This window comes from Pantoea sp. SO10 (genome assembly GCF_005281435.1).
Lineage (GTDB): Bacteria > Pseudomonadota > Gammaproteobacteria > Enterobacterales > Enterobacteriaceae > Pantoea > Pantoea leporis.
The window spans coordinates 1,551,968-1,608,594 of sequence record NZ_CP040095.1 but is presented as its reverse complement, the minus strand read 5'-3'; the positions used below and the strand labels follow the sequence as shown (position 1 = coordinate 1,608,594).

The 56,627-nt window shown below is 56.2% G+C and carries 58 protein-coding genes and 3 tRNA genes (2 of these 61 running past the window's edge); 20 read left to right on the top strand and 41 right to left on the bottom strand.

All coding sequences use genetic code 11. From position 1 onward, the window contains the following. The 3 genes from FCN45_RS07435 to FCN45_RS07425 form a co-directional block, all read left to right on the top strand. On the top strand, positions 1–884 hold the 3' portion of the coding sequence (locus tag FCN45_RS07435) for a Kdo(2)-lipid IV(A) acyltransferase (RefSeq protein ID WP_101760866.1). Its footprint begins 40 nt before the window's first position; the window shows 884 of its 924 coding nt (coding positions 41–924); its start codon lies off the left edge, out of view; it ends in the stop codon at positions 882–884. A 558-nt stretch (positions 885–1,442) separates the two neighbouring features. Then, entirely contained in the window at positions 1,443–1,709 is a 267-nt protein-coding gene (locus FCN45_RS23875; protein WP_008103132.1) for a hypothetical protein, read from the top strand. A 119-nt stretch (positions 1,710–1,828) separates the two neighbouring features. Next, entirely contained in the window at positions 1,829–2,224 is a 396-nt protein-coding gene (locus FCN45_RS07425) for a MysB family protein (RefSeq protein ID WP_101760867.1), read from the top strand. A 6-nt stretch (positions 2,225–2,230) separates the two neighbouring features. Here FCN45_RS07425 and FCN45_RS07420 read toward each other — a convergent pair whose 3' ends face one another. From FCN45_RS07420 to FCN45_RS07410, 3 genes are all read right to left on the bottom strand, one after another. Further along, a complete protein-coding gene (locus FCN45_RS07420; protein WP_110865906.1) occupies positions 2,231–2,470 on the bottom strand; it encodes a YceK/YidQ family lipoprotein in 240 nt (79 codons plus the stop codon). Positions 2,471–2,605: 135 nt separating this feature from the next. Then, complete coding sequence (gene mdoH / locus FCN45_RS07415; RefSeq protein ID WP_101760869.1) at positions 2,606–5,155, bottom strand: glucans biosynthesis glucosyltransferase MdoH; 2,550 nt, start codon at positions 5,153–5,155, stop codon at positions 2,606–2,608. Then, positions 5,148–6,683, bottom strand: a complete 1,536-nt coding sequence (locus FCN45_RS07410; protein ID WP_206098190.1) for a glucan biosynthesis protein G — start codon at positions 6,681–6,683, stop codon at positions 5,148–5,150. The genes mdoH and FCN45_RS07410 overlap by 8 nt, the downstream gene beginning before the upstream one ends. A gap of 278 nt (positions 6,684–6,961) precedes the next feature. Here FCN45_RS07410 and mdoC point away from each other — a divergent pair, with 278 nt between their 5' ends. Then, a complete protein-coding gene (gene mdoC, locus FCN45_RS07405; RefSeq protein ID WP_101760871.1) occupies positions 6,962–8,086 on the top strand; it encodes a glucans biosynthesis protein MdoC in 1,125 nt (374 codons plus the stop codon). A gap of 30 nt (positions 8,087–8,116) precedes the next feature. On the opposite strand, the gene FCN45_RS07400 is transcribed toward mdoC, so the two are convergent. After that, complete coding sequence (locus FCN45_RS07400) at positions 8,117–9,580, bottom strand: phosphatidylserine/phosphatidylglycerophosphate/cardiolipin synthase family protein (RefSeq protein WP_137385545.1); 1,464 nt, start codon at positions 9,578–9,580, stop codon at positions 8,117–8,119. A gap of 160 nt (positions 9,581–9,740) precedes the next feature. On the opposite strand from FCN45_RS07400, the gene FCN45_RS07395 reads away from it, so the two are divergent. Beyond that, complete coding sequence (locus FCN45_RS07395) at positions 9,741–10,889, top strand: beta-glucosidase (RefSeq protein WP_101760873.1); 1,149 nt, start codon at positions 9,741–9,743, stop codon at positions 10,887–10,889. Here FCN45_RS07395 and FCN45_RS23605 read toward each other — a convergent pair. The 23 genes from FCN45_RS23605 to FCN45_RS07280 all read right to left on the bottom strand — a co-directional run bounded on the left by FCN45_RS23605 (position 10,886) and on the right by FCN45_RS07280 (position 32,910). Further along, a complete protein-coding gene (locus FCN45_RS23605) occupies positions 10,886–11,059 on the bottom strand; it encodes a hypothetical protein (protein WP_167391168.1) in 174 nt (57 codons plus the stop codon). The genes FCN45_RS07395 and FCN45_RS23605 overlap by 4 nt on opposite strands. 314 nt (positions 11,060–11,373) lie before the next feature. Next, positions 11,374–13,575 carry a TonB-dependent siderophore receptor gene (locus FCN45_RS07390; RefSeq protein ID WP_137385544.1) on the bottom strand — a complete coding sequence of 734 codons (2,202 nt, stop codon included), beginning with the start codon at positions 13,573–13,575 and terminating at the stop codon, positions 11,374–11,376. Between the two features lie 548 nt (positions 13,576–14,123). After that, complete coding sequence (locus tag FCN45_RS07380; protein ID WP_210080538.1) at positions 14,124–15,359, bottom strand: beta-ketoacyl-ACP synthase; 1,236 nt, start codon at positions 15,357–15,359, stop codon at positions 14,124–14,126. After that, positions 15,356–16,087 (bottom strand): 3-ketoacyl-ACP reductase FabG2, encoded by a 732-nt coding sequence (locus tag FCN45_RS07375; protein ID WP_101760875.1) that lies wholly within the window; start codon positions 16,085–16,087, stop codon positions 15,356–15,358. Before FCN45_RS07375 ends, FCN45_RS07380 begins: the two co-directional genes overlap by 4 nt. After that, the gene (locus tag FCN45_RS07370; RefSeq protein ID WP_101760876.1) at positions 16,084–16,557 is read right to left on the bottom strand and encodes a 3-hydroxy-fatty acyl-ACP dehydratase; all 474 of its coding nucleotides are present in this window, start codon (positions 16,555–16,557) and stop codon (positions 16,084–16,086) included. The genes FCN45_RS07375 and FCN45_RS07370 overlap by 4 nt, the downstream gene beginning before the upstream one ends. Continuing rightward, positions 16,550–17,713 (bottom strand): beta-ketoacyl-[acyl-carrier-protein] synthase family protein, encoded by a 1,164-nt coding sequence (locus FCN45_RS07365; protein WP_137385543.1) that lies wholly within the window; start codon positions 17,711–17,713, stop codon positions 16,550–16,552. The genes FCN45_RS07370 and FCN45_RS07365 overlap by 8 nt, the downstream gene beginning before the upstream one ends. Beyond that, positions 17,710–18,282 carry a DUF3261 domain-containing protein gene (locus FCN45_RS07360; RefSeq protein ID WP_101760878.1) on the bottom strand — a complete coding sequence of 191 codons (573 nt, stop codon included), beginning with the start codon at positions 18,280–18,282 and terminating at the stop codon, positions 17,710–17,712. The genes FCN45_RS07365 and FCN45_RS07360 overlap by 4 nt, the downstream gene beginning before the upstream one ends. Further along, a complete protein-coding gene (locus FCN45_RS07355; protein ID WP_137385542.1) occupies positions 18,279–20,600 on the bottom strand; it encodes an MMPL family transporter in 2,322 nt (773 codons plus the stop codon). The genes FCN45_RS07360 and FCN45_RS07355 overlap by 4 nt, the downstream gene beginning before the upstream one ends. Further along, entirely contained in the window at positions 20,566–21,174 is a 609-nt protein-coding gene (locus FCN45_RS07350) for an outer membrane lipoprotein carrier protein LolA (RefSeq protein ID WP_370445552.1), read from the bottom strand. Before FCN45_RS07350 ends, FCN45_RS07355 begins: the two co-directional genes overlap by 35 nt. Continuing rightward, the gene (locus tag FCN45_RS07345; protein ID WP_101760881.1) at positions 21,174–21,590 is read right to left on the bottom strand and encodes a thioesterase family protein; all 417 of its coding nucleotides are present in this window, start codon (positions 21,588–21,590) and stop codon (positions 21,174–21,176) included. The genes FCN45_RS07350 and FCN45_RS07345 overlap by 1 nt, the downstream gene beginning before the upstream one ends. After that, entirely contained in the window at positions 21,583–23,220 is a 1,638-nt protein-coding gene (locus FCN45_RS07340) for a glycosyltransferase (RefSeq protein ID WP_371419602.1), read from the bottom strand. Before FCN45_RS07340 ends, FCN45_RS07345 begins: the two co-directional genes overlap by 8 nt. Before the next feature lie 50 nt (positions 23,221–23,270). Continuing rightward, complete coding sequence (locus FCN45_RS07335) at positions 23,271–23,618, bottom strand: beta-hydroxyacyl-ACP dehydratase (protein WP_137385540.1); 348 nt, start codon at positions 23,616–23,618, stop codon at positions 23,271–23,273. After that, positions 23,605–24,933, bottom strand: a complete 1,329-nt coding sequence (locus FCN45_RS07330; protein ID WP_137385539.1) for an AMP-binding protein — start codon at positions 24,931–24,933, stop codon at positions 23,605–23,607. Before FCN45_RS07330 ends, FCN45_RS07335 begins: the two co-directional genes overlap by 14 nt. Continuing rightward, positions 24,930–25,484, bottom strand: a complete 555-nt coding sequence (locus FCN45_RS07325) for a hypothetical protein (RefSeq protein ID WP_110865893.1) — start codon at positions 25,482–25,484, stop codon at positions 24,930–24,932. The genes FCN45_RS07330 and FCN45_RS07325 overlap by 4 nt, the downstream gene beginning before the upstream one ends. Positions 25,485–25,488: 4 nt before the next feature. After that, positions 25,489–25,743: an acyl carrier protein gene (locus FCN45_RS07320; RefSeq protein ID WP_101760886.1), complete on the bottom strand. Its 255-nt coding sequence runs from the start codon at positions 25,741–25,743 to the stop codon at positions 25,489–25,491. Between the two features lie 11 nt (positions 25,744–25,754). Continuing rightward, positions 25,755–26,012 (bottom strand): phosphopantetheine-binding protein, encoded by a 258-nt coding sequence (locus tag FCN45_RS07315; RefSeq protein WP_007887282.1) that lies wholly within the window; start codon positions 26,010–26,012, stop codon positions 25,755–25,757. Positions 26,013–26,015: 3 nt separating this feature from the next. After that, positions 26,016–26,813 (bottom strand): 1-acyl-sn-glycerol-3-phosphate acyltransferase, encoded by a 798-nt coding sequence (locus FCN45_RS07310; protein WP_110865892.1) that lies wholly within the window; start codon positions 26,811–26,813, stop codon positions 26,016–26,018. After that, positions 26,803–27,540 carry a beta-ketoacyl synthase chain length factor gene (locus FCN45_RS07305; protein ID WP_137385538.1) on the bottom strand — a complete coding sequence of 246 codons (738 nt, stop codon included), beginning with the start codon at positions 27,538–27,540 and terminating at the stop codon, positions 26,803–26,805. Before FCN45_RS07305 ends, FCN45_RS07310 begins: the two co-directional genes overlap by 11 nt. Before the next feature lie 189 nt (positions 27,541–27,729). After that, on the bottom strand, positions 27,730–28,119 hold the full coding sequence (locus FCN45_RS07300; protein ID WP_167391170.1) for a hypothetical protein: 390 nt from the start codon (positions 28,117–28,119) through the stop codon (positions 27,730–27,732). Between the two features lie 234 nt (positions 28,120–28,353). Beyond that, positions 28,354–29,724 (bottom strand): efflux transporter outer membrane subunit, encoded by a 1,371-nt coding sequence (locus FCN45_RS07295; RefSeq protein ID WP_137385537.1) that lies wholly within the window; start codon positions 29,722–29,724, stop codon positions 28,354–28,356. After that, positions 29,721–30,812, bottom strand: a complete 1,092-nt coding sequence (locus tag FCN45_RS07290) for an HlyD family secretion protein (protein WP_137385536.1) — start codon at positions 30,810–30,812, stop codon at positions 29,721–29,723. The genes FCN45_RS07295 and FCN45_RS07290 overlap by 4 nt, the downstream gene beginning before the upstream one ends. Then, the gene (locus FCN45_RS07285) at positions 30,809–32,476 is read right to left on the bottom strand and encodes an MFS transporter (RefSeq protein ID WP_101760892.1); all 1,668 of its coding nucleotides are present in this window, start codon (positions 32,474–32,476) and stop codon (positions 30,809–30,811) included. Before FCN45_RS07285 ends, FCN45_RS07290 begins: the two co-directional genes overlap by 4 nt. Positions 32,477–32,478: 2 nt before the next feature. Then, a complete protein-coding gene (locus FCN45_RS07280; RefSeq protein ID WP_101760893.1) occupies positions 32,479–32,910 on the bottom strand; it encodes a MarR family winged helix-turn-helix transcriptional regulator in 432 nt (143 codons plus the stop codon). Between the two features lie 484 nt (positions 32,911–33,394). Here FCN45_RS07280 and FCN45_RS07275 point away from each other — a divergent pair, with 484 nt between their 5' ends. The 3 genes from FCN45_RS07275 to FCN45_RS23600 all read left to right on the top strand — a co-directional run bounded on the left by FCN45_RS07275 (position 33,395) and on the right by FCN45_RS23600 (position 35,640). Continuing rightward, a complete protein-coding gene (locus tag FCN45_RS07275; protein ID WP_008102310.1) occupies positions 33,395–33,652 on the top strand; it encodes a biofilm/acid-resistance regulator YmgB/AriR in 258 nt (85 codons plus the stop codon). Between the two features lie 152 nt (positions 33,653–33,804). Further along, positions 33,805–35,304, top strand: coding sequence for a SulP family inorganic anion transporter (locus tag FCN45_RS07270; protein WP_137385535.1), 1,500 nt, complete (start codon positions 33,805–33,807; stop codon positions 35,302–35,304). A gap of 165 nt (positions 35,305–35,469) precedes the next feature. Next, the gene (locus FCN45_RS23600; RefSeq protein ID WP_167391169.1) at positions 35,470–35,640 is read left to right on the top strand and encodes a hypothetical protein; all 171 of its coding nucleotides are present in this window, start codon (positions 35,470–35,472) and stop codon (positions 35,638–35,640) included. A gap of 128 nt (positions 35,641–35,768) precedes the next feature. On the opposite strand, the gene FCN45_RS07265 is transcribed toward FCN45_RS23600, so the two are convergent. From FCN45_RS07265 to uvrY, 6 genes are all read right to left on the bottom strand, one after another. Continuing rightward, positions 35,769–35,854 (bottom strand) — tRNA-Leu (locus FCN45_RS07265). Between the two features lie 11 nt (positions 35,855–35,865). Next, positions 35,866–35,939 (bottom strand) — tRNA-Cys (locus FCN45_RS07260). A gap of 42 nt (positions 35,940–35,981) precedes the next feature. After that, a tRNA-Gly gene (locus FCN45_RS07255) sits at positions 35,982–36,057 on the bottom strand. 279 nt (positions 36,058–36,336) lie between these two features. Continuing rightward, on the bottom strand, positions 36,337–36,885 hold the full coding sequence (gene pgsA / locus FCN45_RS07250; protein WP_008102316.1) for a CDP-diacylglycerol--glycerol-3-phosphate 3-phosphatidyltransferase: 549 nt from the start codon (positions 36,883–36,885) through the stop codon (positions 36,337–36,339). Between the two features lie 68 nt (positions 36,886–36,953). Continuing rightward, positions 36,954–38,786 (bottom strand): excinuclease ABC subunit UvrC, encoded by a 1,833-nt coding sequence (gene uvrC / locus FCN45_RS07245; RefSeq protein ID WP_137385534.1) that lies wholly within the window; start codon positions 38,784–38,786, stop codon positions 36,954–36,956. After that, entirely contained in the window at positions 38,779–39,438 is a 660-nt protein-coding gene (gene uvrY, locus FCN45_RS07240; protein WP_008102320.1) for a UvrY/SirA/GacA family response regulator transcription factor, read from the bottom strand. The genes uvrC and uvrY overlap by 8 nt, the downstream gene beginning before the upstream one ends. 430 nt (positions 39,439–39,868) lie before the next feature. Here uvrY and FCN45_RS07235 point away from each other — a divergent pair, with 430 nt between their 5' ends. Then, positions 39,869–40,096 carry a DUF2594 family protein gene (locus FCN45_RS07235; RefSeq protein WP_007887303.1) on the top strand — a complete coding sequence of 76 codons (228 nt, stop codon included), beginning with the start codon at positions 39,869–39,871 and terminating at the stop codon, positions 40,094–40,096. 32 nt (positions 40,097–40,128) lie between these two features. Here FCN45_RS07235 and FCN45_RS07230 read toward each other — a convergent pair whose 3' ends face one another. Both FCN45_RS07230 and sdiA read right to left on the bottom strand, forming a co-directional pair. Beyond that, positions 40,129–40,740: an acyl-homoserine-lactone synthase gene (locus FCN45_RS07230; RefSeq protein WP_101760897.1), complete on the bottom strand. Its 612-nt coding sequence runs from the start codon at positions 40,738–40,740 to the stop codon at positions 40,129–40,131. Positions 40,741–40,861: 121 nt separating this feature from the next. After that, positions 40,862–41,584: a transcriptional regulator SdiA gene (sdiA, locus tag FCN45_RS07225; RefSeq protein WP_101760898.1), complete on the bottom strand. Its 723-nt coding sequence runs from the start codon at positions 41,582–41,584 to the stop codon at positions 40,862–40,864. Between the two features lie 553 nt (positions 41,585–42,137). Here sdiA and FCN45_RS07220 point away from each other — a divergent pair. Continuing rightward, on the top strand, positions 42,138–42,812 hold the full coding sequence (locus tag FCN45_RS07220; protein ID WP_137385533.1) for a DUF4396 domain-containing protein: 675 nt from the start codon (positions 42,138–42,140) through the stop codon (positions 42,810–42,812). Here FCN45_RS07220 and FCN45_RS07215 read toward each other — a convergent pair whose 3' ends face one another. Next, positions 42,813–43,511 carry an extensin family protein gene (locus tag FCN45_RS07215; RefSeq protein WP_137385532.1) on the bottom strand — a complete coding sequence of 233 codons (699 nt, stop codon included), beginning with the start codon at positions 43,509–43,511 and terminating at the stop codon, positions 42,813–42,815. Positions 43,512–43,919: 408 nt separating this feature from the next. Here FCN45_RS07215 and cycA point away from each other — a divergent pair, with 408 nt between their 5' ends. Next, positions 43,920–45,311, top strand: coding sequence for a D-serine/D-alanine/glycine transporter (cycA, locus tag FCN45_RS07210; protein ID WP_101760901.1), 1,392 nt, complete (start codon positions 43,920–43,922; stop codon positions 45,309–45,311). Positions 45,312–45,412: 101 nt separating this feature from the next. Here cycA and FCN45_RS07205 read toward each other — a convergent pair whose 3' ends face one another. Next, positions 45,413–46,387, bottom strand: coding sequence for a metal-dependent hydrolase (locus FCN45_RS07205; protein ID WP_137385531.1), 975 nt, complete (start codon positions 46,385–46,387; stop codon positions 45,413–45,415). A 23-nt stretch (positions 46,388–46,410) separates the two neighbouring features. Continuing rightward, entirely contained in the window at positions 46,411–47,046 is a 636-nt protein-coding gene (rutR, locus tag FCN45_RS07200; RefSeq protein WP_137385530.1) for an HTH-type transcriptional regulator RutR, read from the bottom strand. Positions 47,047–47,353: 307 nt separating this feature from the next. On the opposite strand from rutR, the gene rutA reads away from it, so the two are divergent. The 6 genes from rutA to rutG are packed head-to-tail and all read left to right on the top strand — an operon-like array spanning position 47,354 to position 52,304. Continuing rightward, positions 47,354–48,445 (top strand): pyrimidine utilization protein A, encoded by a 1,092-nt coding sequence (gene rutA, locus FCN45_RS07195; protein ID WP_049851054.1) that lies wholly within the window; start codon positions 47,354–47,356, stop codon positions 48,443–48,445. After that, complete coding sequence (gene rutB / locus FCN45_RS07190; protein WP_110865881.1) at positions 48,445–49,155, top strand: pyrimidine utilization protein B; 711 nt, start codon at positions 48,445–48,447, stop codon at positions 49,153–49,155. The genes rutA and rutB overlap by 1 nt, the downstream gene beginning before the upstream one ends. A gap of 42 nt (positions 49,156–49,197) precedes the next feature. Then, positions 49,198–49,593, top strand: a complete 396-nt coding sequence (rutC, locus tag FCN45_RS07185) for a pyrimidine utilization protein C (protein WP_137385529.1) — start codon at positions 49,198–49,200, stop codon at positions 49,591–49,593. Then, entirely contained in the window at positions 49,593–50,396 is an 804-nt protein-coding gene (gene rutD / locus FCN45_RS07180; RefSeq protein ID WP_137385528.1) for a pyrimidine utilization protein D, read from the top strand. The genes rutC and rutD overlap by 1 nt, the downstream gene beginning before the upstream one ends. A 15-nt stretch (positions 50,397–50,411) precedes the next feature. Then, positions 50,412–50,933: an NADH-dependent FMN reductase RutF gene (rutF, locus tag FCN45_RS07175; RefSeq protein WP_137385527.1), complete on the top strand. Its 522-nt coding sequence runs from the start codon at positions 50,412–50,414 to the stop codon at positions 50,931–50,933. A 45-nt stretch (positions 50,934–50,978) separates the two neighbouring features. Beyond that, complete coding sequence (gene rutG, locus FCN45_RS07170; protein ID WP_137385526.1) at positions 50,979–52,304, top strand: pyrimidine utilization transport protein G; 1,326 nt, start codon at positions 50,979–50,981, stop codon at positions 52,302–52,304. Here rutG and FCN45_RS07165 read toward each other — a convergent pair. Both FCN45_RS07165 and FCN45_RS07160 read right to left on the bottom strand, forming a co-directional pair. Further along, positions 52,301–53,215: a DMT family transporter gene (locus FCN45_RS07165; RefSeq protein WP_137385525.1), complete on the bottom strand. Its 915-nt coding sequence runs from the start codon at positions 53,213–53,215 to the stop codon at positions 52,301–52,303. The genes rutG and FCN45_RS07165 overlap by 4 nt on opposite strands. A 109-nt stretch (positions 53,216–53,324) precedes the next feature. Next, entirely contained in the window at positions 53,325–53,489 is a 165-nt protein-coding gene (locus FCN45_RS07160) for a general stress protein (protein WP_061717065.1), read from the bottom strand. Between the two features lie 296 nt (positions 53,490–53,785). Between FCN45_RS07160 and wrbA the strand changes: the two genes are divergently transcribed. The 3 genes from wrbA to FCN45_RS07145 are packed head-to-tail and all read left to right on the top strand — an operon-like array spanning position 53,786 to position 56,067. Beyond that, positions 53,786–54,385 carry an NAD(P)H:quinone oxidoreductase gene (wrbA, locus tag FCN45_RS07155; protein ID WP_137385524.1) on the top strand — a complete coding sequence of 200 codons (600 nt, stop codon included), beginning with the start codon at positions 53,786–53,788 and terminating at the stop codon, positions 54,383–54,385. A gap of 21 nt (positions 54,386–54,406) precedes the next feature. Further along, positions 54,407–54,637 (top strand): YccJ family protein, encoded by a 231-nt coding sequence (locus FCN45_RS07150; RefSeq protein ID WP_007887329.1) that lies wholly within the window; start codon positions 54,407–54,409, stop codon positions 54,635–54,637. A gap of 56 nt (positions 54,638–54,693) precedes the next feature. Continuing rightward, positions 54,694–56,067, top strand: coding sequence for an NAD-dependent succinate-semialdehyde dehydrogenase (locus FCN45_RS07145; RefSeq protein ID WP_101760910.1), 1,374 nt, complete (start codon positions 54,694–54,696; stop codon positions 56,065–56,067). A gap of 48 nt (positions 56,068–56,115) precedes the next feature. On the opposite strand, the gene agp is transcribed toward FCN45_RS07145, so the two are convergent. Further along, positions 56,116–56,627: the end of a bifunctional glucose-1-phosphatase/inositol phosphatase gene (gene agp, locus FCN45_RS07140; protein WP_210421274.1), read on the bottom strand. 1,105 nt of this gene lie beyond the right edge of the window; only the last 512 of its 1,617 coding nucleotides appear in the window; its start codon lies beyond the right edge, outside the window; the stop codon is at positions 56,116–56,118.

Here is a 56,627-nt window from a genome sequence, read left to right as displayed (position 1 = left end):
CACGCTATTGGCTGACCTGGCTCGGCATTGGCTTTCTTTATCTGCTGGTGCTGTTGCCCTATCCGGTACTGCATGCAATTGGCTGCGGATTGGGTCGCGTTGCCATGCGCTTTATGAAGCGGCGCGTTGAAGTGGCGCAGCGTAATCTTGAAGTGTGCTTCCCCACTATGCCGACCAATGAACGTGACGCGATGGTAAAGCACAACTTCGAATCGGTTGGCATGGGGCTGATTGAAACCGGGATGGCGTGGTTCTGGCCGGACTGGCGTATTCGTAAATGGGTCACCACCAGCGGGCTGGAGCACGTGACTAACGCGCTGGCAGAGAAGCGCGGCATATTATTAATTGGTATGCACTTTCTGACTCTGGAGTTGGGAGCGCGGGTATTTGGTATGCACAACCCAGGCATTGGCGTGTATCGTCCCAACGACAACAAGTTGATCGACTGGCTGCAAACCTGGGGCCGGATGCGCTCTAATAAAAGCATGCTGGACCGCAAAGATCTGAAAGGCATGATTCGCGCCATGAAGAACAACGACATTATCTGGTATGCACCGGATCATGATTATGGCCCGCGCAGCAGCGTGTTTGCGCCATTCTTCGCGGTTCAGGATGCGGCGACCACCACCGGCACCCATATGCTGATTCGTCTGGCAAACCCAAGCGTGGTGCCGTTCCTGGCGCGACGTCTGCCGAACGCGCGCGGCTATGAGCTGAAAATGATGCCAGATATCCGCGACAAATTTACGCTGGAATCTGAACTTGATACCGCTGTGGTGATGAATAAAGTGGTGGAAGAGACGGTGCTGCTGGCTCCAGAGCAATACATGTGGCTGCATCGCCGCTTTAAAACGCGTCCGCAAGGCGAACCATCGGTTTATTAATATTGGTCGGGGCACCCTGTGTGCTCCGCTGTTTATATGCACTAATTTGCCTTTTGGTGCGATCACATGCGGTAATTTATTAGTGAGCCGTGCCAGCCTGAACTTAGGCTGATAGTTGGCTTAGCGCCGCATTTAATCAGACATCACTTTTCATCAGCACGCAATGTTGACGTAAAATTAACCTTTCCTTGCGCCATAGCAGCCAAATTCTGCGTTGATGCAGGATTACCGGAATTGTCAGTCATTAATATTTATTCACCAAAGTTTAGCGTTTCGGACCTGATTTCTACGACTTCCAGGGCTATTCCTATTTAATATTGCTAAATCCTTCGGCATCACTTATCAATGAAGAAAAATTAACTTACTAAACAAGGTATTGTCTGATTAAAAAACCCCATATTCCTTTTCGTTAAAATAATCGCTTCGCTTATAACTTTATGGAATTGGTTCGTAAAATCGAATCCAGTTAATTTCGATTACAGCACTTAGCTTCACCCGTTCACTTTTAAAAAATATAAAAAGATTACACACAGCAAATATATCTCAGGACAATATAATATGAATAAAGGTATCTACTACTACGTGACGATCAGTACCGATCAGGAAGGTTATCATCTTCTGCATCGGAAAGAGTGCAAACGCTTACCCGTAAAGGAGGACATGGTATTTATTGGCACTCTATATAATTTAAATCAGGCATTATCAACCGCGCGTATTAATTTTAAAAAGGTTAAGCCCTGTATTAAATGTTGTATTCGTTACTCTGCTCCAATTATTCACGAATCAGTACGCCCGGTATTGCATTTCCCGCAGAAAATAGCCTGACCGGTTGGGCGGTTGAATTTCACGCAACCGCCCAACTGATATTTCCTCTCTGCCCTGCACTTCACGATTTTTCGTCTATCCTTCTGTGAAATACCTTTTTTACAGACATGGAGTTGATGATGAGCCTGTTTACCACCCTTGAAGAAGCCATTGAAGCCGCTCGTGAAGAGTTTCTCGCCAGCCAACCAGAGATCGCTGAAGAAGATGCCAGCGTGAGTCAGTTCGCCCTGCAGAAGTACGTGATGCAGGATGGCGACATTATGTGGCAGGCCGAATTTTTCGCGGAAGAGGACGGTCAGGGTGAATGCCTGCCGATCTCCAGCGGAGACGCCGCACAAGCCATCTTTGATGGCGATTTTGATGAAGTCGAACTGCGTCAGGAGTGGCAGGCGGAAAATACGCTGCACGAATGGGATGACGGCGAGTTCCAGCTGGAACCACCGCGTGACCTTGAAGAGGGCGAAGCGGCGGCACAAGAGTGGGAAGACGACAACAGCCCTTCTGACAATCTGTAATAACGTTTATTCGTACGGACCGTGACTGGCATCCACGGGCAGTAACAGCGTGTCCATCACCAGCGACAGCGGCAAATCGATAATGGTTAGCACACGCCACGGTCCGTCACGAACGTCCCACTGCACGCCGGGATAATATTGGTTGCCGTGACCTTGTCCAGGAAAGGTGCGGCTGATGATACTGCCACAACCGGTGAGCAGAAGAATGGCGGCGCTAAGCGCGGTTATTTTCAGGAAATAATTCACAACATTTACTCACAATGAACTGGCGTTAGTTTAACCATCTCGCAGGGACGATGACCACTCCTTAATACGTAAAGATTGCGACATATTTCTGGCGAAAAAAAAGCGGCATCTCTGCCGCTTTTTACTTTCTCATCCTCAGCGCTGTGGCAGCGCCTCTGGATTGAGCTTCAGCTTCTGATAGCTTTCCACCCACTGATGATATTTGTCCGCGCTTTCCCACAGGCGTGAGTGCACACGAGCCAGCACCACCGGATCGCTAATCAGCTGCAAACGCTGCTCGCGATTCAGTTTCTCTGGCGCATCGCTCAGTGCCTGATCGACACGACGGTCACGCGCATGATCCAGTAAATCGCTCTGCTTATGACGCGATGTTGCCATCGCCGTCGCCAGCGCGTTAAACGCCGGGTTAAACAGTGCATGCATAAAGCCATTTTTCAGCGCGCGTTGACGATTGATCTGCAGATAGTGATCGGTATCAACCAGCTCTTTAGGTGGCTCATACTCTTCCGGAATCAGGAACAGTTTGGCGTTCTTACTCTTCTGCCCTACCGTTGCACGGCTCGACATCACCGACACAAACGGCGACAGGATCAGCGAGACGACGATCGGCGACAGCCACCACAGGAAGTTCAGATCGAGGAAGCCCATACCGCCCGCCCACACCAGACCCAACAGCATCTGTGAACCATGACGACGGAAAGCTTCGCTCCACGGCGTCGCATCATCATCACGCTGCGGCGAGTTCCACACCACTTCCCAGCCAAGGAACGCGCTGACCACAAACACGGTGTGGAACAGCATGCGCACCGGCGCGAGCAGCACTGAGAACAGCATCTCCAGAATCAGCGAGAAGAACAAGCGGATGGCGCCACCATAAGGTTTCGCTCCCTTGAACCAAATCAGCACCACGCTCAACAGTTTCGGCAGGAACAGCAGCACCAGCGTAGTTGAGAACAAGGCTATCGCCAAGTCGGGACGCCACTGCGGCCACACCGGGAACAGCTGGCGTGGTTGCAGGAAGTAGGTCGGTTCCATCAGCGTGTGAACCACCTGCAAGGCAGTAGAAAGCGCGAGGAACATGAACCACAACGGCGCAGAGAGATAGGACATTACGCCCGTCAGGAACACCGCACGGTGAACCGGATGCATCCCTTTTACCAGGAACAGACGGAAGTTCATCAGGTTACCGTGGCACCAGCGACGGTCACGCTTCAGCTCATCCAACAGGTTCGGCGGCAGTTCTTCATAGGAGCCTGGCAAATCGTAGGCGATCCACACACCCCAACCGGCACGACGCATCAGCGCGGCTTCAACGAAGTCATGCGACAGGATCGAACCCGCGAAGGAACCTTCACCCGGCAGCGGTGCCAGCGCACAGTGCTCGATAAACGGTTGCACACGAATGATGGCGTTATGGCCCCAATAGTGTGATTCACCCAACTGCCAGAAGTGCAAACCAGCGGTGAACAGCGGACCGTACACACGGGTAGCAAACTGCTGGCAACGCGCATACAGCGTATCCATGCCTGACGCTTTCGGCGAAGACTGGATAATACCGGCGTTCGGGTTAGCATCCATCATGCGCACTAAACCGGTAAGACACTCACCGCTCATTACGCTGTCGGCGTCCAGCACCACCATGTAGCTGTAGTTGCTGCCCCAGCGACGGCAGAAGTCATCGATGTTGCCGCTTTTACGCTTCACACGACGACGACGACGACGATAGAAGATCTTGCCGGCGCCACCGACATCACGCACCAGCTCCATCCAGGCTTTTTGCTCGGCGATGGCAATATCGGCATCGTAGCTGTCGCTCAGAATGTAGACGTCGAAGTGTTCGGCATTGCCAGTTCGTTTGACCGATTCCCAGGTCGCACGCAGGCCAGCAAACACGCGTTCTACATCTTCATTACAGATCGGCATGATCAGCGCAGTACGGTGTTCTGGATTCAGTGGCTCATCGCCGGTTGTCGAATACGAAATACTGTATTTATCGCGACCGATCAGCAGCTGCAGGAAGCCCATCAGCGCAGTCCAGAAACCGGCAGAAACCCAGCAGAACAGGATGGCGAACAGGAACAGAATCCCAGTCTGCAGGATGTACGGCAGGATCAGCTCAACCGACTGCAGCCAGTTCTGGTTGAACATCTCGATAGGATCGATCAGCGTCCAGCCCTGATACGGCAGAATGGTTTTCATGTACCAGGTTGCCACCACGGTCTGCAGAATCGTCAGAATCAGCAGTACGTAACGACGCATGGAGCCAACGTGGCGCCACTTGTCCTCGTTTTTCTGCTCTTCAACGGTGGCATAGCGTGGAGTGGATTTCTGGCCGCGCAGGGAATCCCAGGCGCGCGCAATCGGGTTGGTGCGCCAAATCTCCGGGAACATCAGCGAACGCTTCACTTTCGGCATCGCCTTCAGTGTGGTGCGATCAAGATAATCCTTGCTGAGCTGCTGACCATCCGCCAGTGAGTCCGGCCAGGCCATTTGCACACGGGATGACACCGATTTCAGCGGTGCATCATCCGGGCGCTCGCTGGCGGCGTTATCTTGCCCCAGCGACGTATGAATAGCGTGGAACGCCTGCGCATTTTGCAGCGAATCGCTGAGACGGGCGCGCCCTGCCGCATCAAGCGGCAGAGCCTCCACGTAAGATTGAGGTAGAAATATCGATTTATTCATTGGCAGGTAGCTGATAGCTCCAGGTTTCCGTCAATGTCTTGTCGCCGCTCACCAGCGCCGCACGCATCTCAGTCGGCTGCTTGTTATCTTTCACTCGCAGACGCAACACCAGACGCCAGCCTTTGGTCACCGGGTTGTAGCGCACACTCTGCTCAACCACGTCAGCGTTGTTACCCACGCTCACCTGCGGCGCCACTTGCGTATCTTCCGGCAGCTTGCTCATCGCTTTGCCAACGAAATCAATGGTGAAGGCGATAGAACCATCCGGCTGACGCACCAGATTCGACTGCTTCACATCACCGGCAGAGCGCAGCGTGTCTTTTACCCAGGCGATATCGTCTGTGTGCAGCTGATTCTCGTCACGGGTGAAGTGCAGACGATACTGGAAGTTCATCTCTTTGCCCGGCTCTGGCAGTTTTTCCGGCGTCCAGAACGCAACGATGTTGTCGTTGGTTTCATCGGCAGTTGGAATCTCTACCAATTCAACGCGGCCTTTACCCCAATCACCCTGCGGCTCAACCCAGCCACTAGGGCGCAGGTCGTAGCGATCGTCGAGATCCTGGAAACGGCTGAAATCACGCGTGCGCTGCAGCAGACCAAAACCTTTCGGGTTCTCAACGGTAAAAGTGCTAACCGCCAGATGTTTCGGGTTATTCAGCGGACGCCAAATCCACTCACCGTTACCGGCATGAATCGAAAGACCATTTGAATCGTGCAGCTCAGAACGGAAGTTGGTCACTGGCGAAGGCTGGTTTGCACCAAACAGGAACATGCTGGTCAGTGGCGCCACGCCCAGTTTGCCGACGTTATCACGCAGATAAACTTTGGATTGCACATCAACCGTCGATTCTTTGCCCGGTTTGATGATGAAACGATAGGCACCGGACGCGCGTGGGGAATCCAGCAGCGCATAGATCACCAGCTGTTTGTCCTGCGGTTTTGGACGCTCAATCCAGAACTCTTTAAAGCGCGGGAACTCTTCGCCCGACGGCAAGGCGGTATCAATCGCCAGTCCACGTGCCGAAAGACCGTACACCTGGCCCTCGCCAATCACACGGAAATAGCTGGCGCCGAGGAAGCTGGTGATCTCGTCGTCTTTGCCCTTTTTATTCAGAGGATACAACACCTTAAACCCAGCAAAGCCGAGGTTTTTGACTGCATCAGCATCGTGTTTTACGTTGCCGAAATTGAAGTAGTCAGGGTTATATTTAATTTCACGTACTGAAGACGCCGTCACTTCATTGATTTTCACCGGCGTATCGAAATACATGCCCTGATGATAGAACTCAAGCTTAAACGGCGTGCGCAGTTTGCCCCAATAAGCTTTGTCGTGGTTAAACTGGATCTGCTGATAGTCAGCAAACTTCATTTCACGAAACTGAGAGGGTAAATTGCTTTTTGGCGCTTCGAAACTTTTCCCTGCCAACGCCTTGGCTTGTTTTGCAACATCATCAATGTTAAACGCCCAACTATTGTTGGCATACATAGCCAGCAGAACTGCCGCGCCTACCCAGCGCATCTTTACCAGTCCCACTTTATTATTCACATTATTCAGCACATCCCCCCCTTTCGTGTGCTTAGATCAAACCCGATTATCTTAAAGGATTATTCGGTTTTCCGACAGCGTATGTAATAGATTGTTCCGCTGATTTGTAAGCTGAAAATGTGCTTTTAGGATAATTAAACCCCGCAAAATCACATACAGATTCACCTGATAGTATACCCTGTTTACAGCCGGTAGAATTTTCCTTCGGCATAATCCGGTTTCAGGGCGAAACCGGCAAGTAAACTGACTATTGGAAGATTATGAGTTCAGCTAAACCCGAACGTGAATATTTCCTCGATTCGATTCGCGCGTATTTAATGTTATTGGGCGTGCCTTTTCACGTCTCCCTGATTTACTCCACGCAGAAATGGGCCGTGAACAGCCATGACGCCTCAATGTGGTTGACGGTGCTGAACGACTTTATTCACGCCTTCCGCATGCAGGTGTTCTTTGTTATTTCAGGCTATTTTTCCTACATGCTCTACTTACGCTACCAGCCGCAGCGCTGGTTGAAAGTGCGTCTGGAGCGTGTCGGCATCCCGATGTTGACTGCCGTGCCGCTGATTACCTTGCCGCAGTTTTTCATCACCAAAAATCTCACCGATAAAATCGGCGACTGGAACAGTTTCTCGCTGTACGACAAGTACAACACGCTGGCGTGGGAGCTGATATCTCATCTGTGGTTTTTATTGGTACTGGTGATTCTGACCACGTTCGGTATGGTGGCTTTTCGCTGGCTGAATAAGCAGCAGCGCAGCATCGATTATCAGCAAATTGGCTGGGGTAAATTGACGCTTGCACTACTGACTTATGCCTTAATTTGGTGTGCGTTCCGCCGCGTGCTGTTTTATTTCGTTCCGGCCGTGTTTGCCGATGGCCTGTTCAGCATTGCCGTGATGCAAACGCTGATGTTCCTGCCGTTCTTTATGCTGGGTGCGTTGAGCTGGAAGCATCAGGCGCTGAAAGCGTTGTTTGTGCGCTTTAATCCGGTGATGTGCTTTGGCGCTATCGCAGTATTCATCGCCTATAGCCTGAATCAGCGTTACAGCAGCGGTGAAGGTTGGCTGTATGAAATCGATATGATCATTTCGACGCTGATGGGGTTGTGCATGCTAAACGTCTGTTTTAGCTTCGGCCATAAGCTGCTGAACAGCCATTCGCCGCGCATCATGTATCTGGTGAATGCCTCGCTGTTTATCTATCTGGTACACCATCCGCTGACCATTTTGTACGGCATCTACATCACCCCGCACATCGGCAACAACACGCTCGGCTTCTTCGTCGGCTTACTGATGGTATTTGGCGTGGCGTTTACACTGTATGAAATCCATCTGCGCATTCCGCTGCTGCGCTTCCTGTTCTCCGGTAAGCCGCAACGCAAATGAAAAAAGGCCCACTTAGCGGGCCCTTTTTATCTAAAGCAACCACTCAACCGGCAAGCGCCACACCAGTCGCACCAGCAAGCGCTGCAGCAGCGTGCATTGCGGTTCATGTTTGTGCACCACTTCGCCCTGCTCGTTAGCAAACTCGACCCAATTGACGCGTCCCCACTTATCCAGACGTAGCGACCAGGCGCGATCGCGCATCCCGGCAATAAAGCGCTGATGCGTTTGCCGCGCCAGGGTTTCACTCTCAATTACCAAACCCATTTCGGTGTTCAGCATGGCGGAACGCGGATCGAAATTGAACGAGCCGATAAATACTTTGCGATTGTCCACGGTGAAGGTTTTGGCATGCAAACTGGAACCTGAATTACCGGTGATACCACGATCGTGTGGCGCGGTTTGCGGATTGTCCTGCGGCTTCAGTTCATACAGCGCGATGCCGTGGCGCAGCAGTTTTTTGCGCCAGCGCGCATAACCGGCGTGCACCACCGTGACGTCATTGGCCGCCAGCGAATTGGTAAGGATGGCAATCTTCACCCCGCGACGCTTCAATGCCAGCAGCTGCGCCACGCCAGATCGCGTCGGGACAAAATAGGCCGAGATAATATCGAACTGCTGCTGCGGCGTGCCGATGACCTCTAGCATGCGCTGCGGCAGTAGACTGCGGCGTTTTGCTTTGCCGAGCCCTTTACGCGGATCATCACTCAGCAGGCGCGATTCCGCCCACGTCATCTCCAGCTCGCCCTGCTCCATCTGGCTAATAAACGACGAGTGCTCCAACCGTGCCAGATAGCGCTCTACCGCTTCACTCTGCTGCCACTCTTGTGGCAAGCGCACCGCCTGATGCGCATCGCCGCTCACATCAACCACCTTGCGCAGCGGCGATACCGCTTTACTGCGCCAGTAGCGTTCGAAATCCTGCGTCACTTCGTCGACCACCGGACCAATCGCCAGGACATCGAGATCGGTAAACAGCGGTTCATCGCCGGTGCCAAAATATTCGTCGCCGATATTGCGCCCGCCCACCAGCGTCGCCGCGCCATCCACTGTCAGGCTCTTATTGTGCATACGTCGATTGAGGCGGGAAAAATCGGTGAGATAACCGAGCGCGCGCAGCGTGCGGAACGAGAACGGATTAAACAGGCGCACCGCGATATTGGCGTGGCGATCGAGTTCCGCCAGCGTCTCATCCAAACCCGGCGTGTTGTTGTCATCCAGCAGCAATCGCACTTTCACCCCGCGCTCGGCGGCGTCCAGCAGCGCGCTGAACAGCAAGCGGCCGGACATGTCGTTGTGCCAAATGTAGTACTGCACATCAATGGTGTGCTGCGCCATGCTCATCAACTGATAGCGCGCAGCAAAAGCGTCCAATCCATCGTTAAGCGGATGGATGCCGCTCATGCCCGGATGTCGTGCGCAACGCGCCTCAACACTCGGTTTCAGCCGGTTGCCCGAATGTTCTTCAGGCGGCAAAGAGGTTGCTGCTTCACTCATAGTGAATCCCTGAAAGCTGTGGACCTGTTATTGTTGGTATCAATGCGCTAAGAAGCAATCGGAGGCTTCCTTTTCTGCCCAATGGCGCACCGTCAATTTAGTCTAGACTTAGCCAGGCGTTCTGCATTCTGCATCCGGCGCTCAATGTGAGGAGAGGATTATGACTCAGCAATCCCTGCGCCATCACCCTCAGCTGTTCCGCAGTTTCTTTCAGGGCAGTTTTCCCTGTTCAACCGCCCGGCGCGCAGGCGGGCGTCGGCTCGATATGGTGATCAGCAGCGGCCACGACATGCTGCTGGAGAAAGATTATGCCGCACTGGCGCAGGAAGGTTTGCACACCGCGCGCGATGGCGCTCGCTGGCATCTGATTGAAGCCGTGCCCAATGAATATGACTGGCGCACCTTTCTGCCGATGGTGCACGCCGCGGCGCGTCACGATATGCAGATTATCTGGGAGCTGGCGCATTTTGGCTATCCCGATCACCTGGATATCTGGAAAGCCAGCTTTATCGATCACTTTGAACGCTTCGCCCGCGCCATGGCGCAACTGATGCGCGATGAAGGCATCGAAAAGCCCTTTTTTACGCCGATCAATCAGATCTCATTCTGGTCGTGGGCCGGCGCGGATGTTTCCTGGCTCGATCCCTACGCCAGCGATCGCGGTCGTGAGCTGAAGCGCCAATTAGTGCGCGCCTCGCTGGCGGCGATGCACGCCATTCGCGAGGTTTATCCCGATGCCCGCTTTGTGCTGACCGACCCGCTAGTGCAGGTGGCGACCGATCCCGATAATCCTGACAGCAAACCTTACGCTGACGCGCAGCATCAGGCGCAGTTTGAAGCCTGGGATTGGATTGGCGGACGCGATGCGCCGGAACTGGGTGGCCGCGCGGATTTCCTCGATATTCTGGGTCTTAATTACTATCCCGACAATCACTGGTTTTTCTCAGGCGAAACCATGCCAATCGACCATCCGACGCGCCAACCGCTGCACCGTTTGTTAATGCAGTGCTGGCAACGTTATCAGCGCCCGATGATTCTGGCCGAAACCGGAGCCGAAGGTGATGCGCGCGCACCCTGGCTGCGGCAGATCAGTGAAGAAGCGCGTCTGGCGCTGGATCACGGCGTGGCGCTGGAAGGGATTTCGCTCTATCCGGTGGTGGAGTATCCGGCGTGGGCCGACGATCGGCGTTCACCGGGCGCGCTGTTTGGCCTCGGCGATCCCAATGGCAATCGTACCCTGCATGAGGCGCTGGCGCTGGAGTTGCGCAGTCAACAGATTAAGTGGCAGAACTGGCAGACAAAAAGCTAAGACTGTTGCGTAGTGGCGGGTTTTTGCGGGCAGGTTTGCACATCGAGTGAAGGATCCGCGGGGTGACGCACGTCGGTGAGCCAGGTCATGGTGAAGAGAAACACCACGCCAATTAAACAGGCGGAGAGCAGGCCAATTATGGCGATCAGTTTGTCATCGCTGGATTCCATCGACATCTCCTTGCAGGCTTCCTTTTCCCGGTGCTGACCTTAACTCATCCACAGCGTAATCATCAGGACGAAGATTATAAGCGTAACCGAAGTGACTGCAAGCACCACAATGGCGAAGAGCGCGTCGTCGAGCGGCTGCCGATAAGGTTCGTCGTGGTCGTCTGGTGGTGCAGGTGAACTCATGATGACTCAAAAATAAAGGCGAGTTTTCGCGCAGGATTGCCGCACAGAGTGTAATGCAATGCGCCCTAAGTTACAGGAAAATTTCTGGCGGAGAAATAATGGGGCGCAGGCGCGCCCCATTGGAGAGCAGATTAGAAATCGTAGCTGAGTGAAACCTTCACCGTGCGCGGTTCACCCTGCGACAAATAGGTGCCGCTGTCATCAACATTGGCCCAATATTTCTCATTGGTGACGTTATCCACGCCCACGCGCCACACCATATCGTTCTGGTTAACCTTCATGCGGTAACGCAGACCCAAATCCAGCGTGGTGTAATCATCCAGCTTCATGTTGTTTGCCAGGTCGGCATATTGCGAACCGGTGTAGTTCAGCAATGCCGTGGCGGTCAAACCGTCCACCGGCTTGATGTCATACTCCGCCCCCAGCGCCGCAGTGAAGCGCGGTACGCCGATGGCGTTTTTGCCATCCTGATCGCTGTCACCGGTTTTGGTCATATCCGGATCGATCCAGGTGGCGCTGCTGTTAAGACGCAGGCCCAGCACCGGCTCACCGAATACGTTCAACTCCACGCCACGGTTGCGCTGCTCGCCATTCAGCTGGTAGACCGAATTGTTCAGCACGCCAACCGGCTGTTTGATTTCAAACAGCGCCAGCGATCCGCCGACGCGACCAAAGTCCGCTTTGACACCCACTTCGTTCTGCTTTGCATGTACGATGCCGGTCACGCTACCGTAGTTGGTGGCGGTAAACGGCGCGGCGGTGCCTGGCGTCAGCGATTCGGTATGGTTGGCATACAGCGAGATATTTTGTGTGGCTTTATACAGCAAACCGTACGCCGGCAACCAACGGCTGCTGTCGAAACGTGTCGCGGTATCTTCAACGCCGTCATAACCGTAGTTACGCACCACCACTTTTTGATGACGCGCGCCGACGGTTGCCAGCAAGGTGTCATCAAAGAAGCCCAGCGTATCGCTCAGCAGGTAGCCTTGCGAACGTGAACGGTAAGTGGTCAGCGGATCGCTGAATTTAGCGCCACCGGCGAACACGCTATCCGGTTCAGCCACATCCTGCGGGTGATAAATATTTACGTTGGCATCGTTGCCCGACGACATGCGATAGCTGTTTTTCGCATTCGTGGTCATCGCCGAATAACCGAAATTCACTTTATGCGTCACCGGACCGGTGGTGAAATCACCACGCAGGCCAACCATGCCGCTCATGTTGTCCTGCACGCGATTGGTGCGGAAGCGACCAATGGTGGCGTTGCCGGCGCTGTCGAGGATCTTCGGAATGCCGTAGTTGCCCACTTCATGTGTGTGCTGCGCGCCGAGGCCCGCATAGGCGGTCCACTGATCGGTCAGATCGTATTCGGCTTTCGCCAGACCAAACTCCGACTCGATATCGCTGAACACCCACTTCTGGCTGTAGTTTTTCGCGTTGGACGGCACATCGGGAATGAAATCGATGCCGCTGATGTTGACGCCGTTACGCGCATCGTGGAAGGTCTTTTTCTGGTAGCCAACGTCGAGCGACGTACGCAGACGATCGCCACGATAATCCAGGCCGAGTGACGCAGCGGTGGTGCGTTTTTTCTCGCCATCTACCTCGGTGCCGCCTTCGCGGTTAACCGCATTCAGACGCACGCCAAACTGATTATCGTCGCCAAAACGACGACCAATATCGGCGGTGCCGCCCACCTGGGAACCGGACGTGTAATCCACCCCGATGCGCGTCAGCGGCGTATCATCAGCGTGCTTCGGCTCGAGGTTAATCATGCCGCCGACGCCGCTCTCCGCCGAACCGTTCAGCAAGGCGTTAGCCCCTTTGAAGATCTCCACGCGATCAATCAGCAAGGCATCCATCACCTGACGCGGCACGATACCCGCCAGGCCGCCGTAGGTCATGGCATCGCCGTCCAGCTTGAAGCCACGAATGCGATAGCTCTCGGCAAAGTTGCCGTAGCCTTTCAGATTCTGCACGCCAGCATCGTTGCGCACCACGTCACCGATTGTTTGCGCCTGCTGATCCTGAATCATTTTCGAGGTAAAACCAATGACGTTAAACGGCACGTCCATGGCGTTTTGCTCACCCAGCATGCCAAGGCGGCCGCCGTGTGCAACCTGGCCATCGAGGAAAGCCGGTACCAGATCGTTGCCGCCTGGTTTGAAATCGGTTTGCGGTGTCGCGGTCACGGTCAGCGTCTGCTGCTCGTTTTTCGCGTCAGTGGAGGTTGTGGTGTTGGTGGTAGCAGCCATCACTGGCAAACAACCGGCGCTGACCATTACGGCCAACAGCGTCGGTTTCAGTCCGGGATTGAAAGGCATAGCGCGCATGGGATCCCCTAATGCAAACGAAGTGATAATCATTATTATTGCGGTTTGCGATTATGCGCAGTCGTAGTGCGAAAGCAAGAAAAATCCCACTTTTTGCGTTCATATCATGGAGGAGTGGTGCAATGGGTACCCTGCCCGGTCTTGTAAGGTCGCCATTCATTCATGGCGACCAATGCTTATCACTGAAGAAAGGGTTTTGCTTTGACTAGGTAGCGGGCTCTGACTCATCTGCTGCGTCACGGGCCGTCCTCGCGCCTCTGGCAACTGTGCCCTTTTCAACAACATGTACCGAAGCTTACGAGCAGGCCGTGTGCGCTTTTGGTCAGGCAATCCGCAGCGCTGAACGAAGCGAGGATGCCAGGAGAGCCCGCAGGACGCGGGCGAAAGGCGGAGCCGGGACAAGGAAGTCCCGTCTCCGCCGGTCCGTCAGGCAAACGAGCGAAGTGAAGGTACCGCGTAAGCGGCGCGAGGACCGCCGGACCAAGAGCGCATCCGGCATGCGTTCGTCGCGGACTTAACTAACAAGCGCCATTCATGGCGACCTGCTATCAGCCTTCGCGCCAGCGTTTAAACACCAGCGAAGTGTTAATCCCGCCAAAGGCAAAGTTATTGGATTGGATGTAATCTGTCTCAATCTGGCGCGCTTCACCGATGATGTAATCAAGTTCACCGCATTCAGCGGCCGGTTGCGACAAATTCAACGTCGGCGCAAACCAGCCTTCACGCATCATCTCAATGCTCATCCAGGCTTCCAGCGCCCCGCACGCGCCCAGCGTATGGCCAAAGTAGCTTTTTAGCGAAGAGATTGGCGTGCTGTTGCCATAAATCGCTGCGGTGGCCTGACTCTCGGCGATATCGCCGCGATCGGTGGCGGTGCCGTGGGCATTGATATAGCCAATCTGCTCCGCCGTGACACCGGCGGTTTTCAGCGCGCGCTCGATACAAATCTGCATGGTTTCACGCTGCGGCTGGGTGATATGCGCGGCATCGCAGTTGGTGTGGAAACCCACCAGCTCGGCATAAATGGTGGCTCCGCGCGCCTGCGCATGTTCCAGCGATTCGAGGATCAAGGTGCCTGCACCTTCGCCAATCACTAATCCGTCGCGCTGCTGGTCGAACGGCGCGGGCGACGTGTGCGGCGCGTCGTTACGCTGGCTGGTGGCGAACAGCGTGTCAAACACCGCCGCTTCGGATGGACACAGCTCTTCCGCCCCACCCGCCACCATCACGGTTTGATAACCGTGACGAATCGCTTCCCACGCATAGCCGATCGCCTGGCTGCCCGACGTACAGGCGCTGGACGTCGGGATTACCCGGCCGCGCAGGCCAAAGAACAGGCCCGCGTTAACGGCGGTGGTGTGCGGCATCATCTGCACGTAAGTGGTGCCGGTAATGTTGTTGGTGTGCTTTTCCGTGAGCATAGTGGCGAATTCACTCACCGGTCCGGTGCTGCCGGTGGAGGAGCCATAAGCAATGCCGGTTTCACCGCTGGTCAGCACCGGATGATCGATCAAACCGGCCTGCTCCAGCGCGAGTTCGGTGGCGCGCGTCGCCATCAGTGAGACGCGCCCCATCGAACGAATGCGTTTGCGCGTGTAATGTGCTGGCGGCGTAAAATTATCCACCGGCGCGCCGAGCAGCGTGTGCAAGCCGTCGTACACTTGCCATTCCGGCATATGGCGCACCGCATTTTTGCCCTGTTTGATCCGCTCAGCCACCGCGCTCCAACGCTCACCAAAAGCGGTCACGCCGCCCATGCCGGTTACCACTACGCGCTGAATCACAGCATACCTCCATTGATTGAAATCACCTGACGCGTGACGTAGCCCGCGATGTCCGACATTAAGTAGCTGGCCAGTCCGGCGACTTCATCCGCCGCGCCCATGCGCTTCATTGGGATCAGCTTCATCGCCTCGTCAATCACCAGCGGCTCAAGATCGGTCATACCGGTATCAATCAAGCCGGGTGCGATGCAGTTAACGGTAATTTTGCGTTTCGCCAGCTCAATCGCCAGCGCTTTGGTGGCACCGATAATGCCGGCTTTGGCCGCACTGTAGTTGACCTGGCCGCGATTGCCCATGATCCCCGATACCGAGGAGAGCGTAATAATACGTCCGCCCTTGCGCAGGCCAATCATCGGCATCACGCACGGATGAATCACGTTGTAGAAGCTGTCGAGATTGGTGTGGATCACGCTGTCCCACTCGTCATCGGTCAGGGCCGGGAACGCCGCATCGCGCGTGATGCCCGCATTGCTCACCACGCCGTAGTAGGCGCCGTGTGCGGCGATATCCTGTTCCAGTGCGCTGCGTGTGACATCGCGCTGCGCCACGTCAAACTGCAAGGTGCGCCCACATCCGCCTGCCGCCTCAATCTCAGCCAGCGTCTGCGCGGCACCGGCGCTGTCGCGGTGATAATGCACCACTATCTCAAAGCCATCCTGCGCCAGACGCAGTGCGATGGCGCGGCCAATACCTTTACTTGCGCCGGTCACTAAAACGCTGCGTGTCATGGCTGAACTCCTTGTTGCAATTGAATTAACTCGTGTTCATTGGGCTGATAGGTATTCAGCCGCCCGCTGGCAATGATCGCCTCGCCGCAGCGGATCTCCCCTTCAAAGCTGCCCAATCGGTCGTCACGCATCAGCAGGCGCATCTCAACGCGCAGCGTGCTGTTGGCGGCGAAAGCGGCGCTACTGGCACGATAACCGCGTCCGCCAAGCAGCATGCCGGGACGAATCTCATCGCCGCCGCGCTGACGCGCATGAAAGCCCGACCAGACGCCAACGGTCTGCGCCATGATTTCCACGCCGTACCACGCCGGTAAATCGCCCTGTGCGGTGAGAAAAGGGGCCAGCACGCCCGTCGCGTTGATACTGACTTCGCAGATCACGCTGTCGTCGCTAACCTGGATGACGCGATCCAGCAGCAGCATCGGTGCACGATGCGGCAGATAGGCATCGACCGGCAGAAAATCACTCATGAGGCTTTCCTACAATCAGGCAGGTATTGTTCCCGCCAAAAGCAAACGAATTTGAGGCAATCACCGGGCGCGCCAAAAGCTGCGGCGTGGTGATCAAACCGCACGCCGGCAGCGAGGTATCGCGTGCCGCCAACGAGAAATCCTGCGGCGGCAGCGGCAGCTGCTGCTGCTGCTGCAGAATCAGTGCGGCTAAAGCCGCTTCGGTCGCGCCCGCCGCGCCCAGCGTGTGGCCGGTCAGGTGTTTGGTTGAACTGCACGGCACGCGTTCACCAAACAGGCGATGAATCACCGCAGATTCCACCTGATCGTTCAGCGGCGTGGCGGTACCGTGCAGGTTGATGTAACCAACATCCTGCGGCTGTAAACCCGCCTGTTGCAGCGCCATCAGCATAGCGCGCTCAGCGCCGACGCCTTCAGGATGCGGTGCCGACATGTGCCACGCGTCCGACGATTCACCGCAGCCGAGCAGCGCCAGCGGATGCTTTTCGCGCGTCAGCAGCAGCAGCGCGGCAGCTTCACCAATCGAAATGCCGTCGCGATCGGCGCTAAACGGCGCGCAGTGACGTTCAGAAAGCGAATCCAGGCTGGCGAAGCCGTTAATCGGCATGCGACTCAGCGAATCCGCGCCGCCCACCAGCGCCACGTCCGCTAAACCAGCATCAATCAAACGTTGGCCGCTGATTATGGCGCGCGCACTGGATGAGCAGGCAGTCGAAATGGTGTAAGCCGGACCGTCCAGCGCTAAAAAATGCGCCAGGAAGCGTGATGGATCGCCAAGCTCCTGCATGCGGTAATCGTAGCCCGACAAGGCGTCATCCACCTGACGATCGCCTTCATCCACGCCGGAGGTGCTGGTGCCAAGCACAATCGCCACGCGATCGCGCCCATATTGCGCGATGGCCGCATCCACTACCGGGCGTATCTGCGCCAGCGCGGCCAGCAGCAGCTGATTGTTGCGGGTGTTATGCGCCGCCAGCGCAACAGGAATCAGCGGCAATGCGCCCTGCACTTCACCCAGCCAGCAGCGTTTGCCGTCTTGCAGCCAGCCGTCGCGCGGTTGCATGCCGGGCGCGTGGCCCGCTTGCAACTGCGCGGCGATGTGCACCAGGTTATTGCCCAGCGCATTCACCATGCCAAAGGCGGAGATGTAAATCATGATGAGGCATCCAGATGTTGGATTTGAATCTGATAACCAAACGCACGTTGATCGATGCTGATCGGCTCACGCAACTCGCCGCGCTGCAGATAGCGAATCAGCGTCACCACCTTGCCAGCGGGATCGCGCAGCTCGCGGCGATCGTCGATGTCGGTCAGCGTCCAGCCGCGCGGCAACTGCGGCTGCCACGCGCTGATCGGCCAGTGGCTCAGCATCACATCCGCCAACACCTGACTGGCGGGCGGCATTTCCGGCAGCGCCATCATCTGCTGCGTGTGAATGCCGTTTTTATCATAGGTGACGCGGAACAGGCGAATGCCAAGCGATGACAAACCGGCGAGGCTCAGCTGCTGTGAATCCGCGCTCAGCAGCACCAGCAGCGACTGGGTTTTGCCTTTGGCGTGGCCGGTCAGCAACTGCTGCTGCTGAAACGCGGGCGAGATGCCCGGCGCCGGCAGCGTGACGCGCACGCCCGGTTTCAGCCACGCGGTTGGCCGGTTGAGGTCGCTCTGATGCTGCGCGCAGCCGCTTACCAGCAGGCTTAACAGCAGCAAAATGCCCATTTTCATCGTTGCTTCCTTTTCCCCGGAGCCAGCGCCAGCGGCGCCAGCAAGAATGCACAAAAAATCCCGCTGCACAGCACGGTACCAAAACCACTGATGGCGGCGGTGCTGCTGAATACCAGCATACCGAGCGTTAACAGTGTGGTCATCATCGCCAGCGTCACCGCCAGCATGGAGGTTAACGGCGTGCCGCGCGGATTGCTGAAGAACAGCGTGTAGTTGATGCCGATGCCCAGCACCAGAATCAGCGCCAGCAAGGCAAACAGATTGAGGCTCGCGCCGATCCAGCCCAGCGTCGCCAGCGCCGCCGCCAGCGACAGCCACGACGGCAGCGCGCTGCGCATCCCGGCTTTCACGCCCAGTCGTAGCATATAGCTGCCGGTAATCAGCAATAATGCCAACGCCAGCAATCCGCTCAGCAGCGTGCGCCAGAAGCGGAACAGTTCATCATAGCTGGCCTTGCGATCAACCCAACTGACACCCGCCTGCTGGGATGCCAGCTGCTGCAACGCGGCGCTGTTTTTAACGCCGCCGATCGGCACCAGCACGCTGCTGCGTCCGTCCGGCAGCGACAGCCACAGCAGCCGCCAGCCTTCACTCAGCGGGCTCGCCAGCCAGTCGGCGGCGGTCACCGGCATGGCGCTGAGATTAGCATTCGCTACAGTAATGCCCGCCTGCTTCAATCGATCCAGAATGGTTGGTGCAGCCTGCTGTAGCAGCGCTACATCCTGCTGCTGCTGCGCCAGCGAACTGAGCGGCAGCACGCGATAACTTTTGAACCAGCCTTGCTGCTGCGCCTGTTGCAGCTTGGGTGCCAGCGCGCTCAGCCGTTGCAGTGCTTGCTGTTCATCATCGCCCCACACCACAAACCAGGTTTGATCGGCCTGCTGACCGGTGAGTTGCGCCAGCTGACGATCCTGCGCTAACAGCTGCGCCGGGGCGCTTTGCAGATGGGCAATATCATCATCGACCTTGAGTTGTAGCATGCCGCTCAGCGCATAGATCGCCACCAGCGCCGGTAAGCCGCGCTTCAGCCCGTTATTGCGCCGCCACGCGGCCAGCCAGCGCGCCAGCCATACCATCGCCGGAATCGGCCGCACCGGTAAACCGCGTACCAGCCACGGATAAAAACAGATCACCGTCAGGCAGGAAGCACTTAATCCGCTGGCGGCAAATACCGCCAGCTGGCGCAAGCCGGGGAACGGTGCCAGCAGCATCAACAGCCAGGCAATCGCCGTGGTGCCGAGCGCCAGCAACAGCGTGCCGCGCACCTTATGCAAACTTTGCCACGGCGTGGCTTGCTCGCCGTGCACCATGCGTTCCGTCAGATAGTAGAGCGTATAATCGGCCGAAATACCGACAATGCTGAGGCTCATCACTAAGGTGGTGAGATGCAGCTCACCAAAACAGAGCAACGTCAGCACCGTGCCCGCCATCGCGCCCATCGCCACCGACAATGCGCACAGCGCCAGCGGCCGCAACGAACGGAAAACTAGCCACACCAGCAGCAACAATCCCGCTAACGTTGCGCTGCCGAGGGTTTCGACATCCTGCTGCGCGCGCTGGCTGGCATCGTCGCTAAACAGCACCGTGCCACGCGTCAGCAGTTGCGCATCCGGCCAGCGGGTTTTCAGCTGTTGCTCCAGCTGATTGAGCGCGGTCACCAGCTGATGACTCTCTTTGATACTGAAAGCATTGCTCGCCAGCTCGCCGTGCAGGAAATACCAGCGGCGCTGCTGCGCATCCTTGACCGTCAGCCAGCCGTTATGCAGCAGCATTTTATTGGCGTTCTGCTGCATCGCCAGCTGTGCGCCGCGCACCAGCAGCAGCGGATCGTGGCCGATCTCTTGGCTGCCGACGCCCGCGAAAGCCGAGAACAGCTGCGCCAGAATCCAGTCGGCCTGCGCGTCACCGCCGTTCTGCAAGCGCGCGCGCGTGACCGGATCGATCAAGCCGTTGCGATGTTGAAACGCATAGGCGCCCCAGCGCTGCATCTGATCGTCATCCAGCGCGCCGCTCACCTGTTTCAGCATCGGCAAGGCTTGCAGCTGCGCTTGCCACCAGGCCGCAACCGCATCGCCGTGGTGATCGTTGGCGCTCACCAGCCACACCAGCTGACGATCGAGGCGCTGCATAAAGCCGTGCTGGATCTCCGCTGGTGCCTGGCCGAGGTTTTGCTGCGGCAATAACGCCAGCACGCTGCTATTCAGCTGGCTGCGCGGCAGCAAAACCGCCAGCGCCACCGCTAACGTCAGGCACACCGCCAGCCACAGCAGCGCAACGATTTTTTCACTGCGCTGGGGCAAAACGGGCTCGCTCTTCATCGGTTAACTGTTTCGGTTCGGTGCGGGTCGCGCTAAGGGTGATCTCGGTTTTATCGCCCTGCTTATCATCCAGCGTGATGCGATTAAGAAACGCCTCGCCTTGCAGATCGATACGGTTAAAGATCTTATTCAGCGGCGCGGCTTTCGGCGTCAAACCAAGTTGCCAGCGGTTGTTGCCCAGATCGTGGAAATCGAGCGCAAAATTCTCACGCAGCACCTTTTCATCTGCCTGGAATAGCGCGCGCAACAGATGGTTAAACTGGAACATCTGCGGATTGCTGTCGGCGGTGATCACCTGCGGCGGCTGGCCGCTCATGCTCTGCACCATGCGCTTATCATCAAGGATCAGCATCAGTGGGAACGGCGTGGCTTGCTGCCACCACAAACCCTGCTGCTGGGCGATCAGCAGCTGACCGCGTGACACCAGCGGCTGCGCCATCCCGGCAATGGTGCGCACCTGAACAAAATTGGCGCGGATCACCGGTTGGCTGGCAAAGCGCTGTTGCAACTGCTCGAGCGTGACCGCGCTGGCGTTGGCGCAGATCACCAGCAGCAGCAGACAAAGGGTTCTGATCACGGTTTCACTCCCAGGCGTTCAAACAGAATATCGGGCGAGACAAAACACATCTCCTGGGTCGCTGCATTGACCGCCACCTGCAGCGTGTGGGCTTTGGTGGTCACCTGCCCCGCCGCGTTGCGGATCACATAATCAATGCGTAAACGGTTTTCGTATTCGCTGATACTGGCGACGACGCGCACCACCTCTTCGCAGCGCAGCGGCTGGCGGTATTTCACATGGGTATCGACCACCGGCCAGACGTAGCCGCTGGCGGCCATTTCGCCGTAGCTGTAATTGACGCTGCGCAGCAAGGCTTCGCGCGCCACTTCAAAAAAGCGGAAATAGTTGCCGTGCCACACCACGCCCATCGGATCGCAGTCGTGAAACGACACGGTAATGTCCACCTCAGCGCGGTAGTTGCTTTCACTCATCGCGGCTTTTCTCCTCGGGCAACGTCCAGAAATCGTAAAAGTTAAACCAATCCAGCGGCGCTATCAGCGCGTGCTGTTGTAACCGTTCGGCGTAGCGATCGACGGTGGCCTGTAACGCCTGCTGGCGCTGGGCGCGCGGCAGCGAGAGCGGATCGGCAAAGGCTTCGCAGTGCACCCGCAATCGCCCCTGTTCGCGCAGGGCGAACATCAGCAGCACTGGACAGCGCAACGCCGCCGCCAGCACAAACGGTCCCTGGGGAAACGGTGCAGGATGGCCCATAAATTCACTCCACACCACGCGACGCTCGCCGCCGCGCTGGCGATGCACGGCGGTACGATCGCCAACAATCGCCACCCATTCACCGGCATCGAGTTTTTGCTGCAGCAGAATGGCGGTGTCCGGACCGATATCGGTAACCGGCAGCAGATTGACGCCCGCCTGCGGTGCAATGCTCTCCAGCACCTCGCGGAAGCGTTGCGCATTGTCAGTAAACACCAGCGCATTAATCACCAATCCGCTGACCTGTTTGGCCATCGCGCGGCAGGCTTCGATATCACCGAGATGCGAGGCCAGAATCAGATGGCCTTTGCCCTCGGCGGCGCGAATGGTGGCTTCCGCACCTGGCGCGAAATCAATGTCGCGTCCCCATTGCAGATCGCCGCGCCAGCTGGCGACTTTATCCAGCATGCTGTAGCCGAAACGCAGAAAGTGACGATAGCTGCTGAGCGGCGCAGGCAGCGCGATGTTCTGCCGCTGCGCCATCGCCCGCACTCGCGTCAGCCACTGCTGCGAGGCGGCGCGCGCGGTGCGTCCGGTTAGCCAGTAAACCGCCACCACCGGCCACAGCAGCAAGATGAAAGGCAAGCGTCCGGCGCGGCGATAGAGCCACAGCATAAAGCGCAAACCGCTCTGCCCGCGTCGTTCCGGCGTTGCAGACCAGTGTTGCGCATCACTACGCTGACGCAGTAACTGCGGGATGCGTGGCAACATGCCGAAGAACAGCCGCGTGTGCATCCATGAGATGCGCAGGTTGTCACGCAGCGCATCAAAGTGCGATACGCCGCTGGCCGGATAGGTCACGCGCGTGGTGATAAAACGGCTCGGCGTGCCCTGCCAATAGAGGCGCACCATGATTTCGGTGTCGAAATCCATGCGCTGACCAATTGGATGGCGATCGCACAACGCCAGCGATGGCGCGAGCGGATAGACGCGGAAGCCGCACATGCTGTCTTTCAGCGAGAACGACAGCGTTTCCACCCACACCCAGAAATGGGTGATGTAGCGGCCATAGAGGCGCGATTTGGGAATCGAGGCGTCGTAAAGCGGCTGACCGGAGATCAGACAGTGCGGATAACGCTGCGCTTCGGCCAGCATACGCGGCGTGTCTTCCACCTGATGCTGACCATCGGCATCGAGTTGCAGCGCGTGGCTGTAACCCGCCGCCGCCGCCGCGCGCATCCCGGCAATCACCGCCGCGCCTTTACCCTGATTGTGGGGTAGCGTCAGTACCCGCAACTGCGGTGCCTCCAGCGCCGCAATCTGCTGTTTGGTGGTGGCATCGCTGCCGTCATCCACCAGAATCACTGGCAAGTTGAACGCTGCCAGCCGCGCCAGCACCGACGCCAGCATCGCGCCGTGGTTATAGCAGGGAATCAGCACACAAGGCGTGAAGTGAGAACTCAACACAGGCGGATCTTCCCGCTGCTGGCCACCGTCGCCACGTCACCGTTGATCAGGCTGTAGCTGAAACTGAGCAGCGATTTTTCTGCCTGCCACTGCAACTGTAATGCCAGCTCGGCATCCGGCGGCACCGGCTGCTGGAACTTGATATTGTCAATCGCGGCGAAAGATTTACCGATGGCTAAACGCGTCAGGCCGTAATGCAGCGCCCAGTCGAGCTGCGCCACGCCGGGCAGAATTGGCAGCGTCGGGAAATGGCCGCGAAACCAAAAGAGATCGGCAACAACGTGCAGGCGCAATATCAGTGCATCGCCCTGCTGTTCGGCATGCAGTTCAACCGGCAGCATCAAATAACTCCTCAATTTGTGGCCAGGCGCGTTTACTTTGTGCGGTGACAGGAATCGACGTCACCACACGCCAATAGCGCGGAATCGCCACCGGCTCCAGCCAGGGTTGCAGGGCGCGTTTCCACTCAATTTTTAGCTGATGCAGCGTCGCCGCATCCAGCATCTCAGGCAGCGCCAGCACCACGCCAATCGCGTGACGACCGTGACGCTGAATCGCCAGCGCGGCGGCATCTTCCACGCCGGGCAACGCCAGCAGGCGGCGTTCAATTTCACTCAGCGACACGCGTTTATCTTCGATCTTCACCACGCGATCCTGACGTCCCGCCAGCTGAAACTGGCCGGACGGCTGCTGCACGATACGATCGTCGAGCGCGCAACCGGCGTCGGTTTCCAGCAAGGCGGAAAATACCCGCCAGCGTCCGGCGTCCTGCTCACGCAAGGTGATCTGCGGGAAACAGTGCCACAGCGTGTTCTCCTCACGTGCAGAGCGCCAGCCAATCACGCCGGTTTCGGTGCTGCCATAGATTTCATCAACCGTACAGCTCAGCGCCTGTTGCGCATGCTGCGCCGCCGTCCACGGCAACGCGCCACCGGCGGACACGATCAGTTCGCAGCGCGGCCCGGCCAATGCAGGATCGAGACGCCGCAGAAACGCTGGGCTGCTGATAAACGCGTAGCGACGATCGGGTGAATGATCGGCCAGCTGTTCACTGTAGAAAATTTGCTGCGCGGCAAAGGGTAAACCCAACGCCATCGGCAGCACGATGCGAAAACTCAGGCCATACAGATGTTGATGGCTGACGGAGGCAATCACATGGCAATCACGTAAGCGTGCGCCCCACAAGCTGGAGAGCCAGCGGGCTTCAAGATCCAGCGCGCGCAGCGATTTCACTACGCGACGCGGCGTGCCGGTCGAACCAGAGGTGAACAACACCAGCGTGGCGTCGGCGGCGATTGGCGGTAACGCACCGCTCGCCAGTGCGTCGTCCCAGCGCAGTTGCGGCAGCGCGACTGCCAGCGGCATATCACTGATCACGCCATCCAGGCTGTCGGCCATCTCTTCCAGCTGGGCCGCGCGACAGTGTCCGGGGATCACCGGCGTTTTACCGGCGTGCCACAGCGCCAGCAGCGCGGCGGTAAACGCATAGCTGTTATCAAAGCACAGCGCCCAATATTGGCCGGGCTGGTTTTGCAGCCGATCGGCCAGCGCCCGTACCTGCTGACGCAAGGTATGCAGCGTATGTTGCTGTTGGCCGTGCCAGGCCACCATGCGATCCGGCGCGCTGAACCAGTCGCGGAGGCTATGTAAGTTCATGCCTGTTTCCTTATGCGCTGACGCAGCAGCCATTCGCCGCCCATCAGCGTGCCCATCAACAGATAGCTGATGCACCCATTCCAGAGTGTCCAGAGCGTGACATCATTGAGCAGGCAGGTGAGCAGCGCCACGCTGCCGTTGAAGATGAAAAAGCCGCACCACACTTGCGTCACGCGGCGGGTATAACGCACCGCGCGCGGTGGCAGATCCGGTTCGCGCAGCCGTGCCAGCCGCTCTACCAGCGGCATGGGGCTCCACAGCGACGCGCCAAACAGCAGCAGCATCGATGCATTGACCACCAGCGGATACCACAGCAGCAGATGTTGCGATCGCAGCAGCAGGCTGGCGAGGCATAACGCGCTGCCCACCAGCGCCAGCAGTAGCATCACACGCGCCATCGGCCCGGCGGCGCGGCGCAGCGTCCAGACGCGCAGCACAAACAGCAGCGCCAGCAGGCCCGTCACGCCGCGCCACTGTGGCTGGGTGAGGGTTAACCACACCAGAAACGGCCACGCCAGCAGCGCCGCTCCGTTTAGCAGCCGCAGCAGCATGCGATCAGGCTTCGTCGCGCATCAGTTGATCGACGGCATCCACCACATCCTGCACGGTACGCACCGCGCGGAAGGTTTCCGGTTTGATCTTACGGCCAGTACGCTTTTGCAGATGCACCACCATATCGACCGCATCGATGCTATCCAGCTCGAGGTCTTCATACAGGCGGGCGTCCGGACGAATATCATCCGGCTCAATTTCAAACAGCGAGGTGAGCAGCGAAGCCACTTCCTGGTAAATTTCGTTTTTGTTCATCATGTTGACTGCTCTCAGGCTTGCTGTTGTTCAACAAACGCGGCCAGTGTAGCCACGGAAAAAAAGTGCGCGCGCAGCGTTTCACTCTCGGCGGAGAGCTGTACGCCGAAGCGATTTTTCACCGCCAGTCCCAGCTCCAGCGCATCGATTGAATCGAGGCCCAGCCCCTCGCCAAACAGCGGTGCGTCGGTTTCGATGTCGTCAGGGCTGATATCTTCCAGATTCAGCGTGTCGATAATCATCTGTTTGATGTCGTTAATCAGTACTTGCATAACTTAGTTGGTCTCTTCAGGCACCAGCGCCTGTTGCAGATGACGCGTCAGACGACGTGCGGCCAGCGGCTGCGAATCCTCTTCGGCCTCACTAAAGGCGTGGCTGGCAATACGCGATTGTACGCGTACAGTAAAAATCGGTTTAACCAGCGGAATCTGATACCAGCGGCTTTGCTTATCGAGCATGCGCTCGGTGCAGCTGATGTGCACCACACGCAAATCGCAGCCCGCGCGCACCGCAATGTTGGCGGCACCGCGCTGCAGCTTCAGCGGCTCGCCATAACGTGTGCGCGTGCCTTCCGGGAAAATCAGAATGGTATCGCCGCGCGCCAGTCGCTGCTGGCTGTCTGGCAGCAGCGTATCGGCTTCGCTGTTAATCAGGTAATCGGCGGCGCGAATCACGCCACGGAAGAAAATGTTGTGCTGCAGCTCGGCTTTCACCAGGCAATCCATCTCCGGCAGCACCGACGCGATCATCACGTAATCGATCAGTGACGGATGGTTGGCGACGATCAGGCAGCCGCGATCCTGACGCAGCTGTTCTGCGCCGATGATCTGGTAATCGTAAACCCCGACAAAGCGGCAGAAACGCAGGAAGCAGCGGAAGCTCCAGGCGATGCTGCTGCGGGCGATATGGCGACGGCGCAGGCCATCACGCTGCACCAGTAACAGCAGATTGAACCAAATCAGCGACAGTAGCAGGCCGCCCACGCTGAACAGCGTGAAGCTGACGGCGGTCATCACCAGCCGCCAGTAATAGTTGAAACCGGGACGCGCCTCGGTTAGCGAATTATCCACCATGCAGACGCTCCCAGTGCCACTGATGGCGCTCGCCGGCCACGCTAAAACGTGGCGTGTTGTGCAGCATCGCCGCCAGAAATTGCAGACTTTGCGGCAGAGGGTTGTGCAGCTCAGCGGGTTTGCCGGCCTGCGCTTCGCAACGCCATGCCTCGCCTGCGCGTAGCAGCAGCGCTACCGCGTACGGCGCATTAAAGCGATCGATTTCCGGTAGCCATGGACGGTAGTAATCCGGCACCACGCCGTCAAAATCCACCAGCAGCACCTGCGCGTAACCCGCCTGATGCAGCGCCGCCACTTCTATCAATCCTTGCTGGAAGCTATCAATACCGGCCGAAACCGAGGATGAAACCAACGGCTGACGCGCGGCGATGGTCAAACTGCCCACCGCTGAGTTGTGAACCGACATGGCGAAATCGGTGGGCGACAGCGCTTGCTGTTCCGCCAGCGCGGTGAGAATGCGCAGATTACGCTCCAGTTCGCCGTGGCGACTGGTGAAGACGATGGCGTCCACGCTGTGCCGCGCCAATAACGCCAGCCCGCACTCAACCGCAGCACGGCTGCCGGCGCTGAGACGACGCGCGGTCATCATCGGCAAAAATTGGGGTTTCGCGATAGGTTGCGTGGCATCTAACGCCGGTGCCTGTTGCGCCCAACGTTGCCACTCTTCTGCGGTGCTGTTGCCCGGCGCGATGGCGTGCCAGTCAACAAGGGAGTAAGCGAGTTTCATACCTGTATTCTTTCTTCAGCCTCAGGGATGGTCCGGTTTTCGCTGCGCGGCATCCCTTCCTTGCTCTCTATACCCGTCATCCCATGCGGATGTCGCCGATTAACAAGGCGGGCACGTGGCCCGCCTGTTTCTATTTCGGCAGCGTTACGGCTAACTTTACAACATTATGTCAGCAATCACGCTTCGCGCTTATTTAGCGGCTTCAACCGCCAGTCGCGTCTGGATGCCCTGGCTCAGGTTCTGAATCCAGCGGTTATAGTTGCGGTGAATCTGACCGCTGCCTGCTTTCAGATTCTGGCTGCTGACATACTGGATTTGATAACTGTTCGCGGTGTAGTTCACGCGAATATCTGCGGTATGTCCGCGCTCGGCCAGGTGACCATTCATCACGCCTGGACCCGCTGGCGTCATCACCCAATGGTTAGCGGCGCCCGCCTGGACGATAGCTTGCTTCATTTGCTCATCCGAGTAGCTCTGACCCACGGTCTGGCTAACATTCTGGATCGGCGCGGTACGCGGCGCACAGCCGGTTAACAGGACCGCAGTAACTAACAACGCAAAACCGATTTTTTTATTCATCATTTCCTTTTCTTCCCCTGTCTTTGCATGCCGCTTAAGTGAGCGACCGCGCTGGTAAACTTACCAACACTGTTCCGTTCAGACTGTGTAAAGCGGGCGGATAATAACATTATTTGTAAAGACAAGTAAAAAGAAGCATGAATGACTTTAGAATCGTTTACTGCCGATTTAAAACCAGACGCAGGCCGTTTTACGGCGGAATTTCTACCGAAAAATGGCCTTGCGACATGATGTTTAACCCTGCCAGCCGCCGCCGAGCGAACGATATAGATCGATTTGCGCTAACAGCAGCGTATTTTTTACTGACACGATATTTAGCTGAGTGCTGAACAGCGTGCGCTGGGCGTCCAGCTCATCCAGATAAGAGGCGTAACCATTTTGGTAACGGTTGTGGGCAATGCGATACGCTTCCGCCACATAACTCTCCTGTTTCTGCAACTCCGCCAGCTGCTCTTCGCTACGGCGAATGGCATCCAGCGCGTTATCCACGTCGGAGAAGGCGTTACGCACCACTTTTTCATAACCGTACAGCGCCTGATTACGCGTCGCCATCGCCACATCCACCTGAGCAGTCAGCGCTTCGCGATTCAACAGCGGAGCCAGAATGCTGCCGCCAATGCTCCACAGACGGAACGGATTATCCAGCAGCTGATGCAGTTCGCTGCTTTGCAAGGTGCCGCTGGCGGTGAGATTGAGCGACGGCAACAGTTTGGCCTGGGTTGAAGCCAGTGACGCGTCGGCGGCCAGCAGCTGGCGCTGCGCCTGCACAATATCGGGACGGCGATTCAGCAGCTGTGAAGGCAGCAGCGATGGCAAGGTTTGCGGCTTGATGTGGTCGAACTGGCTGCTGCGCGCAATTTGGCGCGGGTTCATGCCCACCAGCACGCTAAGCGCGTTCTCCTGCTGCTCGATCTGATGCTGCAACTGCGGGATCTGCGCTTTGGCGGTTTGATATTCCGAGGCGGCCTGCATCCATTCAAGGCGCGAGGTGTAGCCGGTTTCAAACTGGCGCTGCGCCAGGTTGAGCGAGTTTTTGCGCGTCGCCAGCGTTGCCTGGGTTACGCGCAGCTGTTCATCCAGCGCACACAAGCTGAGGTAGCCCGATGCCACCGAACTGGCGACAGTGAGCTCAGCGGCAGAAGCGGCGGCACGCTGCGCATCCAGCGAAGCTTCTGCGGCGCGAATGCTGTTGCTGCGGCTGCCCCATAAATCCACCTCGTAGTTGGCCTGCAGCAATCCCTGAAACACCGCGTTTTCATACGGCTGACCGGTGGCCGCCGACAGCGCACGCTGATGCGTAGCCGCCACGCCCGCCGACAGCGTTGGGAAATTATCGCCCTGCGCGGCACGCAACTCGGCACGGTATTGATCCACGCGCGAACGCGCGGTGAGGACATCGCTGTTGTGCTGCAACGCCTGCGTGACAAGGCGATTGAGATTGGCATCGCCGAAGTTCTGCCACCATTGCGCCTCCGGCAGCGCATGCGGGCCCACCTGCTGACGCCAGCTCTCAGGAATCGGCAACGATGAGGGCGCTTTTTCCACTTGCGTTGCACAGCCGCTCACCATCAATGCCACACAGGTGGCTAACAATAAGCGCCTCATGGCGCATCCTTGTGCGGCTCTGCGGCGGTATCAATGCTCACTTCCACTGACATGCCCGGACGCAGTGCTTGCAGATCGTCATTCAAAATTTTGATGCGCACCGGAATGCGCTGGGCAATTTTCACAAAGTTGCCGGTGGCGTTATCCGGCGAGATAGCACTGAATTCGGATCCGGCGGCAGGCGAAATAAATTCGACGCGGCCATCGTAGTGCTTACCGTCCAGCGCATCGACGCGGATGTTCACCGGCAAGCCAGGACGTACGCGCGCCAGCTGGGTTTCTTTGAAATTCGCGATAATCCATTTGTTTTCTGGCACCACCGATGTCAAACGCGTGCCGGCGGTCACATAGCTGCCTTTGCGCACCGACAGCTGACCGAGCTGGCCGCTGTCTGGCGCGATGATGCGCGTATTTGCCAGGTCGATATTTGCCAACTCCAGCGCCGCCTGCGCACTGGCAACATCGCCCTGCAGTGACGCGCGATTCACCACCACAGTTTGCAGATTCTGTTGTGAAACGGCCACCTGCGCATCCGCCTGACGCAACTGTGCCTGCGCCTGGGCATTCGCTGCGCGCGCGGCGTCGCGCTCACGTACCGACAGCGAGCCATCAGCTGCCAGATTCTCAACGCGCTTGAGATCGAGGCTGCTTTTCAGCGCCTGCGCTTTGGCATTTTCCAGCGCCGCTTTATTGCTGAGAATGTTGGCTTCGGCACTTTTACGTTGCTGCTGGTTGTTGCTCTGCGCGGCGATTTTCATATCCAGCTGCGCCTGCGCCTGATGCACACGCTGACGATAGATACGATCGTCGATGGTCATCAGCAGTTGGCCTTTGGTCACTGGCTGCAAATCCACCACGTTCACTTCAGTCAGATAGCCATTCACCTGCGGGCTGATAAAGGTTACCTGGCCACGCACGTAGGCGTTTTCCGTGGACTGAACGGTGCTGGTGAACGGCCACAGCTGCCAGGCATAGAGGATCACCAGCACGCCGACGATGACAATGCCGCTGCCAGCGGCGATAGAAAGAATGCGTCGACGGTTGGTGCGCTCGCGCTCCGCCGCCTGAATGTCGTCCTGTTGGCTCATGAATTCTCCGTCGGGGTTACTGGTTGTGCCGCATTCATTTTAGTCTGACGCCAGTTGATATAGCGTAAGCGCGTCAGGCGATACAGCACCCAGATTAAGGTGATGAAAGCCAGCGCGGCGGTAAGAAGATAAGTATCGTTATAGGCCAGCACGTTGGCTTGCAGCGTCGCCACCGTTTGCAGCTGGCTGCTGCTTTGCGCGCTGAGCAGCACGCTATCCGGCAACTGGCTGCTAAACAGCGAGCTGTACTGGCTAAGGCGTTCGGTCACGTTGGGATCCAGCTGCGACAGCTGATCGCCCAGCAGGCTGGAGTGGTATTTTTCGCGCCACGTCTGGAACGTGCCGAGAATGGCCGCGCCAATCAGGCCGCCTAAGTTCTGGCTCATGCCGAACAGCACCGAGAAGCTGACCAGGTTTTTCGGTTGCGTCACCACGCCGCCAATCCCCAGCAGCATAGCGGGCCCGAGGAAGAAGGCGCTGCCGAAACCGAGCAGAAACTGGCTAAAGTAGAGATTGTGGGCGCGCGTCAGCGGGTTGGATTGCGCATCCATCAGCGAGGCGACGATCATCACCACTAACGACACGACAATTGGCCAGCTCAGATGCGTGGGTTTGATGGTTAGTGCGCTGGCGATCATGCCGCAAATCACCCCGGCAATGATCGCTAACGCCAGACCGCGCATCTGATCGTTGAGTAAGCCAAGCTGCTGCAGGAAACCCACCGCGCCGGTGTTTTGCTCGGCCAGCAGAATACGCATCATGATCATCACAATGCCCAGCCGCACAATCGTGCCGTTGCTGAGCCAGCGGGTATTCAGCAACGGATTCTTACGGTTGTGCTCGACGACAATCGCCGCCACGATCAACACCAGCGCCAGCGCTAATGCCACACCGAGCCACGGCGTGCTGAACCACCATTCGATGCGGCCCAGCGACAGCACCGCGCACAGCAGCGCCATGCCCGGCGCCATCAGCATAAAGGTGAGGAAATCCATCTTTTCAAAGGCTTTGATGCGGTCGCCGGGCGGCAGTTTCACCACCAGCACGCAGCCCAGCGAGATCATCGCCAGACCGAGTTCAAACAGGTATAAACCGCGCCACTCTTGCAGCTGCAGCAGTTCAGTGGAGAACAATCGTGCCAGCGGAATCGCCAGCTGTGATGCGGTGATGCCAATCACCAGGGCTTTAAGCCGATGCTTCGCCGGCCAGGCCTGAATCTGGTAATAGATGCCGAGCGAACTGAGCGCCGCGCCGACCATGCCGTGCGCGGTGCGGACAATGATCGCCGAGCTGAGATCGTTAGCCAGCAGGTGAAAAAATGCCACGATCACATACAGCACCAGAAACGCTTCGGTGAACAGCCGCAGACCAAACTGCTGGCGGAACTTCACCAGCAGCAGGTTGATGGAGATGTTGCCCATCACATATACCGCGGGCAGCCAGGCGATCTCATTGCTGTAAGCGCCGAAGGTGCCTTGCAGATTGGTGAGGTTGGCAGAGACCAGCGCGTTACTCAGCGCGCCGGTAATCGAAATCAATAAGCCAATGATGCCAAACGCGATGCGCTTCGAAGGCGAATGCAGCGGCGTTGAGGGCGAGCCCGGCAGCATCGGCTTCTCATGCGGCAGCCATTCGCGCGGAGCATAAGGATTACGTTTTGCCACCGTTAAACGCTTCCCAGACGCGCGAGCAGCTGTTGCAGCACCTGTTCCGTTATCGCCAGCGATGCAGGATCGATATCCGCCAGCAACTGTGCACGTAGCGCATCGGCCTGCGTTTTCACTTCGGCAAAAGCCACGCTGCCCTGTTCCGTCAGAATCAGCAGGCGTTTGCGGCGATCTTCCGGCGGCTGCACGCGCGCCAATAGCTGCTGCTTCACCAGACGATCCACCAGCGGCACGACGCTGGCCTCTTCCAGACCAAGCAACTGCGCCAGCGCTTTTTGTGTTGGCGGCTCGGCGGCGGTGGCAACGCTGGCAATCGCCATCCAGCTGCTCATGCTCAATCCGCTCTCTTTGAGGCGACGATCGACAGCCAAACGCCACGCGTGCGCGGTGAGATGCAGCAAACGAGAAAAGGGTTGGGGATAGTCGCTCAAAACGTAGTGGCCTAATGGTTAGGTATCTAACTAAACGGGAGCGTTATTATAAGGTAAGCCGCTCGCCAATGAAAATTTTGCTTACACCTGCAAACGTAGTTGGCAGGACAAAAAATCTCCAGCTTTCCTTATCAGTTGTACAACTCACCGAAAATTTGGCGGTTTGGGCCTATTCTTGTATAGCTTTTAGAAAACATTACAAATCATAAATAACTGTTAAATAAGGACTAGCACAAATTGCTTAAAATCAAGGTTGTACAAGTTGTGCCGGATTGTATAAGTTTACGTCCCGTGAGCCAGCTGACGGCTCCGTAACGAATGATGCACTTTGCGTCGCCTCTGAAGGTGTTGTGGATTTCCACCTTCAGAGGTGTCTTTTTGCGTTGGTTGATGAGTTGGGTGTTGCGCGCCTGTCCGCGTGCAAATTTTTTCATCATGGAGCTGAAGGCACATTGCCATCAGGCCGATCTTAAGGGCTTCACATATGCAAAACGCCGCAAACAGTAGCGCTGCCATCGCTGACTATTTCAAACTGGCCGGTAACAGCGACAGCAGTGAAATGGAAGTTTTCGGGCAGATCATCGCCGAAATCCTGCAAGCCGGTATGCCGGTTTCTAATAAAGCGATTATTGCTTCACTGATTAACCGTCTTGAGATGGAAAGCGATGTGATTCAGCTGGATATTTATCGCCATCTGCTTGAATTGGTTGTGAATAAAACACCTGACGATCTCGCGGTCTAAAGCCGGATTCCAGGGATGGAATCACCCTCACCTGCCCCAACGCGCTAGCGTCTCACCTTATTGCCCGGTAACATCCCCTTTCGGAAAATCCTGACTGGTTACTGCCGTACCGCGACGGTATGCGCACAATAATAAAAGAGCCTGCACAATCTATGAGTCAACCAACTGAGCGCACCACTGCGGTGGAGAGCGATATCACTGTGGGCCGCGTTTTACGTTCGCCTGTCCTGCTAACCCGCGAGTGTCTGGCCGGCATTATTACCGCGCTGGCGCTGATCCCGGAAGTTATCTCCTTCTCCGTGATTGCCGGTGTCGATCCTAAAGTCAGCCTTGTGGCCTCGGTGGTGCTGTGCCTGACGCTGTCGATTCTGGGCGGTCGTCCGGCGATGGTCACCGCAGCGGCCGGTTCGGTGGCGCTAGTGATCGGCCCAATGGTGCATGCGCACGGCGTTGAATACATCCTGCCGGCGGTGATTATGGGCGGCATTATCCAGATTATCTTTGGGCTCGCTGGGTTGTCGCGCATGATGCGCTATATCCCACGTTCGGTGATGATCGGCTTCGTTAACGCCCTCGGCATCCTGATCTTCTTTGCGCAGGTCCCGCACGTTTGGGGACAATCCGCGTTGGTGTGGGTGCTGTTCGCCGTTACGCTGGCCATCGTGCTGCTGCTGCCGAAAGTGCTGAAAAGCGTCCCTTCACCGCTGGTGGCGATTGTGGTGGTGACGGCGGTGGCGTTGCTGCTTGGCTATCGCGTACCGAACGTGGGCGATGAAGGGCCAATGACCGCCGGTCTGCCAGGCTTCACGACGCTGCTGGTGCCAATCAATCTGCACACGCTGCAAATCATCTGGCCCACCGCCTTGAGCATCGCCTTTGTGGGTTTGATGGAATCGTTGCTGACCGCCAAACTGGTGGATGACATTACCGATACGCCTTCCGCTAAACGTCGCGAATCCTGGGCGCTCGGCGTCGGCAATATTCTTGCGGGCTTCTATGGCGGCATCGCCGGTTGCGCGATGATTGGCCAAACCATCGTTAACGTCGAGCTGGGCAAAGCACGTACGCGTGTTTCTACGGTCGCGGCGGGTATCGTGCTGCTGTTATTAGTGACCGGACTGAGCCAGATTATGGCGCAGATCCCGATGGTAGTACTGGCGGGCATTATGATGGTGGTAGCGGTGAAAACCGTGAACTGGCACAGCCTGCAGCCGGCAACGCTGAAACGCATGCCGTGGTCGGAAACCTTTGTAATGGTGCTGACGGTGGCGGTCACCGTGTGGACCGGCAATCTGGCGATTGGCGTGCTGGTTGGTGTGATTCTGGCGATGATGCTGTTCGCACGCCGCATCGCTCACGTCATTCACGCTGAACGCCAGCTGAGCGACGATGGCCAACAGGTCAATTACACCGTGCGCGGCCCGCTGTTCTTCGGTAGCAGCAATGATTTGTTTGAACACTTCAACTACGGCCACGATCCAAAAACTGTCACCATTGATTTAACCCATGCGCAGATTTGGGACGCTTCCAGCGTGGCGGCCCTTGATGCTATCGAATATCGCTATCAGCGCCGTGGAGCGAACGTCACCTTTATCGGGCTGGATAACCGCAGCAGCGATTTCCGCGAGCGGCTGAGTGGCAATCTGGGATAGAAATATTAGGATTGAGACGAAAAACGCCGGAAATACGGCGTTTTTTATGGTTACTGCCGCGCTTCGCTTGCGAAATTTGCTGTCACTGACTTTGCTTAGCTCATGGTCAATCCTTTGATCTCTTTGGGATTGGTTACTCAATCGCTTAATTATAAGGAGCAGCAGATGAACGTTTTAGCAAAAGCAGCATTGGTGACGTTAACCTTGGTATCGCTGGCGGGTTGTATGCACAAGAGTGATGCGGTCGGCAACGATGGGCGCCCACATGCGCCAAGTAACCAACCGGTGCCGGGTGCCAGCGAAGGTGCAGGTCCGGTGGGACAACCGCAATCGTAATGACTTGCCCGGCTTAGCCGGGTTTTTTATTGGCGATGAGGTAAGGACAAAAACAAAAAAACCGCCCTTAGGCGGTTACGACATTACTGCTTATTGCTTTATTTTATTCGTTTTATCGACTGCAAATATGGTGCCCGGGGCGGGACTTGAACCCGCACAGCCATAAGCCGAGGGATTTTAAATCCCTTGTGTCTACCGATTTCACCACCCGGGCAGGGTGTAAATTGGAGGCGCGTCCCGGAGTCGAACCGAGGTAGACGGATTTGCAATCCGTTGCATGGCCACTCTGCCAACGCGCCTTTAATCTGATATGTAATCCGTTGAATACGAACCACTAAATTTGGAGCGGGAAACGAGACTCGAACTCGCGACCCCGACCTTGGCAAGGTCGTGCTCTACCAACTGAGCTATTCCCGCATAACCATCGTATTTGAGTTTGCCACTGCGTTGGCTGCCTTCACTCACCCAGGTCACTTACCAATGTAAGCTCCCAGGGATTCGTTCAGTTGCCGCCTTGTCGCCTTGTCGCCAACTCAACTACTCGGTTCTGGTATTTCTTCATCGAACTTGCTGATTTTGTTCAGCTTCTTGCAGGCTTGCTGCCGTTCGATGCGATGCATTCTACTTATCTGACGCAGTGAGTCAACAGAATTATCCACACACTGCGTCCGTTTGCTGCTTTTTAAATCGCATCGATCAGCTATCGAGCAAATCGCCGCGCGCTGCGCTTAAATACTGGAACATTGACCAGAACGTCAGTACGGCTGCGATGTACAGTGCGACCACACCCACGCCAACCACCGTGGCTTCTGGACGCCACAGCAGGGCAAACAGCGAGAACATCTGCGCGGTGGTTTTCACCTTGCCGATCCACGACACCGCCACGCTGCTGCGTTTGCCGATCTCCGCCATCCACTCACGCAGCGCAGAGATAATGATTTCACGCGCGATCATCGTTGCCGCAGGCAGCGTAATCCACCACGCGTGGAAATGCTCCGCCACCAGCACCAGCGCAATCGCCACCAGCACTTTATCCGCAACCGGATCGAGGAACGCGCCAAAACGCGTGGTCTGCTTCCAGCGACGCGCTAAAAAACCATCAAACCAGTCAGTAACCGCAGCAATCACAAAGATCAGTGCAGTAGCAAAGGGAGCCCATTGAAATGGCAGATAAAACGCCAGGACAAAAAAGGGAATAAGTACGACTCGAAACAGGGTAAGACACGTCGGAATGTTAAATTGCATATGCCAGTAACTGTCTGGTGTGAGTAGGGTTTCATGTATGTTGCTACATTGCCCCCCCTCTTTCAACGTTAGTGTTTCAGTGAGTAGTAGATTTTTTCCGCCAGCGCGGTGGAAATTCCCGGCACTTTAGCAATCTCGTCGACGCTGGCATTCATCAGCGGTTGCAGGCCACCCATATACTTGAGCAGCTGCTGGCGCCGTTTGGGCCCCACGCCTTCAATACTTTCCAACGCGCTGGTGTTCTTCACTTTGGCGCGTTTTTTCCGGTGACCTGAAATCGCATGATTGTGAGAGTCATCACGAATATGCTGAATCACATGCAGCGCAGGCGAGTCCGGCGGTAAGGAAACGCCCTCACCTTCCGCTTCAAAGAACAGCGTTTCCAGCCCGGCTTTACGATCGCTACCCTTCGCCACGCCGAGTAAAATCGGACGATCTTTATCCCAGGGTACATTCAGCTCGGCAAAAACCTGTTTCGCCTGCGCTAACTGACCTTTACCGCCGTCGATGATGATCACGTCGGGGATTTTGTCCTCTTCCAGCGCTTTGCCGTAACGACGGCGCAGCACCTGATTCATCGCCGCGTAATCATCGCCCGGCGTGATGCCCTCAATGTTGTAGCGACGGTAATCCGAACGCAGCGGACCATCACGGTTGAACACCACGCACGACGCAATGGTCTGCTCGCCCATGGTGTGACTGATGTCAAAGCACTCCATGCGATGAATGGTGTCGAGCTCAAGGAACGTCGCCAGCGCCGCCAGACGCTGCTGAATGGTCGAATGCTGCGACAGCTTGGTAGTCAGTGCCGTTGCCGCATTGGTGCGCGCCAGTTTCAGGTAGCGTGCACGGTCACCACGCGGCTTACTTTGAATATTCACTTTACGTCCCGCCAGCGCGCTCAGCGATTCCGCCAGCAGCTCACGTTCCGGTAGAGTAAAGTCCAGCAGAATTTCCGCCGGCAAAGTGCGCGCTTCACTGCCTTGCAGATAGAACTGCCCGACAAAGGTTTGTACCACTTCGGTCAGTTCGGTATCGGCAGGTACTTTCGGGAAGTAGCTGCGGCTGCCAAGCACTTTGCCCTGACGAATAAACAGCACGTGCAAGCAAGCCATGCCCGCATCAAAGGCCACGCCCATCACATCCAGGTCTTCACCCTGATTGGAGACAAACTGCCGCTCGGTTACGCGCCTTACCGCTTGAATCTGGTCGCGTAAAATCCCGGCCTCTTCAAAACGCAGTTCCTCACTGGCATTTTCCATGCGCCTGACCAGCTGATTGATCACCTGATCATCTTTCCCCGCGAGGAACAGACGCACGTAATCGGTTTGCTGCGCATACTCCTCTTCGCTAACCAAGCCGGAAACGCAGGGTCCAAGGCAGCGGCCAATTTGATACTGCAAACACGGGCGCGAGCGGTTGCGATACACGCTGTTTTCACACTGGCGAATCGGGAATACCTTTTGCAGCAGCGCGAGTGTTTCACGTACCGCATAGCCGTTCGGAAACGGGCCAAAGTATTCGCCTTTGGCGTGCTTCGCGCCACGGTGCATCGCCAGACGCGGATGGCTATCGCCACTGAGGAAAATGTAAGGATAGGATTTGTCATCGCGCAGCAGCACGTTATAGCGCGGCTGGTAGAGCTTGATGTAGTTATGCTCCAGCAGCAGCGCTTCCGTTTCGGTGTGCGTCACGGTGACGTCGATGTTCTGAATGTTGCTGACCAGAACTTCAGTTTTGCGACTGCCCACCTGCGTACGGAAGTAGCTGGTCAGGCGCTTTTTGAGGTCTTTGGCTTTACCAACATAGATCACCGTGCCGGTCGCATCGTACATACGGTAGACGCCGGGTTGGCTGGTCACGGTGCTGAGAAAGGCTTTGGAATCGAAAACGTCACTCACTACTGATTAATGGCTCCGCATTGAACAGGCCATGTCGAATGGCCAAATGCGTTAACTCGACGTCGCCACTGATATTCAACTTGCTGAACATGCGATAGCGGTAACTGTTAACGGTTTTCGGGCTGAGACTGAGTTGTTCGGAAATCTCCGTCACTTTCTGCCCGCGTGTGATCATCAGCATAATCTGCAATTCCCTTTCCGACAAACAGCTGAAGGGGGATTCGGCTTTTTGCGGTTCGATCTGGCTGAGTGCCATTTGCTGGGCAATATCCGAAGCGATATAGCGTTGCCCTGAATGCACCGAGCGAATCGCACTCACCACTTCCTGCGGCGCGGCGCCTTTACTGAGATAACCCGCTGCGCCCGCCTGCATTACCTTCGCCGGCAGTGGATTTTCAGTATGAATGGTGAGCATGATGATGCGGATATCCGGGTTAAAGCGCACAATTTTGCGTGTCGCTTCCAGGCCGCCAATACCGGGCATGTTCATGTCCATCAGCACTACGTCAACCGGATTGCTGCGGCACCATTTCACGGCGTCTTCACCGCACGCCGCTTCACCCGCAATAACGAGTCCTTTCATATCTTCCAGAATGCGGCGAATACCGGCGCGTACCAGTTCATGGTCATCAACAAGAAGCAGGCTGATCAACGAGACGTACTCCGCAGGTTAAGAAAGGGAAATATATTTCAGAACGGTCATCTTACCGGTTTTCAGGTGGAAAAAACATCTACAGTCACAGATAAATCTCAAATGAACTGATGCAAATCAATAACATTCTTATGAGCCAGCTTTTACTGCACAGGGCAATAACATGCAAAATAAGATAAGTTAAATTGCTATTAATATCATTAAGTTATAATTTATAGCTCGATTTTATTGTCGCATTTCGATCGCCTGGTAAATAACAGCTAAACGCCAATTCTGGTTGCTGACAAATAGCGCAATGCGCAATTAAAAAGCGGTCTGACTTTTACCGCTTCGCTTCATTAAAATTCATCTGAAAACCCTATGATATACTCTCTTTCTTACGCACAGGAAGAATGTGTCAACATTGAGTAATACCCCCAAGGAGTCAATTATGAGTGATGAAGATTTCGCAACTTCACGAGACACGCAGGCGCTGGCCGACGAAGTCGCCTGTCTGAAAATGATGGTGACGCTGATTCTGAAAGGAATGGGTCAAGCCGATGCCGGTAAGGTGATCATCAACATGGAGCGTTATGTGCAAGCTTCGTTAGGCGATAAGCCGCAGGCGGAAGTGTTTAATAATACAATTCGTCAGATCAAAACCGCTTACCGTCAATAAGCGATGTGCCCCGCGCGAAATGCGCGGGGTATTTAGCTGTGTGATTGCCAGTTTACTGAAACACCCAGCGACGGCAGCACCTCTTCCGGGCTAAAGCGTCGTGTACCCCGATATTTCTCCGCCAGCGCCGGTTGATCAACCGGAATGCGAATGGCAAACAGATTGTCTTCAGATTGGATCAAGCCCGGTGAGAGCGGCTCGTAGACTACCTGATGCTGTTCGAACATCTTCTCAAGCATTGGCGTCGCCGAACTGATCAAATACTCCATGCCGCTCAGTTCTGCTAATTGCACCGAGTGCCACAAAATACTCAGCGGCAGCTCCGCGTCCACCTCAAGGCGCGCCGAGAAGCGCGACATTTCCCATACCTTTTCCTGATCGAAAGGCAGAATAAAACCTTCCGGCACCTCAGGTTCATGCCACGGCAACAGACGTGCGCAGCCGCAAATACCCTGACGAGCGTTCCAGGCAATCAACCAGGTGACATCCGAACGATCAAAACGATCGTACTCTTGCCCTGGCGTACTCAATCGCGGTGGAATCGACCACCCTTCGCCGCGCGCAAACACGCTATAGCGATACGTTCCCAGTTCTGCCAACAGTGAGGACGGCATATCCTTAAGCTGTGTTTGAATTACTTTCATCATGCGCCTCTGACATCCCCATGTATGCAATGATTTCTTTGAGCCAGCCTGGCAACGTTGCGCGCAGGGTAGACAACTGACACGGGAGAAGGAACTACTAAAATTAGTAGTTGCTTTTTCGCTATATCAGGCCAACCGCAGCGGCATAACAGGCAATCTGCGTTTTATTGGAAACATTAAAACGCTTTTGCATATTCTTTTGGTGAAAATTCACCGTATGTTCAGATATGGCTAAAATAAGTGAAATTTCCGCCGACGTTTTTCCTTCCGCCGTCCATTTTAAGATTTCTAATTCACGCTGACTAAAATCGTTAGATAAAACGACCATAGAATCGTCATTCAAACGCTCCAACACGCGCAAACTCAGTTCCGCCAGAAGATGCAGTTTCACCTCAAGCTCTATGCGCAAGTGTTGGGTCTTACTGTGAAGTGTCGATGCAATAGATAATATACCAATGGTACGATTTGGTGCCATTGCTGAGCAGGAAAAGCCACTCATTAATCCCGCAGCGTTGGCTTCTGCCCACAAATTACCCGCACCGGTAAATAAATCGCGCGTCCATTCAACACCCCGTCCCGGCCGCTGACAGAGTAATAGCACCGGATCGACCTTATAATAGTTCTCGCTTTCGTAGCGTTTCACCCAGCCTTCCGGGTATGTACTGAACAAAAACAAGCGCGGCCGGGTAAAGGGCACCGGATGCTGAACCAAAAAAGCGAAGTAATCGAAACCCAGCTTTTCAATCTGCTGTTGCAACAGGGATTTCAATTGCGTCACTTGCGTTAGCGCCAGAAATTCATTTTCCATTTCGCCTCGCCAGACGAAATAATTATCGGTCGTCATTATTGCCTTAGCGCTGTTTCACGCTTTTACATTCTGAAATTAGTTCGTGTTAACGCAAAAAATAAATTAGCCAGACAAAAAATATTGATTGAAAAAGGAGCAAATTTGCCAGCAGCTAGCATAACTCTTCTACTGTCAATGCGTTAACGTAATGGAAATGTGTAAGTTCACGTTAATTGTTAACAGGTTCACAACTTTAATTCCTCAGCAGATTAGAATAGGATTTTTCTGGAGTAGTTTCAATCATCCAGTTGATTGAAAATGATCGTTAGATTGATAAATTTTTAGCATCGTCATTAACTAAAATTATTGATGCAAAAAGCAGATTGTTTTGCTGTGAAAGGGGTTTGTACGGTGAATGAGTTTTGACTTAATGTTAATCCCACCTATTTCTGCGGTTAAGATAATACATTAAGTAATGATGTGATTTCTCTCACGCTGATTAACGGCTACGCTTAATGCTAGCGGAGTGAAAAGATGCATTGGAAGACAGTGCTGCAGTAAGGCTCAGGCGCATTGTCGCATGTAGGTGGGAAACTTAGCGGAACTGACTATGTTGAACCAGTTTGCATTACCTTTCCTTGTTCTGGGCGTCTGCACTGCCCTGATGATTTTAAAAGATCTTTTTCGCCATCCACATCCGGTGGCGGTGATGAATATCATTTGGCCATTAACCGGTTTGTATATGCCTTTTATTGGCTGGATCGTCTGGTGGTACTTAGGCCGTAAACCATCACAACAGCAAAAACTTGCGCTGTTGGTTCCACAAAAAATACGCAGTAACGCCAGCTGGCAAACTATATTTATTTCCACGTCATTATCCGCAGCGGCTTGTATATTTGGCGATATAATGACAATCCCGATAGTCACTTTACTAAAACAATTTGCCATTAATCCGACGATAGGGATGCAGGCGCTTATTTGCGTTATCGCTTCATTGTTGATGGGATTACTTTTTCAATTTCTGGCGATTCGCCAACGTGAAAAACATTCATTTGGCAGCGCATTATTATTGGCGTTAAAAACCGAAATTTTCCCCCTGCTGATTTTTCAATTAGGTATTTTTATCTTTATGGCATTGGCCCTAAAGTTTGTGCTGAACGAGCAGGTCAATCCGCTGGTGGCGGCATTCTGGTTTATGCTGCAATTGGCCATAATGACTGGCTTTATTTTCTCCTGGCCGGCTAATCATTTCCTGATAAAACGTGGGCTTAATCCTGCGGTATAGCTAACGGCAGTAACCCGAACCGCGCATGCCAAGATGAAAATGGCTGGCATGCGCGGCGTTATAATCGGGCCCCAGCGCATTACCGAACGTCGCACAGCCGTTACGCCACAGCGCATGCAGTCCAGCCGCCGCATCCTCTGGCTGTTGCCAGTTTTTTCCTACCTGCAACCAACGCCCATTTGCCAGCTGAAATCCGGTAATATCCCAGGCATCGGCGCTGGCGTGCTCACTCAAACGCCCTTCCTGACGATGATAAATATTGCGACAGGCGTAGCTGCCAACATGGGCAATGCGTTTCAGCGGACTGTTAAAACCGGTCTGACGTAATGCGCTGTCGCTGTTAATCACAAACATGGTGCTGGCCACCGCCATCGGACAGCTGGCGAGAAAACTGCTGCTTAGCGTGACGTCACCGTAGCCGCTGATGCGTAGCGGCTGCTCAATCGGGCAATTCCCTTGCATTGGCGGCACGGCACGAAACTGCACCAGCCGCTGTTCACTGGCTTGCCGCATCACCGCCAGGCAGGCAGCCGGATTGCCACTCAGCTTTTTTAGCTTGTAACGCGTCATCCAACCGGGCGGATCGGTAACGTTGAGCGGTGTAAAGGGGTTCCACTGAGGCGGCAGATGCGTTTTCAACCACGGCAAACTAAACCAGCCGCATACAGCCAACAACGCGACGGCGAACAGAGCGCGCACAATGCCTCACTTTTCCTGATGAAATGAACTAACAAGTGTAGAAGTCATGTGCGCGGAAAGTGACGTAAATCGCTTAATTGTTGAAGATTTACGCAAAATGACTGCGCTTTAAACTCTGTAAATAATTACTGACAGAGCAAAGCACGTAAAAGGTCACAAAGGGGGAAAAACCATTACCGAAACGGGTTGGCTTTCCACTATCTTATGCCACTTGCCTGGACAAAGGCTCATAACGAATGCCCTAAATAATGTGAGCCGCAGGAAGGCGGCAAGTGTGTGAATCATTGGGAGCTTAATTTAGTCAGTTCCTGGGGTGAACACGCGTAGCCAACGCATCTGCGGCTTGAAGTATGACGGGCAAAACAGCCAATAGAGCTGACACAACATCTCGACAGGAAAGAAAAATTTATGGTTGATCAATCAAAAGAGGCGCTCGCTACGGCCGAACAGCCGGATAAACTCCAGCGTAACCTGCATAATCGTCACATTCAGTTGATTGCTATCGGTGGCGCCATCGGCACCGGGTTGTTTATGGGTTCGGGTAAAACCATCAGCCTCGCGGGCCCGTCGATCATTTTCGTCTACATGATCATTGGCTTTATGCTGTTCTTCGTCATGCGCGCCATGGGCGAACTGCTGTTATCCAACCTCGAATACAAATCCTTTAGCGATTTCGCTGCCGATTTACTCGGTCCGTGGGCGGGCTATTTTACCGGCTGGACGTACTGGTTCTGTTGGGTGGTGACCGGCATTGCCGACGTGGTGGCCATCAGCGCCTATTTCCAGCTGTGGTTCCCGGACTTCTCCATCTGGATGAGCGCCCTGCTGTGCGTCTTTGTCTTCCTGGCATTGAATATCGCTACGGTGAAGCTGTTTGGTGAGATGGAGTTCTGGTTCGCGATTATCAAAATCGTCGCCATTGTGGCGCTGATCATCACCGGCATTGTGCTGGTAAGCATGCATTATCCGTCGCCGAACGGTGGCACCGCGTCCCTGAGCAACATCTGGGATCACGGTGGCATGTTCCCGAAAGGCTTGAGCGGCTTCTTTGCCGGCTTCCAGATTGCGGTTTTCGCCTTTGTCGGCATTGAGCTGGTCGGCACCGCGGCGGCAGAAACCAAGGATCCGCACAAAGTTCTGCCGCGTGCAATTAACGCCATTCCGCTGCGCATTATTATGTTTTACGTGCTGGCGCTGATGGTGATTATGGCGGTAACGCCGTGGAATCAGGTGCTGGCGAATCGCAGCCCGTTCGTTGAGATGTTTGTGCTGATCGGCTTGCCTGCCGCCGCCAGCATCGTCAATTTCGTGGTGCTGACCTCCGCCGCCTCGTCCGCCAATAGCGGTATCTTCTCCACCAGCCGCATGTTGTTCGGCCTGGCGGAACAAGGCGTGGCGCATAAAGCCTTTGGTCGCCTCTCGGCGCGTGCGGTGCCAACCACTGGCCTGTTCTTCTCTTGTCTGTGTCTGCTGGCGGGCGTGGCGCTGATCTACCTGATTCCGGATGTGATGACGGTGTTCACCATGGTTACTACGGTGTCGGCAATTCTGTTCATGTTCGTCTGGACTATCATCCTTTGCAGCTATCTGGCGTATCGTAAACAGCATCCACAGCGTCATGCCGAATCGAAGTTCAAAATGCCGCTGGGCAAGTTTATGTGCTGGGTATGCATGGCGTTCTTCGCCTTTGTGCTGGTGCTGCTGACGCTGCAGGAAGATACCCGTCAGGCGCTGATGGTCACGCCGCTGTGGTTTGTGATGCTGACCATGGGCTGGTTGTTACGTCGTCGTAAAGCCTGATTTATTACGGCTACGTTAAGGCTGCCTTTTGAAAGAAAGTGCAGCCTTTTTCTTTTTTGACAGAAAGCGCACCTCATCAGCAAACACGCTTCACCACGAAGTCACAATCTCTCCCGCAGCTTACGCCACGCCTCACCCAATGCAGGACGCACCGAAGGCTCTCGCTGTGGCGCTAGCTCCGGCGACTGTGGTGATCCCAGATTAAAGGTAAAGGTGTAACTCGGCTCCTCCCCCATCCTTAAATCGCTGATCAACGTGCGATCGCCCTGCTGCTTCATTGCGTAAAACCCATGACTAAACCACGCTACACGCTCGGCGTGCCATTGCCCTTTGAACGGCGCAAACAGCGCGGGTTGACGATCGTGCCAGCTTATCTGCAGCGGACGCCCCGGTGACAACAGCGACCAATAAGCTTCGCCGTAACGCTCTGGCGTCATGATCACCGTGCGCCATACCAGCGTATTAAATGCGGTCGGCGTCACCAGCAGTTGCTCTGGCTGCACTGATTGCTGCGCCAGCACTTGCTCAATGTGTTGCGTCGCGATGCTTTGTGCCACCATGCTCCAGCCGAGATAAAGCGTACTCACCAATAATCCCGCCTGATTCCAGCGCAAGCCCACAGCATCGCGTCGCCACAGGGCGACGAGCAGCGCAATCAGCAACGGCAAGGTATACAACGGATCGATGATATACATGCTGCCAATGGCATAAGGGAAATCGGTGAGCGGCAGGCCCAGCTGCGTGCCGTAAACGGTGGTGAGATCCAGCAGCGGATGCGTCACCAGCGCCAGCCACATCGCCAGCGTCCAGCCGCGCCAGTGCGCGCGACTGCGTGTCGCACCGGCCACCAGCCAGCCGAGCAGCGGTGCAATTAAGGTGAGGATGATCAGCGCATGACTTTCGGTGCGATGCAGCGTCATATTGCGAATGGCATCGCCGTGATCGATAAACACGTCGAGATCCGGCAAGGTGCCCGCCACCGCGCCCACCAGCGCCGCTTGCCACAGCGGGACGCGCTTGCCCATCACCGCAACGGTGACCGCCGCGCCTAATGTCAGTTGTGATAACGAATCCATGCACTCTCCTTGAAAACGCGGGATCAGCGCACGCGAATCCCTTCAATTATCATGCGCTGCACGTTTTCCAGCGTCTGTTCAAAAAACGCCGCATCGTTCAACGTCTGGCCGGTAATCGCTTCCACCTGTGAGGCGAAATCCGCATAGTGCTGCGTAGTCGCCCATAGCAGGAAAAACAGGTGCTGCGGCTGCACGCCCGCCAGCCGCCCTTCGGCGATCCACTGTTCGATAATCGCCGCTTTCTCATCCACCAGCGCTTTTAAATCACCGGCCAGTTCACCTTTCAGCAGCGGCGCGCCCTGCAACATCTCAAGGCAGAACAACCGTGAAGCTTGCGGATGATCACGCGAGACTTCCAGCTTAAGGCGAATGTATTGACGTATCGCGGTCAGCGGATCGTGATCGTGCTGCAGCGCGCGCAGCGGCGCCAGCCACACATCAAGAATCTCTTTTAAAACCGCCACATACAGCACTTCTTTCGACGGATAGTAATACAGCAAATTGGTTTTGGAGACGTCGGCGCGCTCCGCCACTTTATCCAGGCTGGTGCCGTGAATACCGTATTGCGAGAAGAAGGTTAACGCCGCTTCCAGAATGGCTGCCCGCTTTGCGGCGACCGCTCGCGAACGGCGTCCCGGTTTTTTTTCATCGTTTTTCACACTGTTACCTCTTCCGTCCTGCGTCAACGCATCATAACAAAGGCCTTCTTTCCTGCCTAATCGCCCGCCTGCACCTTTTTTGACCATGCGGCGCATGAAAAACGTGCAAAACGTTTTGACCAAACGGTCTGAAATGGACCAATTACTCCAGTTTAGAACAGGCGATACTTTTAACGCATTGTTATTTATCTCTTTTAAAAATGTGGCACAGCCTTTGCAATTTTGTGATGGAGCGCCGCCCGCAGGATGCGTGCAGGAAGCAGCGCAGCGCGTGAAGCAGTCCCCGTCTAATGCAGAGAGGTTTCACATGAAAATTGGCGTCTTTATCCCGATTGGTAATAACGGCTGGCTGATCTCCACCCATGCGCCGCAGTACAAACCGACTTTTGAACTGAACAAAGAGATCGTGCTGAAAGCAGAGCATTATCATTTCGACTTTGCCCTTTCGATGATCAAACTGCGCGGCTTTGGCGGCAAAACCGAGTTTTGGGATCACAACCTCGAATCCTTCACGCTGATGGCGGGACTGGCGGCGGTGACCTCACGCATCGAAATCTACGCCACCGCCGCCACGCTGACCTTGCCGCCCGCGATTGTGGCGCGTATGGCCTCCACCATTGATTCCATCTCGAATGGCCGCTTCGGCGTCAACCTCGTTACCGGCTGGCAGAAACCCGAGTACGAGCAGATGGGCTTGTGGCCGGGCGATGCTTACTTCTCCAGCCGCTACCAATATCTGACCGAATACGTCACCGTGCTGCGCGATTTGTGGGGCACCGGCCAGAGCGACTTCAAGGGCGAGTTCTTTACCATGAACGATTGCCGCGTCAGCCCGCAGCCGCAGAAACCGATGAAAGTGATTTGCGCCGGTCAGAGCGATGCGGGCATGGCGTTCTCGGCGCAGCACGCCGATTACAACTTCTGCTTTGGCAAAGGCGTCAACACGCCAACTGCCTTCGCGCCAACTGCCGCGCGTATGAAGCAAGCTGCCGATAAAGCGGGACGCGACGTCGGTTCCTATGTGCTGTTTATGATCATCGCCGCCGAGAGCGACGAAGCCGCACGCGCCAAATGGGAACACTACAAAGCCGGTGCCGATGAAGAGGCGCTCGCCTGGCTCACCACGCAAAGTCAGCAGGACACCAAATCCGGCAGCGACACCAACGTGCGCCAGATGGCCGATCCGACTTCCGCCGTCAACATCAATATGGGCACGCTGGTGGGTTCTTACGCCAATGTGGCACGAATGTTGGATGAAGTTGCTTTAGTCGATGGCACGCAAGGCGTGTTGCTCACCTTTGATGACTTCCTGCAAGGCATCGAAGATTTCGGTGAACGTATCCAGCCCTTAATGCAGTGTCGCCACGATTTAATCGCATCCCAGCAGGAGGTTGCCTGATGAGTACCGTTGTTTGCGCCCATACCTCAAGTTTACCGAACGTCACCTTGCCGGCGCGCCCGGAAGCCATCGCGCTGCCGCCAGCGCAAAGTGCGCTGATTGTGGTGGATATGCAGAACGCCTACGCCACGCAAGGCGGCTATCTCGATCTGGCGGGCTTTGATGTCTCCGCTACCAAACCGGTGATTGCCAAAATACATCAGGCGGTCACCGCAGCGCGGGCCGCCGGGATGCAGATCATCTGGTTTCAGAACGGTTGGGACGACCAATACGTTGAAGCCGGTGATGCCGGATCCCCCAACTTCCACAAATCTAATGCGCTGAAAACCATGCGCAAGCGCCCGGAGTTACAGGGCACGCTGCTGTCAAAAGGCGGTTGGGATTATGCGCTGGTCGATGAACTGGTGCCGCAGGCCGGCGATATCGTATTGCCGAAACCGCGCTACAGCGGCTTCTTCAATACCTCGCTCGACAGCATGCTGCGCAGCCGTGGCATCCGCCATCTGGTGTTTACCGGCATCGCCACCAACGTCTGCGTGGAATCGACGCTGCGTGACGGCTTCTTCCTGGAGTATTTCGGCGTGGTGCTGGAAGACGCGACCTATCAGGCGGGTCCGGCGTTTGCCCAACAGGCGGCCATTTTCAATATCGAAACGTTTTTTGGCTGGGTCAGCGATACCGACACGTTCTGCGAAACGCTGAAAAGCTAACGCCTCGATTCACCTGCAAACCGATAAGAAGAGGATTTCGCCATGCCTAAAAGTGTGATTATTCCGCCCGGCACCGGTACGCCCATTGCGCCATTCGTGCCCGGCACCTTAGCTGACGGCGTCGTCTACGTCTCCGGCACCTTGCCGTTCGATGCCAACAACAACGTGGTGCACGTCGGTGATGCCGCCGCGCAAACGCGTCACGTGCTGGAGACCATTAAAAAGGTGATCGAAACTGCCGGCGGCACCATGGAAGACGTGACCTTCAACTCGATTTTTCTCACCGACTGGAGCAACTACGCAGCGATTAATCAGATCTACGCCGAATACTTCCCCGGTGATAAACCGGCGCGCTTCTGCATTCAGTGCGGCTTAGTGAAACCGGATGCGCTGATCGAAATCGCCACCGTTGCGCATATCGGCAAACAGGAGGCCTGATGCATCTGGAGATCCAGGGTTCAACCGCTGAAGATGCGCCGACGCTGGTGCTCGCTTCCGGTTTAGGCGGCGTCGCCGGTTTCTGGCAACCGCAGCTGGCGGCGCTGACGCCGCATTATCGCGTGGTGACGTACGATCAGCGCGGCACCGGCCGCAGTACCGATACGCTGCCGGACGGCTACAGCATGACGATGATGGCGGCGGAACTGGCAGAAACGCTGGAACAGCACGGCATTCAACATTACGACATTATCGGCCATGCGCTGGGCGGCTTAATCGGCCTGCAACTGGCGCTGGACTTCCCGCAGCGCGTGGGCCGCGTGGTGGTGATCAACGGCTGGCTTTCGCTGGATGCGCACACGCAGCGCTGCTTCCAGGTGCGTCAGGATCTGCTGATGAACGTCGGCGTCGAAGCCTTTGTGCGTGCGCAGCCGCTGTTCCTCTATCCCGCGGAATGGCTGGCGCGCAATCAGGAGCGCATTAACGCTGAAGATGCGCATCATGTCGCCCATTTTCAGGGCATGGAAAACCTGCTGCGTCGCTTGCATGCATTGAAAAGCGCGGATTTCCGCGCACATGTGACGCGCATCTCCCAGCCGGTGTTAGCGATCTGCAGCCAGGACGATCTGCTGGTGCCGTGGAGCTGCTCACCGCAGCTGGCGCAGGCGCTGCCCAACGGCAGCCTGATTGAGATGGCCTGGGGCGGACACGCGATGAGCGTCACCGATGCCGACAACTTTAATGCGCTGCTGCTGCGCTGGCTGGCCGATACGGCTGCGTCTGCCCAGCGAGCGGCCAGCTAATCACAGGAGCCGCCAATGAGCGTGCATGAACTGCCAATTTTACCCGGTGTAGAACGCGATGCGTTTCGTAACGCGATGGCGTGCTTAGGCGCGGCGGTGAATATCATCACCACCGATGGTCCCGCTGGACGCGCCGGATTTCCCGCCTCGGCGGTGTGCAGCGTTACTGATACGCCGCCCACGCTGCTGGTTTGTCTTAATCGGTCAGCGTCGGTGTGGCCGATTTTTCGCGACAACGGTTATCTGTGCGTTAACACCCTGGCCGCCGGGCATGAAGATCTCTCGACGCTATTTGGCGGCAAAACGCCGATGGCAGGACGCTTTGCCGCCGCTGACTGGCACACGCTGGCCAGCGGTTCACCGCTGTTAGACGGCGCGCTGGTGTCGTTTGACTGCAAAGTGGCACAAGTAGTCAGCGTGGGCACGCACGACATTCTGTTTAGCGAAGTGCAGGCGCTGGTACGCAATGATGAAACGCACGGTTTAGCATGGTTTGACCGTGGCTATCATCACCTTTTACGGCAGGACGCCCGCTAACGCCGCCTTGTGCGGCCCGCTTTCACTGACACCCTGGAGATGACGATGGCGAGTTCCTGGTTCCCCCGCTGGCAGAAAAAGTCAGCCATGACCGATGATGGGCTGATTGCGCCGGACGAAACGCTGCCGTTTGCGCAGACGGTCGTGCTTGGCCTGCAGCATGCTGTGGCAATGTTTGGCGCAACGGTGCTGATGCCGTTGCTGATGGGACTGGACCCCAATCTGGCGATTCTGGTTTCGGGCATCGGTACGCTGCTGTTCTTCCTGGTCACCGGCGGGCGCGTACCCAGCTATCTCGGATCCAGCGCGGCGTTTGTTGGCGTTATCATCGCGGTAACCGGCTTTAACGGTCAGGGACTCAACCCCAACCTGGCGCTGGCGCTGGGCGGCGTGATTGCCTGCGGCGCGCTCTATACGCTGATTGGCCTGATCGTGATGAAAGTCGGTACCGGCTGGATCGAGCGTCTGATGCCGCCGGTGGTCACGGGCGCGGTGGTGATGGCGATTGGTCTGAACCTGGCGCCAATTGCGGTGCACGGGGTGTCCGGCTCAATGTTTGACAGCTGGATGGCAGTGATGACGGTGCTGTGCATTGGTCTGGTGGCGGTATTCACGCGCGGGATGATCCAGCGCCTGCTGATTCTGGTCGGTCTGATTGTTGCGTGGGCCATCTATGCACTGCTAACCAACGTGATGGGCTTCGGCAAACCCGTGGATTTCAGCGGCCTTGCCAACGCACCGTGGTTTGGCCTGCCGCACACCACCGCACCGATCTTTGATATGCAGGCCATCGTGATGATCGCGCCTGTGGCGATCATTCTGGTGGCGGAAAACCTCGGGCACATTAAAGCCGTGGCGGGCATGACCGGGCGCAATCTTGATCCCTGGATGGGCCGCGCCTTTGTCGGCGACGGTCTGGCAACCATGCTGTCGGGCTCAATCGGCGGCAGCGGTGTCACCACCTACGCGGAAAATATCGGTGTGATGGCGGTAACCAAAGTCTACTCAACGCTGGCCTTTGTGGCCGCCGCGGCGATCGCTTTGGTGCTTGGCTTCTCACCGAAATTTGGCGCGCTGATCCACACCATTCCCGGTCCGGTGATTGGTGGCGCCTCGATTGTGGTGTTTGGTTTGATCGCGGTGGCGGGCGCACGCATTTGGGTGCAGAACCATGTGGATTTTAATCAGAATGGCAATTTGATCATGGTGGCGACCACGCTGGTGCTGGGCGCCGGTGATTTTGCCCTGAAGATTGGCAGCTTCACCCTTGGCGGCATCGGCACCGCCACCTTTGGTGCCATCATCCTGAACGCGATTTTACAACGTCGCGGCGCCGCGCTGGCGAACCAGGCGGCACGGCAACACCCTTAAGGCTCGAGCGGTGCCTGATTGGGCACCGCTTTCTTGCGGCGTATACGCAGTTCGCTGACGATCACCCCACAAACAATCAGTGCCGCGCCCAGTAGCGCAGCAGCAGGTAGACGCTCGCCCGCCAAACGCCCTACCACGCCCGCCCACACCGGTTCACCGGCGTAAATCACCGTGGCACGCGTCGGTGAAACGCTGCGTTGCGCCCAGTTCATCGTCACCTGAATCAAGGCGCTGGCCGCACCCAGACCCAACGCGCTCAGCAGCAACGGCGTTGACATGGCAGGAACCGATTCGCCATTCGGGATCATCAGAACAAAGGCGCAGGCCGATGCCACCATCAGCTGAATCAGCGTGACGCGGCGCACATCGACCTGTCCGGCATAACGGCTGATCAGGATGATCTCCGCCGCGATTGCCAGCGTGCTCAGTAAGGTGGCGATTTCACCGGCATTCAGCGTCAAACTGCCATCCTGCGGACCCGCCACCAGCACTAAACCGGTAAACGCCAGCAAAATGCCCAGCCACGCCATCAATCCCGGCGGACGGCGCAGGAATAACCATTGCAGCAGCGGCACCACCGGCACGTAGAGCGCGGTGATAAACGCCGACTGACTGCTGGAAATGGTTTGCATGCCCCAGGTTTGCAGACCGTAGCCGCCGGCAATCGACAGGCCAATCAGCGCCCCGGCTTTGATTTCCAGCCAGGTCACTTGCTTGAGATAACGACGGAAGAAAAAGGCCAGCAGCAGCGATGCCGTAGCAAAACGTAATCCCACAAAAAAGAACGGACCGGAATGGGCCATCGCCCGGTGTACCACCAAAAAAGTGCCACCCCAAACCATGGTAATAAATATGAGCACCAACTCCTGACGCGAAATACGCAGGCTGAGACGAGAAGAAGAAGCGGACATAACGCACCAGAATAATCAGTTGGCGGTCAGTTTGCTCAGAGAGCGGGGAAATTGCAATGCCTGTCACCGCCGGGCGAACCCGGCGGCCGGGGATTAACGGTCAGTGGCGCTATTTCTTGCCGCGGCTGCGTCCCCCTTTTTCACCGGCTACAGACGCGCGCTGTGGGTCGTTTCTAAAATTACCCCCGCTGTTTTTGCCGCCTTTACGACCCGCTTCTGCGGCCCTTTCACGGTCCTCTGCGAAATTGCCTGATCCTCCACGATGTTCGGCCATCATTTCCTCCACGGATTGAGCATCCAGATTAGGCGCTTATCACGATGCTGCCGTGAAAAGCTTAGCGGCGGATATTCCGCACACCTGATTAAATAATAGACACCGTAGCGGTGAGATCGGCCTTATATTCACAATTTGAAACAGATAATTCACTCATTTCACTGCGAAAAAGCAAATTTACCGCCGCGTTACAAGCAGTTAGCCGACACTTATTGGCACCTGCTTAACCTCTGTACAGCAGCCTGCGCAGGCTCTTCTATACTTTGATTACTCACCACCCCAGCAGGATGAAAACCATGGCAAAGATTTTGGTGCTCTATTATTCGATGTACGGACATATTGAAACCATGGCGCAAGCCGTGGCCGACGGTGCAAAGAGCGTGAGCGGCGCGGAAGTTACGATATTGCGCGTGCCGGAAAGCATGGATGCCGAGCGTTTCGCCCAGGTTGGCGGCAAAGTGGATCAGGCCGCGCCTGAAGCGAAACCGGAAGATTTGCCGCAGTATGATGCCATCATCGTTGGCACGCCCACGCGCTTCGGCAACATGGCGGGGCAGATGCGTAACTTCTGGGATTGCACCGGCGGCTTGTGGGCTTCGGGCGCGCTGTACGGCAAAATCGCCAGCGTCTTTGCTTCCACCGGTACCGGCGGCGGCCAGGAGCAAACCATCACTTCCGTCTGGACCACCCTCGCCCATCACGGCATGGTGATTGTTCCCATCGGTTATGGCACTAAAGAACTCTTCGACATCTCCCACGTACGCGGCGGAACGCCCTACGGCGCCACCACGCTGGCGGGCGGAGATGGATCACGTCAACCTTCGGCGGAAGAACTGGATATTGCCCGTTTTCAGGGCCAACACGTTGCCGGACTGGCGGTAAAGCTACAGGGATAAAATCCACAACAGGAGACCTTCATGACAACAGAACAGTCGAAAGAGCATCACGTAGGCGAATGGGCATCACTGCGCCACACTTCACGCGAAATCGCTGAAGCCATTTTTGAGGTAGCCAATTACGACGAACGTTTAGCCGAGCAGATCTGGAGCCAGCAAGGCAGCGATGAAGTGCTGATTCGCGCCTTCAAAAAGACCGACCAGGATGTTCTGACCTGGGACGATAAAACGGTCGAGCGCAAAAACGTTTAAATTGCAGGCGGGCATTGTCCCGCCTTTGTTACCTTTACATCACCAAGGAGCCTTGTATGTCAGCCTATCAAAGTATCAATCCAGCCAATAACCAACTGCTAAAAGCGTGGAACGAGCACGATGATGCCTATGCACAACAGGCGCTGGAAACCGCAGATGCGCTTTATCATTCCGCGTGGAGTAAAGGCGATATTCAACCGCGTCTGCAGGTGCTACACCGTTTAGCCGATTTGATTGACCAACGGGCCGAAGAGCTGGCGACCATCGCCAGTAAAGAGATGGGCAAACTGATTGGCCAGAGCCGTGGTGAAGTAAAAATCTGTTCGCAGATCGCCCGCTACTACGCTGAACATGCCGCGACATTTTTACAGCCGCAACCCTACGCCAGCGATGTGGGCGATGCCTGGCTTGAGTACCATCCGATTGGCGTGATCGTCGCGGTTGAGCCGTGGAACTTCCCTTACTATCAGCTGATGCGCGTGCTGGCGCCAAACCTGGCGCTCGGCAATCCGGTGCTGGCGAAACACGCCAATATCGTGCCGCACTGCGCCGATGTGTTTGAAAAGCTGGTAGAAGAAGCCGGTGCGCCAAAAGGCGCATGGACCAACCTGTTTATCTCCACCGATCAAGTCGCGGATTTGATTGCCGATCCGCGCGTGCAAGGCGTGGCGCTGACGGGTTCAGAACGCGCCGGTAGCGCCGTGGCGGAACAGGCCGGTAAACACTTGAAGAAATCGACGCTGGAGCTGGGCGGTAACGATGTGTTTGTGGTGCTGGACGATGCCGATATCGATGAAGCGGTACGTCAGGGTGCGCAAGCTCGCCTTAGTAACTGCGGCCAGGTCTGTACCGCCGCCAAGCGCTTTATTTTGCATGAGAAAATTGCCGATACGTTTATGGCCAAATTTAGCGCGGCTCTGCAATCGGCCACGCCGGGCGATCCGCTTGATGAGAAAACCACGCTTGGCCCGCTCTCTTCAAAAGATGCGCGCGATCGTTTAGTGAAGCAGGTTGAGGAAGCGGTGCAAAATGGTGCGCGCGTGGAGTTTGGTGGACGCGCCATTGATGGCGTCGGCTGCTATTACCAGCCAACGGTGCTCACCGGTCTGACGCCAGACAATCCTGCTTACTATCAGGAGTTCTTTGGCCCGGTAGCACAGGTGTATGTGGTGGCGGACGATCGTGCCGCTGTGGCACTGGCGAATGATTCAAATTACGGCCTGGGCGGTTCAGTCTGGACTAAAGACATTGCGCGCGGCCGTAAGATGGCATCGCAGATTGAAACCGGCATGGTGTTTATCAATTCGCAGAGCGATACCTCCGCAGAGCTGCCGTTTGGTGGCGTGAAACGTTCCGGATACGGACGTGAGTTATCGGATCTGGGGATTAAAGAGTTCGCCAACCAAAAATTAGTGGTCGTCGCCGGTTAACTGGCACAAAAAACCCCGCCGCGGCGGGGTTTTCTTTGAGCAGCAAACTCAGTTACTGGTCGCTGCTTTGGCCGGTTCTTCTGATTTGGCCGGCGTTGCATCGGCTTGCGCTTTCTGTGCTGCTGCCGCATCAGCCTTGGCTTTGTCATCCGCTGCTTTCTGGGCAGTGGCTTTCTCCGCTTTGGCTTTCTCGTCTGCCGCTTTCTGCGCGGCCGCTTTATCCGCCTTCACTTTCTCTTCAGCCGCTTTCGCGTCTGCAGCCTTCTGTGCTGCGGCTTTATCCGCTGCTGCTTTGTCTGCGGCTGCTTTATCCGCAGCAGCCTGATCGGCTTTCTGCTTAGCGTCATCTGCGGCTGGTGCTGCGGCCGCAGGTGCTGGCTGTTCTGCCGCAGCCAGTGCTGCAGCAGGCTGCAGTGGCGTACCTTGCAGAGCGCCATTCAATGCGCCGGTGAATTGATCCCAGCTGCAGTAGCCGTTGGCATCCGTTTCACAGCCCGCCAGTTGCAGCGTGACGCGCTTCGGTGGATTTTTCAGGCTCAGCACATCGGCATCGCGCAGCT

Coding starts and splice junctions, on each gene's coding strand:
- FCN45_RS23875 (WP_008103132.1), top strand. CDS start 1,443: ATGAATAAAGGTATCTACTACTACGTGACGATCAGTACCGATCAGGAA.
- FCN45_RS07425 (WP_101760867.1), top strand. CDS start 1,829: ATGAGCCTGTTTACCACCCTTGAAGAAGCCATTGAAGCCGCTCGTGAA.
- mdoH (WP_101760869.1), bottom strand. CDS start 5,155: ATGAATAAATCGATATTTCTACCTCAATCTTACGTGGAGGCTCTGCCG.
- mdoC (WP_101760871.1), top strand. CDS start 6,962: ATGAGTTCAGCTAAACCCGAACGTGAATATTTCCTCGATTCGATTCGC.
- FCN45_RS07400 (WP_137385545.1), bottom strand. CDS start 9,580: ATGAGTGAAGCAGCAACCTCTTTGCCGCCTGAAGAACATTCGGGCAAC.
- FCN45_RS07395 (WP_101760873.1), top strand. CDS start 9,741: ATGACTCAGCAATCCCTGCGCCATCACCCTCAGCTGTTCCGCAGTTTC.
- FCN45_RS23605 (WP_167391168.1), bottom strand. CDS start 11,059: ATGGAATCCAGCGATGACAAACTGATCGCCATAATTGGCCTGCTCTCC.
- FCN45_RS07390 (WP_137385544.1), bottom strand. CDS start 13,575: ATGCGCGCTATGCCTTTCAATCCCGGACTGAAACCGACGCTGTTGGCC.
- FCN45_RS07375 (WP_101760875.1), bottom strand. CDS start 16,087: ATGACACGCAGCGTTTTAGTGACCGGCGCAAGTAAAGGTATTGGCCGC.
- FCN45_RS07370 (WP_101760876.1), bottom strand. CDS start 16,557: ATGAGTGATTTTCTGCCGGTCGATGCCTATCTGCCGCATCGTGCACCG.
- FCN45_RS07365 (WP_137385543.1), bottom strand. CDS start 17,713: ATGATTTACATCTCCGCCTTTGGCATGGTGAATGCGCTGGGCAATAAC.
- FCN45_RS07360 (WP_101760878.1), bottom strand. CDS start 18,282: ATGAAAATGGGCATTTTGCTGCTGTTAAGCCTGCTGGTAAGCGGCTGC.
- FCN45_RS07355 (WP_137385542.1), bottom strand. CDS start 20,600: ATGAAGAGCGAGCCCGTTTTGCCCCAGCGCAGTGAAAAAATCGTTGCG.
- FCN45_RS07345 (WP_101760881.1), bottom strand. CDS start 21,590: ATGAGTGAAAGCAACTACCGCGCTGAGGTGGACATTACCGTGTCGTTT.
- FCN45_RS07340 (WP_371419602.1), bottom strand. CDS start 23,220: ATGCTGGCGTCGGTGCTGGCGCGGCTGGCAGCGTTCAACTTGCCAGTG.
- FCN45_RS07335 (WP_137385540.1), bottom strand. CDS start 23,618: ATGCTGCCGGTTGAACTGCATGCCGAACAGCAGGGCGATGCACTGATA.
- FCN45_RS07330 (WP_137385539.1), bottom strand. CDS start 24,933: ATGAACTTACATAGCCTCCGCGACTGGTTCAGCGCGCCGGATCGCATG.
- FCN45_RS07325 (WP_110865893.1), bottom strand. CDS start 25,484: ATGCTGCTGCGGCTGCTAAACGGAGCGGCGCTGCTGGCGTGGCCGTTT.
- FCN45_RS07320 (WP_101760886.1), bottom strand. CDS start 25,743: ATGATGAACAAAAACGAAATTTACCAGGAAGTGGCTTCGCTGCTCACC.
- FCN45_RS07315 (WP_007887282.1), bottom strand. CDS start 26,012: ATGCAAGTACTGATTAACGACATCAAACAGATGATTATCGACACGCTG.
- FCN45_RS07310 (WP_110865892.1), bottom strand. CDS start 26,813: ATGGTGGATAATTCGCTAACCGAGGCGCGTCCCGGTTTCAACTATTAC.
- FCN45_RS07305 (WP_137385538.1), bottom strand. CDS start 27,540: ATGAAACTCGCTTACTCCCTTGTTGACTGGCACGCCATCGCGCCGGGC.
- FCN45_RS07300 (WP_167391170.1), bottom strand. CDS start 28,119: ATGAATAAAAAAATCGGTTTTGCGTTGTTAGTTACTGCGGTCCTGTTA.
- FCN45_RS07295 (WP_137385537.1), bottom strand. CDS start 29,724: ATGAGGCGCTTATTGTTAGCCACCTGTGTGGCATTGATGGTGAGCGGC.
- FCN45_RS07290 (WP_137385536.1), bottom strand. CDS start 30,812: ATGAGCCAACAGGACGACATTCAGGCGGCGGAGCGCGAGCGCACCAAC.
- FCN45_RS07275 (WP_008102310.1), top strand. CDS start 33,395: ATGCAAAACGCCGCAAACAGTAGCGCTGCCATCGCTGACTATTTCAAA.
- FCN45_RS07270 (WP_137385535.1), top strand. CDS start 33,805: ATGAGTCAACCAACTGAGCGCACCACTGCGGTGGAGAGCGATATCACT.
- FCN45_RS23600 (WP_167391169.1), top strand. CDS start 35,470: ATGAACGTTTTAGCAAAAGCAGCATTGGTGACGTTAACCTTGGTATCG.
- pgsA (WP_008102316.1), bottom strand. CDS start 36,885: ATGCAATTTAACATTCCGACGTGTCTTACCCTGTTTCGAGTCGTACTT.
- FCN45_RS07235 (WP_007887303.1), top strand. CDS start 39,869: ATGAGTGATGAAGATTTCGCAACTTCACGAGACACGCAGGCGCTGGCC.
- FCN45_RS07230 (WP_101760897.1), bottom strand. CDS start 40,740: ATGAAAGTAATTCAAACACAGCTTAAGGATATGCCGTCCTCACTGTTG.
- sdiA (WP_101760898.1), bottom strand. CDS start 41,584: ATGACGACCGATAATTATTTCGTCTGGCGAGGCGAAATGGAAAATGAA.
- FCN45_RS07220 (WP_137385533.1), top strand. CDS start 42,138: ATGTTGAACCAGTTTGCATTACCTTTCCTTGTTCTGGGCGTCTGCACT.
- cycA (WP_101760901.1), top strand. CDS start 43,920: ATGGTTGATCAATCAAAAGAGGCGCTCGCTACGGCCGAACAGCCGGAT.
- FCN45_RS07205 (WP_137385531.1), bottom strand. CDS start 46,387: ATGGATTCGTTATCACAACTGACATTAGGCGCGGCGGTCACCGTTGCG.
- rutA (WP_049851054.1), top strand. CDS start 47,354: ATGAAAATTGGCGTCTTTATCCCGATTGGTAATAACGGCTGGCTGATC.
- rutB (WP_110865881.1), top strand. CDS start 48,445: ATGAGTACCGTTGTTTGCGCCCATACCTCAAGTTTACCGAACGTCACC.
- rutC (WP_137385529.1), top strand. CDS start 49,198: ATGCCTAAAAGTGTGATTATTCCGCCCGGCACCGGTACGCCCATTGCG.
- rutD (WP_137385528.1), top strand. CDS start 49,593: ATGCATCTGGAGATCCAGGGTTCAACCGCTGAAGATGCGCCGACGCTG.
- rutF (WP_137385527.1), top strand. CDS start 50,412: ATGAGCGTGCATGAACTGCCAATTTTACCCGGTGTAGAACGCGATGCG.
- rutG (WP_137385526.1), top strand. CDS start 50,979: ATGGCGAGTTCCTGGTTCCCCCGCTGGCAGAAAAAGTCAGCCATGACC.
- FCN45_RS07165 (WP_137385525.1), bottom strand. CDS start 53,215: ATGTCCGCTTCTTCTTCTCGTCTCAGCCTGCGTATTTCGCGTCAGGAG.
- FCN45_RS07160 (WP_061717065.1), bottom strand. CDS start 53,489: ATGGCCGAACATCGTGGAGGATCAGGCAATTTCGCAGAGGACCGTGAA.
- wrbA (WP_137385524.1), top strand. CDS start 53,786: ATGGCAAAGATTTTGGTGCTCTATTATTCGATGTACGGACATATTGAA.
- FCN45_RS07150 (WP_007887329.1), top strand. CDS start 54,407: ATGACAACAGAACAGTCGAAAGAGCATCACGTAGGCGAATGGGCATCA.
- FCN45_RS07145 (WP_101760910.1), top strand. CDS start 54,694: ATGTCAGCCTATCAAAGTATCAATCCAGCCAATAACCAACTGCTAAAA.